43 protein-coding genes and 1 tRNA gene are annotated in these 52,504 nt (G+C 44.5%); 32 read left to right on the top strand and 12 right to left on the bottom strand.

Annotation, left to right across the window (positions count from 1 at the left end):
- Window positions 1-92 precede the first annotated feature (92 nt).
- From AB4329_RS12700 to nspC, 4 genes are all read left to right on the top strand, one after another.
- A tRNA-Gly gene (locus AB4329_RS12700) sits at window positions 93-168 on the top strand.
- A gap of 859 nt (window positions 169-1,027) precedes the next feature.
- A complete protein-coding gene (locus tag AB4329_RS12695; RefSeq protein ID WP_372138474.1) occupies window positions 1,028-3,979 on the top strand; it encodes a pyridoxal phosphate-dependent class III aminotransferase in 2,952 nt (983 codons plus the stop codon).
- An 8-nt stretch (window positions 3,980-3,987) separates the two neighbouring features.
- On the top strand, window positions 3,988-5,241 hold the full coding sequence (locus AB4329_RS12690; RefSeq protein ID WP_372138472.1) for a carboxynorspermidine synthase: 1,254 nt from the start codon (window positions 3,988-3,990) through the stop codon (window positions 5,239-5,241).
- A gap of 199 nt (window positions 5,242-5,440) precedes the next feature.
- Window positions 5,441-6,580 carry a carboxynorspermidine decarboxylase gene (nspC, locus tag AB4329_RS12685; RefSeq protein ID WP_102333645.1) on the top strand — a complete coding sequence of 380 codons (1,140 nt, stop codon included), beginning with the start codon at window positions 5,441-5,443 and terminating at the stop codon, window positions 6,578-6,580.
- A 73-nt stretch (window positions 6,581-6,653) separates the two neighbouring features.
- Here nspC and AB4329_RS12680 read toward each other — a convergent pair whose 3' ends face one another.
- Together AB4329_RS12680 and AB4329_RS12675 are read right to left on the bottom strand one after the other, a co-directional pair.
- Complete coding sequence (locus AB4329_RS12680) at window positions 6,654-7,166, bottom strand: glycine cleavage system protein R (RefSeq protein WP_017061000.1); 513 nt, start codon at window positions 7,164-7,166, stop codon at window positions 6,654-6,656.
- 267 nt (window positions 7,167-7,433) lie between these two features.
- On the bottom strand, window positions 7,434-8,342 hold the full coding sequence (locus AB4329_RS12675; RefSeq protein ID WP_017069173.1) for a DUF3943 domain-containing protein: 909 nt from the start codon (window positions 8,340-8,342) through the stop codon (window positions 7,434-7,436).
- A gap of 212 nt (window positions 8,343-8,554) precedes the next feature.
- On the opposite strand from AB4329_RS12675, the gene AB4329_RS12670 reads away from it, so the two are divergent.
- Window positions 8,555-9,793 carry a CinA family nicotinamide mononucleotide deamidase-related protein gene (locus tag AB4329_RS12670; RefSeq protein WP_017069172.1) on the top strand — a complete coding sequence of 413 codons (1,239 nt, stop codon included), beginning with the start codon at window positions 8,555-8,557 and terminating at the stop codon, window positions 9,791-9,793.
- 174 nt (window positions 9,794-9,967) lie between these two features.
- Here AB4329_RS12670 and AB4329_RS12665 read toward each other — a convergent pair whose 3' ends face one another.
- The 3 genes from AB4329_RS12665 to AB4329_RS12655 are packed head-to-tail and all read right to left on the bottom strand — an operon-like array spanning window position 9,968 to window position 13,885.
- Window positions 9,968-10,813 (bottom strand): dimethyl sulfoxide reductase anchor subunit family protein, encoded by an 846-nt coding sequence (locus AB4329_RS12665; RefSeq protein WP_372138470.1) that lies wholly within the window; start codon window positions 10,811-10,813, stop codon window positions 9,968-9,970.
- A gap of 1 nt (window position 10,814) precedes the next feature.
- Window positions 10,815-11,435 (bottom strand): DMSO/selenate family reductase complex B subunit, encoded by a 621-nt coding sequence (locus AB4329_RS12660; protein WP_004733360.1) that lies wholly within the window; start codon window positions 11,433-11,435, stop codon window positions 10,815-10,817.
- Window positions 11,436-11,446: 11 nt separating this feature from the next.
- A complete protein-coding gene (locus AB4329_RS12655; RefSeq protein WP_017060996.1) occupies window positions 11,447-13,885 on the bottom strand; it encodes a DmsA/YnfE/YnfF family dimethyl sulfoxide reductase in 2,439 nt (812 codons plus the stop codon).
- A 198-nt stretch (window positions 13,886-14,083) separates the two neighbouring features.
- Here AB4329_RS12655 and AB4329_RS12650 point away from each other — a divergent pair, with 198 nt between their 5' ends.
- Entirely contained in the window at window positions 14,084-14,650 is a 567-nt protein-coding gene (locus AB4329_RS12650; RefSeq protein WP_017060995.1) for a molecular chaperone, read from the top strand.
- Window positions 14,650-15,165 (top strand): ferredoxin-type protein NapF, encoded by a 516-nt coding sequence (napF, locus tag AB4329_RS12645; RefSeq protein ID WP_137001113.1) that lies wholly within the window; start codon window positions 14,650-14,652, stop codon window positions 15,163-15,165. The genes AB4329_RS12650 and napF overlap by 1 nt, the downstream gene beginning before the upstream one ends.
- Before the next feature lie 172 nt (window positions 15,166-15,337).
- Here napF and yfaE read toward each other — a convergent pair whose 3' ends face one another.
- From yfaE to ubiG, 4 genes are all read right to left on the bottom strand, one after another.
- Complete coding sequence (gene yfaE, locus AB4329_RS12640) at window positions 15,338-15,616, bottom strand: class I ribonucleotide reductase maintenance protein YfaE (RefSeq protein WP_137001112.1); 279 nt, start codon at window positions 15,614-15,616, stop codon at window positions 15,338-15,340.
- The gene (gene nrdB / locus AB4329_RS12635) at window positions 15,616-16,749 is read right to left on the bottom strand and encodes a class Ia ribonucleoside-diphosphate reductase subunit beta (protein WP_017063554.1); all 1,134 of its coding nucleotides are present in this window, start codon (window positions 16,747-16,749) and stop codon (window positions 15,616-15,618) included. The genes yfaE and nrdB overlap by 1 nt, the downstream gene beginning before the upstream one ends.
- A 103-nt stretch (window positions 16,750-16,852) precedes the next feature.
- Window positions 16,853-19,135, bottom strand: coding sequence for a class 1a ribonucleoside-diphosphate reductase subunit alpha (gene nrdA, locus AB4329_RS12630; RefSeq protein WP_017060992.1), 2,283 nt, complete (start codon window positions 19,133-19,135; stop codon window positions 16,853-16,855).
- A 508-nt stretch (window positions 19,136-19,643) separates the two neighbouring features.
- Window positions 19,644-20,387, bottom strand: coding sequence for a bifunctional 2-polyprenyl-6-hydroxyphenol methylase/3-demethylubiquinol 3-O-methyltransferase UbiG (ubiG, locus tag AB4329_RS12625; protein ID WP_017063556.1), 744 nt, complete (start codon window positions 20,385-20,387; stop codon window positions 19,644-19,646).
- Window positions 20,388-20,645: 258 nt separating this feature from the next.
- On the opposite strand from ubiG, the gene gyrA reads away from it, so the two are divergent.
- On the top strand, window positions 20,646-23,306 hold the full coding sequence (gene gyrA / locus AB4329_RS12620) for a DNA topoisomerase (ATP-hydrolyzing) subunit A (RefSeq protein ID WP_102398204.1): 2,661 nt from the start codon (window positions 20,646-20,648) through the stop codon (window positions 23,304-23,306).
- Window positions 23,307-23,480: 174 nt separating this feature from the next.
- Entirely contained in the window at window positions 23,481-24,110 is a 630-nt protein-coding gene (locus AB4329_RS12615; protein ID WP_372138468.1) for a tetratricopeptide repeat protein, read from the top strand.
- A gap of 39 nt (window positions 24,111-24,149) precedes the next feature.
- Here AB4329_RS12615 and AB4329_RS12610 read toward each other — a convergent pair whose 3' ends face one another.
- Both AB4329_RS12610 and nrfA read right to left on the bottom strand, forming a co-directional pair.
- Window positions 24,150-24,494: a rhodanese-like domain-containing protein gene (locus tag AB4329_RS12610; RefSeq protein ID WP_372138466.1), complete on the bottom strand. Its 345-nt coding sequence runs from the start codon at window positions 24,492-24,494 to the stop codon at window positions 24,150-24,152.
- Window positions 24,495-24,619: 125 nt separating this feature from the next.
- Entirely contained in the window at window positions 24,620-26,050 is a 1,431-nt protein-coding gene (gene nrfA, locus AB4329_RS12605; protein ID WP_372138464.1) for an ammonia-forming nitrite reductase cytochrome c552 subunit, read from the bottom strand.
- A 482-nt stretch (window positions 26,051-26,532) separates the two neighbouring features.
- On the opposite strand from nrfA, the gene nrfB reads away from it, so the two are divergent.
- From nrfB to AB4329_RS12530, 15 genes are all read left to right on the top strand, one after another.
- On the top strand, window positions 26,533-27,117 hold the full coding sequence (gene nrfB / locus AB4329_RS12600; protein ID WP_008222036.1) for a cytochrome c nitrite reductase pentaheme subunit: 585 nt from the start codon (window positions 26,533-26,535) through the stop codon (window positions 27,115-27,117).
- Between the two features lie 3 nt (window positions 27,118-27,120).
- Window positions 27,121-27,807, top strand: a complete 687-nt coding sequence (nrfC, locus tag AB4329_RS12595) for a cytochrome c nitrite reductase Fe-S protein (RefSeq protein ID WP_017060985.1) — start codon at window positions 27,121-27,123, stop codon at window positions 27,805-27,807.
- A gap of 2 nt (window positions 27,808-27,809) precedes the next feature.
- On the top strand, window positions 27,810-28,784 hold the full coding sequence (gene nrfD, locus AB4329_RS12590) for a cytochrome c nitrite reductase subunit NrfD (RefSeq protein ID WP_017063561.1): 975 nt from the start codon (window positions 27,810-27,812) through the stop codon (window positions 28,782-28,784).
- Window positions 28,785-28,969: 185 nt separating this feature from the next.
- Complete coding sequence (locus AB4329_RS12585; protein WP_372138463.1) at window positions 28,970-30,886, top strand: heme lyase CcmF/NrfE family subunit; 1,917 nt, start codon at window positions 28,970-28,972, stop codon at window positions 30,884-30,886.
- Complete coding sequence (locus AB4329_RS12580; protein ID WP_372138461.1) at window positions 30,867-31,421, top strand: DsbE family thiol:disulfide interchange protein; 555 nt, start codon at window positions 30,867-30,869, stop codon at window positions 31,419-31,421. Before AB4329_RS12585 ends, AB4329_RS12580 begins: the two co-directional genes overlap by 20 nt.
- A complete protein-coding gene (nrfF, locus tag AB4329_RS12575; RefSeq protein ID WP_372138460.1) occupies window positions 31,418-31,858 on the top strand; it encodes a heme lyase NrfEFG subunit NrfF in 441 nt (146 codons plus the stop codon). Before AB4329_RS12580 ends, nrfF begins: the two co-directional genes overlap by 4 nt.
- A gap of 89 nt (window positions 31,859-31,947) precedes the next feature.
- Window positions 31,948-32,124, top strand: a complete 177-nt coding sequence (locus AB4329_RS12570; RefSeq protein ID WP_017060980.1) for a hypothetical protein — start codon at window positions 31,948-31,950, stop codon at window positions 32,122-32,124.
- A 249-nt stretch (window positions 32,125-32,373) separates the two neighbouring features.
- Complete coding sequence (ribA, locus tag AB4329_RS12565; protein ID WP_009848836.1) at window positions 32,374-32,970, top strand: GTP cyclohydrolase II; 597 nt, start codon at window positions 32,374-32,376, stop codon at window positions 32,968-32,970.
- Between the two features lie 176 nt (window positions 32,971-33,146).
- Window positions 33,147-34,406 carry an imelysin family protein gene (locus tag AB4329_RS12560; RefSeq protein WP_017063566.1) on the top strand — a complete coding sequence of 420 codons (1,260 nt, stop codon included), beginning with the start codon at window positions 33,147-33,149 and terminating at the stop codon, window positions 34,404-34,406.
- A 111-nt stretch (window positions 34,407-34,517) separates the two neighbouring features.
- On the top strand, window positions 34,518-35,906 hold the full coding sequence (locus AB4329_RS12555) for a di-heme oxidoredictase family protein (protein WP_137001105.1): 1,389 nt from the start codon (window positions 34,518-34,520) through the stop codon (window positions 35,904-35,906).
- Between the two features lie 159 nt (window positions 35,907-36,065).
- Window positions 36,066-37,127: an imelysin family protein gene (locus tag AB4329_RS12550; protein ID WP_372138459.1), complete on the top strand. Its 1,062-nt coding sequence runs from the start codon at window positions 36,066-36,068 to the stop codon at window positions 37,125-37,127.
- Entirely contained in the window at window positions 37,117-38,205 is a 1,089-nt protein-coding gene (locus AB4329_RS12545; RefSeq protein WP_372138458.1) for a DUF1513 domain-containing protein, read from the top strand. Before AB4329_RS12550 ends, AB4329_RS12545 begins: the two co-directional genes overlap by 11 nt.
- 80 nt (window positions 38,206-38,285) lie before the next feature.
- Window positions 38,286-39,824 carry a murein L,D-transpeptidase gene (locus AB4329_RS12540; RefSeq protein ID WP_137001103.1) on the top strand — a complete coding sequence of 513 codons (1,539 nt, stop codon included), beginning with the start codon at window positions 38,286-38,288 and terminating at the stop codon, window positions 39,822-39,824.
- A gap of 198 nt (window positions 39,825-40,022) precedes the next feature.
- Window positions 40,023-40,571, top strand: a complete 549-nt coding sequence (locus AB4329_RS12535) for a YcbK family protein (protein ID WP_017060953.1) — start codon at window positions 40,023-40,025, stop codon at window positions 40,569-40,571.
- Window positions 40,572-40,776: 205 nt separating this feature from the next.
- Window positions 40,777-41,430: an MBL fold metallo-hydrolase gene (locus AB4329_RS12530; RefSeq protein WP_017060954.1), complete on the top strand. Its 654-nt coding sequence runs from the start codon at window positions 40,777-40,779 to the stop codon at window positions 41,428-41,430.
- 111 nt (window positions 41,431-41,541) lie between these two features.
- Here the strand turns inward: AB4329_RS12530 and AB4329_RS12525 are convergent, their stop codons facing one another.
- Window positions 41,542-42,342 (bottom strand): DUF2982 domain-containing protein, encoded by an 801-nt coding sequence (locus AB4329_RS12525; protein ID WP_102332084.1) that lies wholly within the window; start codon window positions 42,340-42,342, stop codon window positions 41,542-41,544.
- Window positions 42,343-42,562: 220 nt separating this feature from the next.
- On the opposite strand from AB4329_RS12525, the gene AB4329_RS12520 reads away from it, so the two are divergent.
- The 8 genes from AB4329_RS12520 (at window position 42,563) to AB4329_RS12485 (ending at window position 52,341) form a co-directional block, all read left to right on the top strand.
- Window positions 42,563-42,955, top strand: coding sequence for a hypothetical protein (locus AB4329_RS12520; RefSeq protein WP_017060956.1), 393 nt, complete (start codon window positions 42,563-42,565; stop codon window positions 42,953-42,955).
- Between the two features lie 553 nt (window positions 42,956-43,508).
- On the top strand, window positions 43,509-44,603 hold the full coding sequence (locus tag AB4329_RS12515) for a TRAP transporter substrate-binding protein (RefSeq protein WP_017060957.1): 1,095 nt from the start codon (window positions 43,509-43,511) through the stop codon (window positions 44,601-44,603).
- A gap of 197 nt (window positions 44,604-44,800) precedes the next feature.
- Window positions 44,801-45,346, top strand: a complete 546-nt coding sequence (locus tag AB4329_RS12510; RefSeq protein WP_017060958.1) for a TRAP transporter small permease subunit — start codon at window positions 44,801-44,803, stop codon at window positions 45,344-45,346.
- A 9-nt stretch (window positions 45,347-45,355) separates the two neighbouring features.
- Complete coding sequence (locus tag AB4329_RS12505; RefSeq protein WP_029235146.1) at window positions 45,356-46,639, top strand: TRAP transporter large permease subunit; 1,284 nt, start codon at window positions 45,356-45,358, stop codon at window positions 46,637-46,639.
- Between the two features lie 104 nt (window positions 46,640-46,743).
- Window positions 46,744-48,099 carry a cache domain-containing protein gene (locus AB4329_RS12500; RefSeq protein ID WP_372055522.1) on the top strand — a complete coding sequence of 452 codons (1,356 nt, stop codon included), beginning with the start codon at window positions 46,744-46,746 and terminating at the stop codon, window positions 48,097-48,099.
- Window positions 48,092-48,730, top strand: a complete 639-nt coding sequence (locus tag AB4329_RS12495) for a response regulator transcription factor (protein WP_017060961.1) — start codon at window positions 48,092-48,094, stop codon at window positions 48,728-48,730. Before AB4329_RS12500 ends, AB4329_RS12495 begins: the two co-directional genes overlap by 8 nt.
- 169 nt (window positions 48,731-48,899) lie before the next feature.
- Entirely contained in the window at window positions 48,900-50,498 is a 1,599-nt protein-coding gene (locus tag AB4329_RS12490) for a BCCT family transporter (RefSeq protein WP_017060962.1), read from the top strand.
- Between the two features lie 271 nt (window positions 50,499-50,769).
- A complete protein-coding gene (locus AB4329_RS12485; protein WP_017060963.1) occupies window positions 50,770-52,341 on the top strand; it encodes a BCCT family transporter in 1,572 nt (523 codons plus the stop codon).
- The last annotated feature ends 163 nt before the right edge of the window (window positions 52,342-52,504 follow it).

Below are 52,504 nucleotides of genomic sequence, written 5' to 3'. Positions count from 1 at the left end.
AGGGATTTAAAATCCCTCGGCGTTCGCGCTGTGCCGGTTCAAGTCCGGCCCGGGGCACCATCTATTAAAGTCTTTATCTCGATAAAGCAAATGCGATACTAGCTCAGTTGGTAGAGCGCAACCTTGCCAAGGTTGAGGTCATCGGTTCGAACCCGATGTATCGCTCCAAATTAAGAAGCCCGAACAGAAATGTTCGGGCTTTTTGGTTTCTGACGTTTAGCTTTTACGTTTAAGAACTCTTCTTGTTCGAATCCGCACTCAACATTCATTTCTATCTCTGTTTCAAATTTTGCAATCAAGTTAGTTTTTAAAAGCGAGATTCCCTATGAACTCGTTCCTCGTGCTAGGGAATGACGGAAAGACGCCATGACCTAAAAGCTTCTCTAGCAACGTTTATAACCCCACGTCGTCATCCTCGGGTATGAGGAACGAATGAACCGGGGATCTCTTTCCCAAACGATAGTGTGACGATATTTACAGCAATTGCTTAGCCACCGCTGCTATTTATCAAGCTATTACTAAAAACTATTGATCGTTCATTTCACTTTATGTTACTTTCCCGCGCAATCTCGGAATGAAAATGTTCAAGAAGAGCAACGATTGCTTCTGGGGGATACGCGTAGTGACCATTCTTGCTGATTGGGACATTACGTAGGGTAGGTATTGGCTAGTCCTTTAGCTGATAGACGGGATACTTATGGCGCAGTTCGTCATGTTAATGGGAAACCCAACATTGAACACACTAATTACAACATTGCTAATCAGCTCTGCATTTCCAAAGGGACCAGCTCCTCATAGCTGCCCGATCCTGCAAAAATGTCCAATTCTTCAAAACAGTAGCATTACTGAACCTTGAGCTCACGCTAACAATTTATCGCTGTCTTAAGACGGCTTAATTTCGTATTCGTCATTTGACTTATGCGAGCGTACAGCTATATCTCATTTCTAGACAATACGTGTACTTCACTATGAACTCTTTCCAAATTTAACGAGAGTTGGTGGGTAATTGCGTCTGATGGAGGTGAGTATGAACACATTCAAGGGGACTTTTATGACTACCGCCTTTGAAGTCGATATCAATACTATCGCAAATTCATTTTCAACTATGGTTCCTATCTTAGAGGGAACGTACGACCTAACACCTGACGCTATTTTGCTAGAGCAAGAACAGCATGAGTCGGATGTTCGCTCTTACCCAAGACGCCTGCCTATTGCTATTAAACGAGCATGTGGCGCTTTAGTTGAAGATACTCGTGGCCAACTCTTTCTCGATTGCTTAGCCGGTGCAGGTACACTTTCTCTGGGTTACAACCACCCTGAGATTAACCAAGCACTTAAAGACCAACTCGATTCTGGTTTGCCATACCAAACACTTGATATCACGACTCAAGCAAAAGAGACGTTTATCAAGCGAGTTAAAGCTTTTCTTCCTCAAGACTTTTCAAATAACTCGGTTCTTCAATTCTGTGGCCCATCTGGCGCTGACGCTGTGGAAGCGGCGATCAAGCTCGCCAAGCAAACCACAGGTCGCAACACCATGTTTGCTTTCCGTGGTGCTTACCATGGTATGACGAACGGCACCATGGGTATGATGGGTAACCTCGGCACTAAAGAGCGTCGTAGCGGCTTGATGTCTGATGTGCACTTCATGCCTTTCCCATACAACCTACGCTGCCCGTTTGGTATTGGTGGTGAAGCGGGTGCTAACGCGAGCATTCGTTACATCGAACGTATGTTGAATGATGACGAGTCTGGCATCATGAAACCGGCGGCGATGATCGTTGAGCCTGTGCAAGGTGAGGGCGGTGTGATTCCTGCTCCAGCATCTTGGTTACAAGGCCTACGTCGCATCTGTGATGAGCACGGCATCCTACTGATTTTTGATGAGATTCAGTGTGGTGTGGGCAAAACTGGCCATCGATTTGCGTTTGAAGAGTCTGGTGTTAATCCAGATATCTTATGTTTATCTAAAGCGATTGGTGGCGGACTGCCTATGTCGCTGCTTGTGTTCGATAAGAGCATTGATACATGGAAAGCGGGTGAGCACACCGGTACATTCCGTGGTAACCAATTAGCAATGGTCTCTGGCGCTAAGGCGTTGGAGATCATCGAACGAGATGGCTTAGTTGAGCACGCGAACATCGCAGGCCAATATTTACGTCACGGGCTTGAGAAGATTCAATCACGCGTTAGCTGTATTGCTGAAGTTCGTGGTAAAGGCCTGATGCTCGGTGCTGAGATCAAACAACCAAATGGTGAGCTTAACAAGTTTGGCGAACCACAATCAGACGGCGAACTAACCCTAGCGATTCAACGAGCAGCGTTAGAGCGTGGCTTGATGGTTGAAAAGGGTGGTCGTGATGGCTCGGTAATTCGTTTCCTTCCGCCAATGATTATCTCTTTTGAGCAGATTGACTTTGCACTCCGCGTAATGGAAGAAGCGATCATCGCAGCTGGTGGTGGCTTACAACAAGACCCAACTTCAAGCGAACAAGCAAACCAAGAATGGAACAAGCATTTCATCCATACAGGTTTAGGCGGTAGCGACGAATTTGCTAACGTGATGAACCAAACCACTCAAGCGATGAAAGCGGTTTTTGAACAGGTTGAAACCCCTTATTCGGGTTTAGATCCAAAAGTGCTAGAAGCAGCTATCAATGCTGTCGACCTTGATAACAATCAACACGCTTTGGTTGATGTTGTAGATAGTACTGCAGACCTTGTCGCTGCAAACTCCATCTTCGTGCAACACCCAGATTGCATTGCACACCTTCACACTCCTCCTCTTATGGCTTCGGTAGCAGCGGAATCGATTATCGCGGCGTTGAATCAATCAATGGATTCATGGGACCAAGCATCGGCTGCGACTTATGTTGAGCAGCGCGTTGTGGATTGGATGTGTGACAAATACCAACTTGGCGCACAAGCTGACGGTGTTTTCACTAGCGGAGGCACGCAAAGTAACCTAATGGGTTTATTGCTTGCGAGAGACTGGGTCGCGGATAAGCACAATGGTCATTCTATCCAAAAGCTAGGCTTACCAGAATACGCGAGCAAGCTGCGTATCTTATGTTCAAAGAAATCTCACTTCACGGTTCAGAAGTCAGCCTCTCTACTAGGGCTAGGCGAAGCGGCAGTGTGCTGTGTTGACACCAATGCAAACGGCACTATCAAACCTGACTTGCTAGACGCAGAAGTGAAAGCGCTTAAAGCACAAGGATTGATTCCTTTTGCTGTTGTCGGTACTGCGGGTACGACCGATCACGGTGCTATTGATAACCTTGAAGCGATTGCTGACATCGCCAACCAACAAGATCTTTGGTTCCATGTCGACAGTGCTTACGGTGGCGCGCTTATCTTAAGTAGCCATAAAGCTCGCCTGAAAGGCATCGAGAAAGCGGATTCAGTTAGCGTTGATTTCCACAAGTTGTTCTTCCAAACAATCAGCTGTGGTGCTGTGTTGCTGAAAGACAAAGCGAACTTTAAGTTCCTACTGCATCACGCAGACTACTTGAATCGCGAGCACGATGAGCTGCCAAATCTTGTCGATAAGTCTATTGCGACCACCAAGCGTTTTGATGCATTGAAAGTCTTCATGACGATGCAAAGCGTTGGGCCAAAGCAGTTGGGTGATATGTACGATCATCTCCTAGAGCAGACGCTTCAAGTTGCAGACCTGATTCAGAAGCATGACGATTTTGAACTGCTTGCTGAGCCGTCACTGTCTACTGTGCTGTTCCGATCGGTGCCTCGCAATGGGCAATCAGCAAACGGTGAGCTAGATTTAGACAAACTGAATCAAACGTTAAGACTGGAAGCTTTGACTCGTGGTGTTGCCGTGCTTGGCGAAACGGTCGTGGATGGTAAGAGTGCGCTTAAATTCACTATCTTGAATCCGTGCCTAAAGACATCAGATTTCAAATCTCTAATTAACAAAATTCAAACTCTAGCCACTGAGCTAGCAGAACAACAAGGGTAATTAATACTATGGCTATTCTACAAATTGGTGCAGGCGGCGTTGGTTGGGTTGTTGCACACAAAGCAGCACAAAATAACGAAGTACTGGGTGATATCACAATCGCTTCTCGCACAATCGCGAAGTGTGAAAAAATCATCGAATCTATCAAGGGCAAAAACAACCTTAAAGATTCAACTAAGAAACTAGAAGCACGTTCAGTAGACGCTGATGATGTTGATGCGCTTGTTGCTTTGATTAAAGAAGTTCAGCCGGATCTAGTGATCAACGCTGGTCCTCCTTGGGTAAACATGGCAATCATGGAAGCATGTTACCAATCTAAAGTTTCTTATTTAGATACATCGGTAGCGGTTGACCTATGCTCTGAAGGCCAACAAGTACCACAAGCTTACGATTGGCAGTGGGGCTACCGTGAGAAGTTCGCTGAAGCAGGCATCACAGGTATTCTTGGTGCTGGTTTCGATCCAGGTGTGGTATCAATCTTTGCTTCATACGCGGTTAAGCACTTGTTCGATGAGATTGACTCAATTGATGTAATGGATGTGAATGCTGGTGACCACGGCAAGAAGTTTGCGACAAACTTTGACCCAGAAACCAACATGCTTGAGATCCAAGGCGATTCTTTCTACTGGGAAAATGAAGAGTGGAAACAAGTACCTTGTCACTCTCGTATGCTTGAGTTTGAATTCCCGAACTGTGGTTCTCACAAAGTTTACTCAATGGCGCACGATGAAGTTCGTTCAATGAAAGAGTTCATCCCAGCTAAGCGTATCGAATTTTGGATGGGCTTTGGTGATGCATACTTGAACTACTTCAACTGCATGCGTGATATCGGTCTTCTTAGTCCAGATCCGCTAACACTGCACGATGGTACTGTGGTTCAGCCTCTGCATGTTCTTAAAGCACTACTACCGGATCCAACATCTCTAGCTCCGGGTTACACTGGTTTAACGTGTATCGGTACTTGGGTTCAAGGTAAGAAAGATGGTAAAGAGCGTAGCGTATTCATCTACAATAACGCAGACCACGAAGTGGCTTACGAAGACGTAGAGCACCAAGCGATCTCTTACACAACTGGTGTTCCAGCGATTACCGCTGCACTTCAGTTCTTCCGTGGCGAATGGGCTGATAAAGGCGTGTTCAACATGGAACAGTTAAATCCAGATCCGTTCCTAGCAACTATGCCGGAAATTGGTCTAGATTGGCATGTTCAAGAGCTTGAAGCAGGCCAAGGTCTTCCAGTGATTCATGAGCTGAAAAAATAAGAACTGATTTCTTGTTTTGATTGCTAATTAAAGGGGACATGGATTGTTCCCTTTTCGATGATGATAGCCTTGAAGCTTTGGTATCATTTATTTTGATTTTGTAACTCACTGCGCTCGGACAGGACAAAATCAAAATAAATCACACCAAAATTGTTAATTTACCTTTCCATCTATAGATGCTGCTTGAGTGTTTACAAAAATGACGTTTAAGAAAGAAGAACTAAAAACCCCATATTTCATGATCAACGAAGACAAGTTGATTGCGAACTTAGAAAAAGCCAAGCAACTGAAAGAGATTTCAGGTGTGAAATTGGTACTTGCGCTTAAGTGCTTCTCGACTTGGGGCGTGTTTGACATCATCAAACCGTACCTAGACGGTACTACTAGTTCTGGCCCTTATGAAGTGAAATTAGGTCACGAAACTTTTGGCGGTGAAACTCATGCTTACAGTGTGGGCTACAGTGAAGATGACGTGAGAGAGGTTGCTGACATCTGCGACAAGATGATCTTCAACTCTCAAAGCCAACTTGCTGCTTACCGTCATATTGTTGAAGGTAAAGCTTCACTGGGTTTACGTTTAAATCCGGGCGTGAGCTACGCAGGGCAAGACTTGGCGAATCCAGCACGTCAATTCTCGCGTTTGGGCGTGCAAGCTGACCACATCAAACCAGAAATTTTCGATGAGATTAATGGTGTGATGTTCCACATGAACTGTGAGAACAAAGACGTCGATGCGTTTATCGGCCTGCTTGATTCAATCTCAGAACAGTTTGGTGAGCACTTAGATAAGTTGGACTGGGTGAGCATGGGCGGAGGTGTGTTCTTCACATGGCCTGGCTATGACATCGAAAAACTCGGTCTTGCGCTGAAAGCCTTCTCTGAAAAGCACGGTGTGCAGATGTATCTTGAGCCGGGTGAAGCGATCATCACTAAAACAACCGACCTAGTTGTGACAGTGGTCGATATTGTTGAGAACGTGAAGAAAACAGCGATTGTGGATTCAGCGACTGAGGCGCACCGCCTTGACACGCTTATCTACAATGAGCCCGCATCAGTATTGGAAGCATCAGAAACAGGCAGCCATGACTACGTGATTGGTTCGTGTTCATGTCTTGCGGGCGATCAGTTCTGCGAAGCGAGCTTTGATGAGCCACTTAAGATTGGTCAAAAGCTGCATCTGTTAGACAGCGCGGGTTACACAATGGTGAAATTGAACTGGTTCAATGGCCTTAAAATGCCTTCAATCTACTGTGAACGTAGCAGTGGTGATGTTCAGAAGCTAAATGAATTCGGCTATGAAGACTTCAAACGCTCATTATCACAATGGTCAGTTAAGTAACTGAATCACAAGTTCAGAGCAATACAAAGAGCAGCTAATGAGCTGCTCTTTTTTGTTCTTTAATTTTGTTTATTTAGCTTTCAATCATCACACGAGTATCTTCACTGAGCGTTTCGAGTTCATTAACTACGTCGTCGATCTGTACTTCGATTGGCAGCTTAACGGCGATTTTTGATGTGAATAGACTTGAGCTAACACCGCCGCCACCAGCGATAAAGACGCGGTGACAATCCATATCGAGAATACTGATTCCTTGTCTATCCAATACATGAGTCACTTCGTTGACGATACCTGCTCGGTCGTTAGAGTCGAGTCTCAAGTGATGGACCGTGTCTTGAACATTGTGTGTATGATCGGAATCGACAAACTGCACGATGAGATCTGGATTGGCGCTGAACGCTTCTTTTACAATCGATTCGTTGATGGCTGGAAGTTGAACCTTTAGTACGCCTGCGACTTGGTCTTCAATAAAGTTCACTTTACTGATGAGCCATTTGCCGTCGTTTTCGTGAGTAACCGCAGCAAGCTGTTTGATTGTTGCTGGTGATGCTTTTCCGATAAAGTTTACGATAAATGTACTGTTCATATCAGCCCCCAAGGTTTCAATTATTCTTTGCTAATTAAATGTTTGATATCACGCGATAAAGTTCTTTAATTTCAGTGTAGAAGGTTACATCGAACAATGTTTGACCTAGGTCAATTTTTGAAACTAAGCTTCGATGCAAAAAAAGAGAATGAAGAGTAGGGCACAAAAAAAGCGGCTAGAGAGCCGCTTTTTAGAAGAGTTGTCACTGTGATTGATGATTCAGCAACTTATACTCAATAACTTATATTGAGTAGTACTAGAGACGAATTAGAACGTTACTTTGAAGTTCATACCAACAAACTGAGAGTCGTATGGTGCGCCAGCATCGTAAGCAAAACGTGCAGCGTCTTGGTTATCCCACCAAGGGTTAGTATTCAGGTTAACTTCTGCATCACCGCCCCATGCGTCACTTACCCAGTAGTGAATGTGTCCAACAGGGTTAAGGAAGAATAGCGACACATCACCCATGGTTTGAGAGCCCATCACTTCGCCACCTGAAGCAATGATATCCTGCTCTGCTTCTAGCATCATTTCACCGACAACCGCACCGAAGAAAGGTGTGATGAAGAGATCTTGCCATGAAGGTACTTCTGCAAACGCTTCTACGCCGTATTCCCAGAAGAACGTCGACATAGTCCAAGAGTATAAGAATGACTCAAACTCGTCGTAACCTGCGTGTCGAGCTGCGGTGTAGTAAACACCACCGAAATATGGGTGCATTACGTAGTTTAGGAAGTGTTCGTCACGGTCCCATGTTGGACCAGCAGAAACGTTATCTTTCCACTTTTTACCTAATGAGCTGATATCACGTTGGTCATCATCCCACTTAGTAATACTTTCAGGGAGCAGAGTCATTAGACCCACTGTCGCGACACTCAAGCCAAGAATGGTGTAGGTTTGACCCATTAGGTAATCCCAATCTTTCTCCTGACTCACCAACATGTGTTTTGGTTGTTGGATTGAGAAGTCGTACTCATCACTCGATTCGCTCAGTGCGTAATTGGTACTAGGCTTGTAGGTGTACAAGTTGTCATTAAAACAGTAATCTTGAGCACATTCATCCGAGTAAGAAAGGTTGATTGGCTGGTCGAAGTCGTATTGGCTTGCAACCGAGTTAACTGACATTAGCATTGAAAATGCGGCAGTAACCTTTGCTAGTAACGGTGATTTGGCCACAAGGGTCTCCATGAGAAAGTTTGGAATTGATCAGGGTCACAATTATCTATTAAATGCCTGATTTAGGGAACTAATAATTTTTATAGCTTTTCCTAAGAAAACCTTAGGTTTAACATTATTAATATTAGTGAAAAGGCGAATTGCTCCAAATTCAACCATAGACCAGTTTGTAAATAATGCAGTGTCTTTTTATGACAACAAGGGATAGAAATATGACGAAAATCGCAATGTTAAGCACAGGTGAAGAAGTTCTTCATGGAGACATTGTAGATACAAACGCAGCTTGGATGTCTGCTGAGTTTTATCAGCATGGTTTTGCGCTTGCTAAGCGCTCAACTGTGGGTGATCAAATGAATGCTCTTGTTGAAGAACTGCTGATGCTGAGCTTTAACTATGATGTGGTTATCGTTAATGGTGGTTTAGGCCCGACAACCGATGATATGAGTGCTGCCGCCGCTGCAGCTGCTTCCGAGCAGAAACTCGTCATGTTCCCTGAATGGCTTGCTCGTATGGAAGAGATGTTCTCTGGACGTGGCATGCCAATGCCAGACAGCAACCTTAAACAAGCTTTGTTACCTGCGAGTTCAGAGATTGTCGATAACCCTGTGGGGACGGCTTGTGGCTTCAAACTGAAAATTAACGATGCGACTTTCTATTTCACGCCGGGTGTACCAAGTGAATTCAAGCGCATGGTGACGTTTGAGATTCTTCCTGACTTGTCGTGTACCTACCCTCAAGTGGTTGCCTCTGAATGCAGTCGACTGTTTACGTTTGGTTTGTCTGAGTCCGGTATCTCTGATGTTTTGGATCAACTAAAGCTGCCAGAAGGTTATGAACTTGGTTATCGCTCTTATCTGCCGTTCATTGAGGTCAAACTGTTTGGTCCTAAGGCAGACTTAGAAACTCGCGTTAAGCTTCTGCAGATGGTTTACAAGCTGCTAGAGAGTAATGTCGTTAGTGTTGATGAGCCGATGATTGACCATATTGGACACATCATGGCGGAAAAAAAGAAGACGTTATCTGTGTCTGAAGTGTCGACCAAAGGTTCACTGTCAGCGTGGCTGCAATTGAATGAGCAGATAGAAGATTGCTTCGGACACTCATGGGTGATGGCTGAGCCAAAAGAGAGCGAACTTGAAAAGAGCGATCCATTAGCCGCGACCTTTGCGCTGGCTGGAGCAACAAGAGATAAGTGCGGAACTGAATTGGCTTTGGTGACTGGTAAGCTGGAAGGCAACACATTCAGCGTTGCATTGTCGACTGAAGCAGGCGAGTGGGGGCAGGTACTTGAGTTTTATCGTCAGTACTCGCGTGAAGACCAACGCAACGTGATTAAGACCGTTGCCGCCGATATGCTGAGAAGGCATTTAGATAACAAACCGATGTTTGGTACTTATTCTTCGGTTAAGCGATTAAAAGACATGTTTATTCCAGCGGCTATCATTAAGTAGCTATGTAAGCTAACGATGTAAGCGAACTCGCTAAGTCTGTATTAAAAACGCTAGAAAAAACGAAATAAAAAGGCCCAACATCTAAATAGGTGTTGGGCCTTTTGTTTATCTAGCCTTCTAGATAACCAAACAAGCAGCGATGTTTACACGCAACTCATGTCTGTAAGAACTCGATTACAAACCGCTTGTCATATGTAGGCTGTAGAACAAACCACGGCCGATTAACTCTGAAGCCAAGAACAATACTAGTGCTAAGCCAAGGTTAACTGGGTTCACTTTTGCTTTGTTCAGCATCGGTAGAATCCAAACTAGCAAGCTTGCCATCAGCAGTGCCACTTGAAGAATCACATAGCTGCCTAAACCGTCAACCAACTCAGACGCTTTAGCTACTGAAGTTTGGATGTCACCGATTAGGTTCAGTTTTCCTACTGTCACAATCAAGCTAATAGCAACAGCGATAACAGCCAACATGGTGATGTTACGGTCAACCGTAAAGCGGCTGTCGTTTGCGAATACAATCACGAACTGAGATAACAGCAAGCCACCCACAACCATCGTCATGATGAAGCTCAGTGGTGTGTAGATGTTGTCCCACGTCGGTACTGTGTTGATCATGTATACGTTGATCATCGCGTACATGAAGATAACACCCAGTACCATCGCGCCAACCATCAGTGCTTTCTGGATAGCAACGCCACCTTTCTTGACTACCGACAGTAACCATTGCAGGCCACCGACAGCGAAGAATGCCGCACCGAAGAACACTTCGTTAGACAACCAAGCCGAACCTAGCTGATTAAAAGCGTTAAACGCGCGCAGTGGAGAGCCAAGGTGCGTTGTCGAGAACATGAAGCCAAGACCCATCAGTACCCATAGGATAAACATTGGAACCTTGTAGCTGTTCAGCTTCTCTTCGTCATGACCAAGTACCAGTGCACGTGCGCCAATCAGTAAGTAACCACCAACCGCAGTTTGCGCCAGCACCGTAAAGAAGATTAAAGACCACTCATGAAAAATCATCTTACACCTCCTTCGGGTTTGCTAGGTGACCGCTGGTATCGCCAGTCGGCTTCGCGTTTTTGTTCAGCTTAATCACGATGTTTGGTAGCGTTTCTGTTGAAGATGGCAGTGGAGCCACATCCGCACCAGAGCCGTACTTCTCGCGAAGTGTATTGATTTCACCAAACTCCAATGCACGAAGTGGGCAAGACTCAACACAGATAGGCTGTTTGCCTTCAGAAACACGTTGGTAACAACCATCGCATTTCGTCATATGACCTTTCTTAGCATTGTATTGTGGTGCGCCGTAAGGACACGCATTGCTACAGTGCTGACAACCAATACATACGCTCTCATCAACCACAACCAAACCGTCTTCATCACGTTTGTGCATTGCGCCCGAAGGACACACTTTCACACACGCTGGGTTAGTACAGTGGTTACAAGCGATAGATAGGTAGTAAGAAAAGACATCTTTCTGAACCCAGGTATCACCATCTTGAGTGAAGCCACCACCGGCATATTCGTATACGCGACGGTAGTTCGTTTTGATGTCTAGATCGTTATAATCTTTACAAGCAAGCTGACAGGTTTTACAACCCGTGCATTTACTTGAATCAATGTAAAAGCCGTATTGTTTCATTCCAACCTACCTTATGCTTTCTTTAGCGCTTTGATTTGAACTAGGTTTGTATGCTGAGGGTTACCCTTAGCAAGTGGGCTCGGGCGCTGAGTCGTCAGCACGTTGATAGAGCCTGCATGGTCGATCTTCTGACCATCTGGTGCGTACCATGCACCTTCGCCTAGTGCGACAACTCGAGGAAGAATCCTAGGTGTCACTTTCGCTGGAATATGTACTTCGCCACGGTCGTTGAAAATACTCACCATGTCGCCGCTTTCAATACCACGTTCTTTTGCATCGATTGGGTTGATCCACAACTCTTGCGGTGCTGCTGCTTTGATTTCTGCAACGTTGCCGTAAGTCGAGTGAGTACGAGCCTTGTAGTGGAAACCGGTTAGCTGAAGTGGGTACTTCTCTGCTAGTGGGTCGTTATGACCTTCGAAAGAGTCCGCGTAAATCGGAAGTGGGTGAATCACTTCGTCTTCTTTCAGCTTCCAAGTCTTCGCGATATCAGCCAGTTGCTCTGAGTAGATCTCGATCTTGCCACTTGGTGTGGTCAGTGGGTTCGCTTCAGGATCTTTACGGAAATCTTCATAAGCGATGTAGTGGTGGTCGTAGCTACGTTTGTAGATACCCAGCTCTTTCATCTCTTCGAAGGTTGGCAGTGTTGGATCGTTCTTACGAGTTTCTGCGTAAAGGTGCTCAATCCATTGCTCTTGAGTACGGCCTTCGGTGAACTCTTTTTCTACGCCCATTCGTTTCGCAAGCTGAGTACACATCTCGTAGATAGATTTCGCTTCAAACTGAGGCTCAATCGCTTTCTGCGCGTAGATGAAGTAAGGCATGTTCGCCGCTTTACCGTCCATACACCAGTCGTCTTGCTCAGACGTTGTTAAGTCTGGCAGGATGATATCGGCGTACTTCGCTGAAGACGTCATATGGTTATCAACCACGACAATCATTTCACACGCACTTTCATCTTGAAGAATCGCGTGAGTCTTGTTGATGTCTGAGTGTTGGTTAATGATGCAGTTACCTGCGTAGTTCCAGATCATCTTGATTGGGTTCTTAAGGCGCTCTGCACCGCGAACACCATCAGTGATGTCGGTCATTTCATGGTGACGGTAAATCGCGTCTGTCCACATGAACATTGAAATAGACGTTTCAACTGGGTTTGGCACAGTAGGGAAGCGGACAAATGGAATGTTGATGTCGCTTTCACGAGCGCCTGTTGAACCGCCTGATACGCCCACAGAGCCAGTGAGCAGTGACAGCATCGCGATTGCACGACACGCTAGTTCACCGTTCGCAGTGCGTTGTAAGCCCCAACCTTGGTGAATCGCACATGGTTTCGCTGTGCCCATTTCACGGCCAAGCTTAACGATGGTGTCAACTGGAATACCCGTGATCTTAGAAGCCCATTCTGGTGTCTTCTCTACGCCATCTTCACCTAAACCTAGGATGTAAGATTTGTAGTCGCTGTTTTTAGGCGCTGATGCAGGAAGGGTCTTCTCATCGTAACCGACACAGTATTTGTCTAGGAACGGTTGGTCGACAAGGTCTTCAGTGATCATCACGTGTGCAAGACCCGCTACCAATGCCGCATCTGTAGAAGGACGAATTGGGATCCATTGATCTTCACGGCCACCGGCAGTATCGGTGTAGCGAGGGTCGATGATGATCGTTCTTGCGTTTGATTTGTTTTTGCTTTCAACGTAGTGGTGGATCTGGCCGCCACCAGACATACGTGTCTCAGCAGGGTTGTTACCAAACTGAATGTTAAGTTTAGTGTTCTCTAAATCAGAGAAAGAGTTGTTGTTTGCCCAACCGCCGTAGGTGTAGCTCAAGCCTTTCGTGATTTGCGCTGTTGAGTAGTCACCGTAATGGTTTAAGTAACCACCACTTAGGTTCATTAGACGAGCAATCAGCGTTTGAGCTGGTGGCCAAGATTTAGTAACCGTGCCGCCCAGCGTACCTGTACCGTAGTTTAGGTAGATAGTGTCGTTACCGTAGTCTTTGATAAGGCGTTGCATGGTGCCAGCGACTTCATCATAAGCCTCTTCCCAGCTAATACGCTTAAACTTACCTTCACCACGTTTACCCACACGTTTCATTGGGTACTTTAGGCGATCTGGGTTATAAACACGGCGGCGCATCGAGCGACCACGTAGACACGCACGAACTTGGTGATGACCGTATTCGTCAGTGCCTGTGTTGTCTGTTTCTACGTATTTGATTTCACCGTTTTGTACATGCATACGCAGTGGGCAGCGAGAGCCACAGTTTACTGTACATGCACTCCATACGATTTTCTCATCCACATTTTCAGCAACTGCAGCCGCTACTGGTTTGGATTTGAAAGGTAATGCAATACCGCCCGCAAGTGCAGCTGCACTACCTACTGCAGAGGAAGCTTTCATGAAGCCTCTTCGAGTAAGATTCATTACCCCAGATTCTTTCTTATTCGTCATTCTAAGATGCCTTTTGCTATTGATAGCGAGCACTTTATAGGTAGTTTGTTCTTTATGTATTTATTTCGAATTATTGATTGATTGGCATCAAATAAGTGTGGAATTTAAAGTTTATGAATTGAATGTATAAAATAGATCAAAGAATGAAATGAGTTAATTAATATAATTATCTTTAAACCTATAACGGTATAAATAATAATGATTATCGATACGCATAAATTGTTGGGTTCGCTATTTTATCAAGCGACAAGTAAAGAACAGTTAATCACCATTGTCGAAGCTTTGGTTGAGAGCGAAGTACTCTCTGAAGAATGCTTGCAGGCATTAAGAAGCGAAGACGAAGATGCGCTCGCAGCAGAGTTCAGCCGCCTGTTTGAAGGCGTTGGAGACATGCCAGCTCCGCCTTGGGGTTCTGTGTACCTAGATAAAGACCGCGTTGTGTTTGGTGCTTCTACGGTTGAGTATCGCCAGTTTTTAGAATTGAATCAGATTGAATTAGACACTGGGTTAAGAGAGCCGGAAGATCAATTTGGTTTAATGTTATTCGCTCATGCGTATTTGTTAGAAAATAATAATATTAATTCAGCCGGTGAATTGCTTGAGGGTCACTTATTAACTTGGTCTTCTGTTTATTTAGAAAAACTAAATAAAGCATCAGAGTTATCTTTTTATAAAAAGCTATCGGTTGATGTAATAGATTGGTTTAAGTACTTAATATCTGAATATAATTTAAACGTTGCTACTAAAAAGTTATATATCGACTAATGTCTGAACAAATAAATTCAAATAGACGCGGTTTCTTAACTCGACTTTCTAAACCGGTTAAAGCAGCCGCGAATTATGAAGAGATATCACAGCGCTTGCATGCAAGACCGCCAAGAGCGGTCGATGAGGTGCTGTTTGAGCGTCTTTGCGACGGTTGTGGATTGTGTGAACAATCGTGTCCAAATAGCGTTATTGAGATGCTAGAGGGCAGTGCGCTGCTGAATTTGGATTACAACAGTTGTTCTATGTGTAACAAATGCACTGAAGTGTGTCCGACCGACGCACTTCATCCAACGGTCACGCCTTATATCGACCTCAAGCCGAGCTTTGCGGATAGCTGCAATAATTACATGCAAATGGACTGTTCAGCATGCCAAACGGCGTGTTCAGCTGGTGCAATACACATCGAAGTAGGAGAGTTGCCTACAGTGGACAAAGATAAGTGTAACGGCTGTGGAGAGTGCCGAAGCGCTTGTTATATTGGCTCTGTGACTCTTAACCTGACTCAGCAATAAACGTTTGGCTTTGTATGACACAAGCCAACAGGAAGATTTGGTTAAGTGATAGACGAGTCGCTTTAGATACCTAAAGACATAAATAGAAAAGGGTCCGCATTCCTAAAGGAAGCGGACCCTTTTTTGATTCTTATTGACGATATTCGAACAAAGTGACCTAAAGCCAGCTGGCTTATGCGCGTTTTTGCTTGTTTCTATGAATAACGTTACTCAGCGATAGCTCAGTCTTTGCTTTACAGATACAAGGCAATATCTCATTACTTTGCGTGTAAGCCATAGCAAAACCAACGTACTCGACCTCACCAGAATCCAACGTGCAGCGGCAAGCGCCACAGTGACCATCTCGGCAGTTGTATTCTGGCTCTAACCCAGCTTGTTCCATTGTTTCCAACAGAGTGTTTGAAGGGTTAGATTCAATTGAAGTCAGTTTGTTGATTTTGATTGTTGGCATTACAGCTCAAATCCTTCAAAGTCGTCAGCTTTTACTTCGTTGTCGATTTGGCCAACTAGGTAAGAACTGATTTCTGCTTCTTGTGGAGCAACTTGAACGTTATCTGAAGACAACCAAGCGTTGATCCATGGAATTGGGTTCGACGTTGCTGCTGGGTAAGCCGTACCTAGGCCAACAGCCTGCATACGGATGTTGGTAATGTACTCAACGTATTGGCAAAGAATGTCTTTGTTCAGACCAATCATAGAGCCATCTTTGAATAGGTATTCTGCCCACTCTTTCTCTTGCTCAGCCGCTTCTTTGAATAGGTCGAAACACTCTTGCTTACACTCTTCAGCGATCTGCATGAATTCAAAATCATCTTGACCATTGCGTAGCAAGTTGATCATGTGCTGTGTACCAGTAAGGTGAAGGGCTTCATCACGAGCGATTAGCTTGATGATCTTCGCGTTACCTTCCATTAGCTCACGCTCAGCGAATGCAAATGAACATGCGAAACTTACGTAGAAACGAATCGCTTCTAGTGCGTTTACAGACATTAGACATAGGTAAAGTTTCTTCTTCAGGTCGTGAAGTGAAATCTTAACGTCTTCGCCGTTGATGCTGTGGTTGCCTTCACCGTAGCGGTGGTAGTCAGCCGTTAGCTTGATTAGGTCGTCGTAGTAGAAAGCGATGTCTTTAGCACGCTTCAGAATCTCTTCATTTTCAACGATGTCGTCGAATACTACGCCTGGATCATTCACGATGTTACGGATGATGTGCGTGTAAGAACGAGAGTGAATCGTTTCAGAGAAAGACCAAGTTTCAATCCAAGTTTCAACTTCTGGTAGAGATACCAATGGAAGTAGGGCAACGTTAGGGCTGCGGCCTTGGATTGAATCTAGAAGCGTTTGGTACTTCAAGTTAGAGATGAAGATGTGCTTTTCATGCTCAGGAAGCTTGTTGTAGTCGATACGGTCGCTAGACACGTCTACTTCTTCTGGACGCCAGAAGAAAGAAAGCTGCTTCTCGATAAGCTTTTCGAAGATTTCGAATTTCTGTTGGTCGTAACGTGCAACGTTTACCGACTGACCCAAGAACATTGGTTCTTTTAGTTGGTCATTTTTTTGCTGAGAAAAAGTACTGTAAGCCATAAATGCCTCAAATCCTTTAAAGACCCGTAATAAAACGGACCCTGTTAATGCTTTAAACCCAGAGAAGATAACTCTTCTCTGGGGTCTTAATGTTTATTGCGGTTTAGATCTTACAACCGCCGCCTTCACAATCTTCTTCCGGCACTTGAACTGCATCGCCTTGGTCGTCTTTAGCACCATCACGAGTGTTATGGTAGTAAAGCGTCTTAACACCGTACTTGTACGCTGTTAGTAGGTCTTGAAGCAGCTTCTTCATTGGTACTTTACCGCTGTCGTAAACACTTGGGTCATAGTTAGTGTTTGCAGAGATAGCTTGGTCAACGAATTTTTGCATGATACCCACTAGGTGTAGGTAACCGTCGTTAGAACCAATGTTCCAAAGTAGCTCGTAGTTCTCTTTAAGATTTAGGAAATCTGGAACCACTTGCTTAAGGATGCCGTCTTTCGATGCTTTCACTGATACGTAACCACGTGGTGGCTCGATACCGTTAGTCGCGTTCGAGATTTGAGACGATGTCTCAGAAGGCATAAGCGCTGTTAGCGTAGAGTTACGCAGACCGTGCTCCATGATCTCTTCACGTAGAGAATCCCAATCGTAGTGCAGTGGCTCTTCACAGACTAAGTCGATATCTTTTTTGTAAGTATCGATTGGCAGTAGGCCTTTCGCGTAGTTGGTCTCGTGGAAAGATGGGCAACGGCCTTGCTCTTTCGCTAGTTCAACAGATGCTTTTAGCAAGTGGTATTGAATTGCTTCAAAAGTACGGTGAGTCAGGCCATTCGCGCTGCCATCAGAGTACTTAACACCATTCTTCGCTAGGTAGTATGCGTAGTTGATTACACCTACACCTAAAGTACGACGGTTCATTGTCGACTTGTATGCAGCTGGAAGCGGGTAGTCTTGGTAATCAAGCAGTGCATCTAGAGCACGAACAACCAGCTCAGAAAGCTCTGCTAGGTCGTCCAGTTCATTGATTGCGCCAAGGTTGAATGCTGAAAGCGTACATAGTGCAATTTCGCCTTCGTCATCTTCTACGTTAGAAAGTGGCTTAGTAGGAAGCGCGATTTCTAGACATAGGTTCGATTGACGAACAGGCGCTACTTCAGAATCAAACGGGCTGTGTGTATTACAGTGGTCAACGTTCTGAATGTAGATACGACCAGTAGAAGCACGCTCTTGCATTAGCAGAGAGAAAAGCTCAACGGCTTTAACCGTTTCACGCTTCACTGAAGGATCGTTTTCGTACTTAACGTATAGCTCTTCAAAACGGTCTTGGTTTTCGAAGAACGCATCGTAAAGGCCAGGTACGTCTGAAGGTGAGAACAGGCTGATGTTGCCACCCTGAACTAGGCGAGAATACATAAGCTTGTTCAGCTGTACGCCGTAATCCATGTGACGAACTCGGTTCTCTTCAACGCCGCGGTTGTTTTTCAGTACTAATAGAGACTGAACTTCACCGTGCCATAGTGGGTAGAATACCGTTGCTGCACCGCCACGAACACCACCTTGAGAACAACATTTTACTGCTGTTTGGAAGTATTTGTAGAAAGGGATACAGCCTGTGTGGAACGCTTCACCATTACGGATTTCAGAACCAAGTGCACGGATACGACCTGCGTTGATACCAATACCAGCACGTTGAGATACGTAACGAACAATTGAGCTTGCTGTCGCGTTGATTGAATCAAGGCTGTCACCACACTCGATCAGTACACAAGAACTGAATTGACGAGTAGGCGTACGTACACCAGACATGATCGGTGTAGGTAGAGAAATCTTAAACGTAGACGATGCGTCGTAAAAACGTTTGATGTAGTCAAGACGAGTCGATTTCGGGTATTTAGCGAATAGACACGCAGCAACTAAAATGTAAAGGAACTGAGCACTCTCGTAGATTTCTTTCGTTACACGGTTTTGCACGAAGTATTTACCTTCGAGCTGCTTAACCGCTGCGTAAGAGAAGTCTAAGTCACGTTTGTGGTCGATGTACTCGTCAAGCTCTTCGAATTCAGCTTTCGTGTAATCTTCCATAAGGTGGCTATCGTATTTACCCATATCAACCAGTTTTGCAACGTGGTCATACAGTGCAGGCGGCTCGTATTCGCCGTACGCTTTTTTACGTAGGTGGAATACAGACAGACGTGCTGCTAGATATTGGTAATCAGGAGTCTCTTCAGAGATTAAATCCGCTGCTGACTTGATGATAGTTTCATGAATGTCAGTAGTGGTGATGCCATCGTAAAACTGAATGTGAGCTTTCAATTCTACTTGTGATACAGAAACATTGTGCAAGCCTTCAGCTGCCCATGTAATCACGCGATGGATCTTCTCTAGATCGATCGTTTCTTTGCGCCCGTTACGCTTGGTAACAGTAAGTTGTTGGTTCATTCTGCTTAATTTCCCTAACAAAACTGAACAAGGCCGTGTTTTTGTGTATTTCTGTGTAATTTTTGTAAATTACGTTTCGGCTTTGTGATCTTGGTCTACCCATACATTGTAGTTCAAACACAACATATAGGGGTCATTTGTTTGTTGGGTTACAAGATAGTGCTACAACTGATATTTTTCAAGGTAAAGAAATGGGGTTGCTTGTGGATAAGTGGTGGATTGAAAAAAAACTGTAAGTGACCACTAACTGATGAGGTTATATGTGACTTGATTGTATAAAAGTCGGCTTTTAATGATGCTTTATTTTTGCACGCCCATAAAAAAAAATTCCTTGATCTTTGGCCAAAATGGGCGATTGATTTTAGGCGATTAAATTTAAATCGAGGTGGTCAAAATGGAAGCTAGCGCACGAAATTTAGACTGAAAAAAGTCGCAAAGTTATGGTAATTGCAACTCTTTTCATTCGTCTTTTTTACAAAAGGTTTTACGGTAGGGCTACCGATATTTTTTAGCCAAAGTTTTGCGTGTGGACGATGTAGTTTACGTCTACATTTGTGCCTAAACGATAAGTGTCCGTAAGAGGATTGTAGTGCAGCCCTGTAATCCCTAGTTCTTGCAGCGGAGTGTTATCGACCATCTTGATAAGTTCTGCAGGGCGAATGAACTTCTCGTGCTCATGAGTGCCCTCAGGAACAATCTTAAGTAGCTTTTCTGCACCAACAATAGCGAACAGGTAAGATTTGAAGTTACGGTTCAAGGTAGAGAAGAACACGTGACCACCCGGTTTCACTAATTTTGAACATGCACTAATCACAGATTGTGGATCAGGAACGTGCTCTAGCATTTCCATACATGTCACCACATCGTAAGTTTGTGGATTCTGTTCTGCATGGTCTTCGATGGTGCTCTGGATGTAATCGAGCTTGGTGCCAGTTTCCAATGCGTGAAGACGTGCCACTTCTAGCGGTTCTTTACCCATATCTAGGCCAGTGACTACTGCGCCCTCAACAGCCATGCTTTCAGCCAAAATGCCGCCACCGCAGCCAACATCGAGGACTTTCTTACCAAATAAACCTTCGGTCTTTTCTAGCACGTAATTTAGGCGCAGTGGGTTGATTTGATGTAGAGGCTTAAACTCGCCTTCCAGATCCCACCAGCGCGACGCCATATCTTCGAATTTTTTGATTTCTGCTGGGTCTACGTTCTGTGATTTAGTCATAATCGGCATTTCCAAGTTAAATAATGCATCCATGAAATTGCAGGCATTATAACTTGCCTTTTCGCTCTGACCAGAAGATCTACAATTTTGCTAGTTTATTGGATGTAAAGTGACCATGTTTCAGCAAGATATGATGCGGAGGTGCAATTTCTCATCAATTGATTGGCTACAAGGGTCACAAGATGGTAAAAGGAGAGGGAAAGTGATGCCTCCGTAGGTAAATTTGTGTTATATTTTTCGGTCTTATACGTATTCAAAAATACGATCTGACTATAGAGGGAAAATGGCTCTATGAGCGATCTAGCGAAAGAGATCACGCCCGTAAATATTGAAGATGAGCTTAGAGGTTCATACCTAGACTACGCGATGTCCGTCATCGTTGGTCGTGCCCTTCCAGATGTGCGTGATGGCCTAAAACCTGTACACCGCCGCGTTTTGTTCGCGATGAATGTACTAGGTAATGATTGGAACAAACCATATAAAAAGTCTGCTCGTGTAGTAGGTGATGTAATCGGTAAATACCACCCACATGGTGATAGTGCTGTATACGATACTATTGTTCGTATGGCGCAACCGTTCTCACTGCGTTACATGCTAGTTGATGGCCAAGGTAACTTTGGTTCTATCGATGGCGACTCCGCGGCTGCAATGCGTTATACCGAAGTTCGTATGGCGAAAATTGCTCACGAGCTCCTGGCTGACCTTGATAAGGAAACTGTGGATTACGTACCGAACTACGATGGTACAGAACAAATTCCAGCAGTACTTCCTACAAAAATTCCTAACCTATTGGTAAACGGTGCTTCTGGTATCGCAGTAGGTATGGCTACCAACATCCCACCACATAACCTTGGTGAAGTTGTTGATGGCTGTTTAGCATTTATCAATAATGAAGATATCACTATTGATGAGCTAATGGACTATATCCCTGGTCCTGACTTCCCAACAGCAGCACTTATCAGTGGTCGTAAAGGCATCGTAGATGCTTACAAGACTGGCCGCGGTAAGGTTTACATGCGTTCAAAAGCGGATATCGAAGTAGAGAAGAATGGTAAAGAAACCATTATCGTTACTGAGATCCCTTACCAAGTAAACAAAGCTCGTTTGATCGAGAAGATTGCTGAACTGGTTAAAGATAAGAAAGTAGAAGGCATCAGTGCACTGCGTGACGAGTCTGATAAAGACGGTATGCGTATTGTTATTGAATGTAAGCGTGATGCAGTAGGCGAAGTGGTTCTTAACAACCTATACGCTCAAACTCAACTGCAAACGACTTTCGGTATCAACATGGTTGCGTTGAATAACGGTCAACCACAGTTGTTCAACATCAAAGACATGCTTAAGTGCTTCGTAGACCACCGTCGCGAAGTTGTGACTCGTCGTACTATCTTCGAATTGAAGAAAGCACGCGACCGTGCACACATCCTTGAAGCATTGTCTCTAGCACTTGCTAACATTGATGAAATCATTGAACTGATCAAGAGCGCGCCAACACCAGCAGAAGCTAAAGTTGGTTTAGTGTCTCGTGGTTGGGATCTTGGTAACGTTGCTTCAATGCTTGAGCGTGCAGGTACTGATGCGGCTCGTCCTGATTGGTTGGAAGACCAATACGGCATCCGCGATGGTCAATACTTCCTAACGGAAACACAAGCACAAGCTATTCTAGAACTTCGTCTTCACCGCCTAACAGGCCTTGAGCACGAGAAGATTCTAGACGAGTACAAAGCCCTTCTAGAAGAAATCGCTGAGCTAATGCACATTCTTGCAAGCACTGAGCGTTTGATGGAAGTTATCCGTGAAGAACTTGAAGCAGTACGTGAAATCTATGGCGACGAGCGTCGTACAGAAATCACAGCGGCAGTTCATGACATCGACATGGAAGAGCTGATTGCTCAAGAAGACGTTGTAGTAACGCTTTCTAACGCAGGTTACGTTAAGTACCAAATCCTAAGCGACTACGAAGCTCAGCGTCGTGGTGGTAAAGGTAAGAGTGCAACTAAGATGAAAGATGAGGATTACATTGAGCGTCTGCTTGTAGCTAATACTCACGATAACATCCTATGTTTCTCTACTCGTGGTAAGACATACCGTCTGAAAGTTTACCAACTGCCATTAGCAAGTCGTACTGCTCGTGGTAAGCCTATCGTTAACATTCTTCCTCTAGAAGAAGGTGAGCGTATCACGGCTATCCTGCCTGTTTCTGAGTTCTCTAACGAGAAATTCATCTTCATGGCAACCGGCGACGGTACTGTTAAGAAGACATCACTGGATCAGTTCGCAAACGTACGTGCTAACGGCCTAATTGCCGTTAACCTACGTGACGATGATTCACTGATTGGCGTTGACATCACTAACGGTGATAGCGACATCATGCTGTTCTCTAAATCGGGCAAAGTTGTTCGCTTTAACGAGGACAAAGTACGTGCAATGGGCCGTACTGCCTCTGGTGTTCGTGGTATGAAGCTTCCAGAAGACGATCAAGTAGTATCGTTGATTGTTCCTTCTAACGAAGGCGATATCCTAACTGTGACTCAAAACGGTTACGGTAAGCGTACTGAACTAGCTGAATACCCAACGAAAGGCCGTGCAACGCAAGGTGTGGTTTCTATCAAAGTCTCTGAACGTAATGGCCCAGTTGTTGGCGCTGTTCAAGTTGAAGAAGGCGACGAAATGATGATGATCACCGACGCAGGTACACTAGTACGTACTCGCGTAGCGGAAGTAAGCCAAGTTGGTCGTAACACTCAAGGTGTAACACTGATTCGTACTGCTGAAGACGAGAACGTTGTAGGTCTACAACGTATCGACGAAGTAGAAGAAGCTGAGATTGTAGAAGGCGAAGCTGAAGAGGCTGGTGCTGAAACTATTAACGCTGACGTTGCTGAATCAAGCGAAGAGCAAGCATCAGATGCTTCTGACTCTGAAAGTGATAGCGAGCAAGACACTGAGTAATCTCGATTACGCTAAGTAATTAAGCTTATCATTGAAAAAACCGAGCCTAAGTGCTCGGTTTTTTATTGCCTGTGGTTTGTGGAAAATCGTTAAATGCCAATAGCTATAACTTGATCAAGTTTGCTTTGTGGTGAAAGAGGTAGAGTGAATGGGCGGATAAAAAGGGAGAGTAAAATGGATATCTGGTTACTGGTTGCTTTGTTATTGATGAGCCTATTTTTGGTGGTGATTGTCGTTGCATCAAACAAAAACAGTCGTAGCCTTAAGGGGAACCTTCTTATATCACTCACCGCAGTGCTACTCAGTGGTATTATCTGGTTTCAAATGAAGCAAGAGCTGCCTCAGCCTCCTTCCAATGACAACGAAAATTACACCACAACAGATTTCGAAGATGAGCTGCAGCAAAGACTCAAGCAAGATCCGAATCAATCCGACTTGTGGTTTAAGCTTGGTGGTGTGTATATGCAGAAAGGGGAGTTTGATGCAGCGTTCACCTGCTATGACTACGCGATTCGATTAGATCCTCAAGCACCTTCCGGGCTTTATGCTGCCAAAGCAACTGCACTTTACTATCTTAGCTCTCAAGCTATGAGCGATGACGTGAATGCGTTATTGGATCACTCAATGCAGCTTGATCACAATGATCGTACGGCATTGATGCTGATTGCGACCGATCACTTCATCAGCATGCGCTATCAACAAGCGATTGATGCATGGACTCAAATCCTCGATTCCAATCAAAAGGGGATTGATCGTGTTTCGATTATTCATTCGATCAACCAAGCCAAACAGATGATCCGTTAGGCTTGGCATAATCGCTAGTTGTTAATCGTTTGTTTTTAGTTATTTACTTTCCTGCATTTCAATCAGGCCACCTGCGTTATGGATTTGGGTAAACCCTTGAGCTTGCAAGAATTGATAAGCTTGTCCTGAGCGATTACCACTGCGGCAATACAAAACGATAGGTTGAGCTTTGTCTATGCTGGCAAAGTGCGTAGCGACTTCAGAAAGAGGGTAGTTAATCGTATTGTCCAGATGACCTTGCTTGAACTCTCCTGGTGTCCTGACATCAACGACCAGCGCACCTTCCTCAATCATTTCCCACCCTGTTTCTGCTCGTTCTGAGGCGTGAAGTCCTGAACTTGTTAATGCGATGCATAATGCCGAAAGCGAAAGTAAGTGCTTCATTCTTTGTTCCTTGAATTAGCTAAAAGGTAATGTGAAATTGGGACGGTTGAGTGCGCCCAAATCTAAAAAACCAGCCACACCTTTACAGTGTGACTGGTTTTATCTTATTGGTCTATTTGAAGGAACTAGTATTCGTAGTTAGCTTCACGCTTTTCAGCTTGCTCTTCCCACTTAGGAACCACGGTGTCTAAGAAGTGTTGCTTCTCAGCATTCATCTTATCCATGTCCATTCCTAGCGCTTTCTGAGCGGCTTCCTTGGTTGAGATATCTGGAATCTCGATTGGATCGGTAATGCCTTTCTTCGCAAGTAGACGAACAATCTTAGTTCGCGCGTCTGCTGCGCGGTCAACCGCCGTTCCAAGAACCTCTAGGGCTACTTCAGGCGCGTGCATGTGAACACCATGAGATGCGATAGCGTAGTCCCAACGCCATTGCGCATGACGAATATCTTGTAAGATAGGTGCCATCTCTTGTTCTGTTGCGCCTGCTTCCCATGCTGCGCCTGCTTCAAAGTGAGCGGCTACGATTTGTTTCTCAGCGGTCAGCTTCATGTTTAGTACTTGAGCTTTGCGGCTTGAAACGATGTTACGCATGGTCTCTTTAGATTGAGTATGGCAGTTAGCACAAGTGTCTTCGAAGCGGTCAAACGGGTTACCTACTTTATGGTCGGTGTAAACGGTACCGTCTTCTTTCGTCACTTTAGGCATGTGGCAGTCAACACAAGCGACGTTGTTCTTACCGTGAATACCTTCACGCCAAGTTTCGTAACCTGGGTGCTGAGCCTTTAGCATTGGTGCTTTAGAGACTTTATGTGTCCAATCTTTAAAACCAATCTGATCGTAGTACTCTTCCATCTGTTCAACACGCGTCCCTTTATCCCAAGGGAATTTCACACCTTTGGTTGGACCCGTGAAGTAGTATTCCACGTGACACTGAGCACACACAGAGGCTTGCTGATCAAAGCGACCTTGCTCTTCGAAGTTCTTCCCAATCGCATCGAACGCACGTTCAACATAAGGACGAGTGATCTTTAGTGCAGGTTCGCCAATTTTAAAGCCTTCACTTTGAGTATCGTGACAGTCGGCACAACCAATTGGATTGACTATCTCGCTGCCAAGACGAGCCCATTTACCTTCAAAGTAGCCGTCTTCACTACGCTCTTCAATAACGCGTGCTACGTCTGGGCTTTTACAGCTCCAGCACGCCATTGGCATTGGGCCTGAATTTTCGTCGGTTGGTCCGCCAGTACGCAGGGTTTGTCTTACATCATCAACCGCATAAAAGTGGCCGCGCGCTTTGTTGTAGTCTTTTGCGAACCCGTAGCCAGCCCACATGATAACCATGTTGGGATCTTCTTTTAGTGCGTCTTCAATGGCTTCGCTCTCTGACGTTTGTCTCCATGAATGGTATTGATCTGGGTGGTTTTGCTCGAACTGGTCGTTACGAGGATCACCAATTTCTTTTTGTTCAGACGCAGCAAAACTGGTCGCGCTTGCTAGTGATGCGCTAACCATTAATAGTGCTGTGACGAAATTACGTATCCAGTGCTTTTTCACAGTGATATCTCCAATATACTGATTTTTATACCAAGCGTTGTGAGTTTGCTATTCAAATTAAGAACTGGAGAATTGCTGTTTATATTAATTCATAAATAAACACATTTTGTTACGTGTCGGAAGTTTGCTTGTTTTAGATCAATTAATGGCAGTGACTTTAATCACGTTGATGTTTATATAACCCTAAAGGGGTATATGTTAGCTTGTGGGGAAGAATCTAAGTGATAATTATTATCAAATATAACAAGCAATTACCTAAATTGACCATGATATAAATAGGGTGATTGCGTTCGCAGATTAACCTATCGAAATTTCGTTTTACCTAATTAGAGGTATATTCTAACTATAGAAAGCGTTGTGGCTTATCCAAAATAAGAATTGATATCATTTAAGCGGTAATAATATCGTTTAAGGGTACTTTTGTTTAACCGGAATATTATTTAGTTGAGAGTTAAATAATGCCGGTATAAGGAAAGGATAAAATGGGCAATATTAAATTGGCCATAGTCATAATGCTTAAATCCCTTCTAGCATTCTGCCTCTATGGTTATTCCATTCATGCTGTTGCAGAGCCTGCTGTTACGCCAGTAGGAGAGTCAACAAGACATGAAGTCGAATTAATACGTGACAAAGATTACAAGTGTGTCCAATGCCATAAAGATTCTAAAGAAACGGTATTTGGTTCACATGGTGAGAGTGCGCACGCTTTGCTTGGCCGTGAAGTGAATTGCACAGATTGTCATAGTTCTATTGGCCCCGATCACCGTGATGGTGCACCTGAGGTGGTGAAGTATCGCGCGGCTCAATCACAACCCGGAACCGAAAAGGTTTTCCTCGATCCTAGCTTAATCCTAGATGCCAACAGCCAATGTATAGATTGTCATAAGCCTGATGATCTGCGCGAAGCGAGTTGGACTCATGACGTACACGCACAAAACTTAACGTGTTCAAACTGTCACGATGTGCATGCGAGTGAAGCGAAGGTGCTTGGCTTAGATAAAAAGCAAACCATCAAGCTGTGTGTGGATTGCCATTCAGACTTCAACCAGAAGAAAGAAGGGGAGTAATCTATGAGCTGCTCAAGAAGAAACTTTTTAGCTGGCGCGGGTGCCGTTATTTTCACAACTGGTGTTGCAGGTACTGCAGCGGTTACAAGCCGCAAAACGCTGGCTAATGTTCAGGAAGATGGCACCAAGCGTTACGGAATGGTTCATGACGAAACCGCTTGTATTGGCTGTACTGCTTGTACTGAGGCGTGTCGTGAAGTAAACAAAGTGCCTGAAGGCGTATCGCGCTTAGAAATCATAAAGAGCGAACCTCAAGGTGAATATCCAAATGTTGATTACCGTTTCACTCGTAACTCTTGTCAACATTGTGATAATGCACCTTGTGTGATGGTTTGCCCAACAGGCGCCGCCTATAAAGATGAGAAGACAGGAATTGTTGATGTACATAAAGAGAAGTGTGTCGGCTGTGGTTATTGCCTGCTAGCTTGTCCATATCAAGTGCGCTTCTTCCATCCTAAGAATAAGTCGGCCGACAAATGTAACTTCTGCCGCGATACCAATCTTGCGCAAGGTAAATTACCTGCTTGTGTTGAATCTTGCCCTACCAATGCGCTGATATTTGGCGACTTAAATGACCCTAAGAGCGAGATAAACCAGGTACTTAAATCTGAAGTGGTTTACAGAGATAAGGCTTATCTAGGTACTCAGCCAAAACTCTATAAAGTGCCACACCAAAAAGGGGAGATTTGATTATGAGTGCATGGGATACAGCGTTTCAATCAGGTACCGTGGTTTGGGACTGGATCATTGCTATCTATCTGTTTTTGGCGGGTATGTCAGCGGGTGCAGTGATGATCTCGATTTACCTTAAGAGAAAGGTGATTGAGGACGATCCAGCGAATAATGGTGTATTAAAGGCAACGGCTTTTCTAGCACCATTCGGGATCATCTCAGGTTTATTGATCTTGGTTTTCCACCTGACGAAACCACTATCATTTTGGAAGATCATGATCTTTTATAATCCGACGTCAGTGATGTCGATGGGTGTGATCTTATTCCAAGTGTATATGGTGATCCTATTTGTTTGGATCGGCATTATATTCCGAAATCAGATTGCCGTATTCTTGAGTGATCAAGCATGGTTAAAAGGGCGACTCGATTTTGTCAGTAACTGGATTGGCAAATTAGAATCTTTTGAGAATGTTTTTGAAATATTCTTAGCTGTGCTTGCGCTATTACTTGCGGCTTACACTGGCTTCTTACTCTCTGCGCTAAATACCTTCCCAATGCTGAATAACCCAGTGTTGCCGATATTGTTCTTATTCTCGAGTTTATCCTCGGGAGCGGCGGCATGTATTTTATTTGGTGTGTTGGTCTTTAAGGAGTCTCCGCATAGTGCGAGTATTTCTTGGATCCACGGCTTCGAACGTCCTGTTGTTATGTTTGAACTGTTTGTCCTTGTTACTTTCTTCACTGGGTTGATATTTGCTGGTGGTCAAAGTGAGCAGGCAGTATGGAACGCGATTGGCGGTGGTTTCTGGGCAAGTTGGTTCTGGTATGGCGTAATTGGTGTGGGTATGGTTTTACCCTTGTTGCTTAACGCCGTGACACCAGCATCGGTTCGCCATAGTACTGTGTATATTTTCTCTGTTACTTCATTGAGTCTGATGGGCGTATTAATGCTAAGAACGTTTGTCCTTTATGCAGGACAATTAACGTTAGCTTAATTTCGCTCAAGGTTATAAGTGAGTGGATGTTGGATACTAAACATCTGCTCACTAAATTTCTTTTCGCTGAGTAGCAGTAGCTAGTTGAGTAATAATAGCTAGTTGAGTTACATCAGCTAGTTGAGCAATCAATGCCAATAATGGTTTAACTTGGTTCTGCTTAGGTAGAGCCTGATTGAGGTGATATGGTCGGTTCTTTGGGGCTGTTTAGTTTAATTTTGGTCGCTGTTCTCAGCAGCATTATCGCTGTGTATTCGATGTATCAAATGCTAACTAAACAAGCACAAAATGTGGCTTTAATTCGCAGTTTCTCCCTCTCTAGCGCTTTGTTTTCCATTGGCGCTATCGTTTTACTTGGCTATGCCTTTGTAGGTGACGACTTTTCCATCCTCTATGTTGCAGAACACTCCAATACTCAATTACCCACCTTCTTCAAAATGGCCGCTGTGTGGGCTGGACATGAAGGCTCATTGCTATTTTGGGTCTTAACCATTAGCTGTTGGTCGGGTGTGATTGCCCTACAAAAGCAATATTCTTCTGAGTATCAGAGCCGCGTATTGTGGGTGATGAATGTGTTACTCGCGATATTTGCATGGTTTACCTTATTTGCTTCGAACCCATTTGAACTGAATTCGACCTTGCCACTTGAAGGGCGTGACCTTAACCCAATGCTGCAAGACGTTGGTTTGATATTCCATCCGCCTCTGTTGTATTTGGGTTATGTTGGTTTCTCTGTGGTCTTGGCATTTGCTGTGGCCGCTTTGCTGGTTGATCCTATTGAGTTTGATTGGGTTGCCCATTGTCGCAGTTGGTGTCTAGTCGCTTGGATCTTTTTAACCGCAGGGATCATTCTTGGCTCTTGGTGGGCGTATTACGAATTAGGCTGGGGCGGCTGGTGGTTCTGGGATCCTGTTGAAAATGCCAGCCTATTACCTTGGCTAACATCAACCGCTCTATTGCACAGTTTGGGTGTTGCTAAAGGCAAGCAACAGTTGCTGAAGTGGTCACTTAGCCTTGCTTTCATTACGTTTTGTTTAAGTATCCTCGGTACTTTTATTGTTCGATCTGGCGTCCTCACTTCCGTTCATGCTTTTGCTGTTGACCCAACCAAAGGTATCGCGCTGTTGCTGATACTGGTTTTGGTGTTAGTGAGTTCGTTTTCTCTTCTTATTGTTCGTGGTGAATCTTTCGAGTCGAATCCAATCACTAGCTTTGCGAGTAAAAGTTTTTTGAGTTTAGTGGCGGTACTTATATTTGTACTGGGTACGGCGGTGGTGGTGTTTGGTACCTTCTACCCAATGGTTTTTGAATTACTTGGCCTTGGAAATATCTCTGTGGGCGCACCTTACTTTAATCTTCTTATTGCGCCATTGGCTCTGCTTGCGATGGGAGTGATAGGGTTAGCGCCATTGCTCAGTATCAAACCTCAAGCGTCGAAAGGTGTGATTGGAATTATTGCCTTATTGTCTCTCTGTCTTGGCTTTGTAACTTATGTTTTGCAAGTTGAAGCGATCCAAGTGATGGTGCTAATGACATGGTCACTTGCGTTTTGGGTAGCCCTGACTCATGTTTACGGCTTAGCGGTAACGCGCAACTCTAAGTTTCAACGCAAAGTATGGGTGATGACGTTGGCGCATGTGGGTGTCGCAGTATTAGCGATAGGTGCCGCGATGAACAGTTACCATTCATTTGAGCGAAGTTACAAATTGAGCCCAGGTGAAGAGGTTGAGTTTATGGGCTGGACGCTCTCTCATCGTGATACCGAGCTCTATGTCGCCTCCAACTTTACTGCAGAAAAAGCGATACTCGAATTAGATGCTAGCGAGCAAAGCTTTTCCATCGCGCCAGAAAGAAGACACTACCAAGTTCGTGTTATGAACATGAGTGAGCCTGCAATGAAGTGGTTCTGGCATGGCGATGTTTATATCACCATGGGCGAGAAAGTCGATTCCACCGCTTACGCATTTCGTGTTCAGTATAAGGCGTATGCGCGCTGGATCTGGTTTGGTGGGCTGTTCTCCATTATCGGCGCTTTGCTCTCATTGACTCATCGTAAAAAGAAAACCGTTAAGGCGTCACAGTATGCATACCAGCGTTCGTAACAAGCTAATTACTCTAATTGCCTTAGCATTGATTGTGGTGCTGGGATTTGTCTTTGCGCTTGATAATAAGCAGCAGTCGACCATTGTGTCTGAACAACAAAGGGCATTTCCAGAATTTACATCGAGTGCGTTAGTGAATAGTGAAGGCGTCAGTGGTCAGCAGGACATTACGCTCACTGATGTCACGCAGCACCCTTATCAACTGGTTAATGTATGGGCATCTTGGTGCGGGATATGTAAAACCGAACATTCATTTTTGCTTCAACTTCACGATAAAGGCATTCCCATCGTTGCGCTCAATTATCGAGATAACTCTGGGGCTGCGATTAACGTGTTATCGAACGATGGCAACCCGTACTTAACCGTGATCAGTGACCCTCAAGGCAAGTTAGCGTTAGAGTTGGGCGTAATCGGCACACCTGAAACGTATTTGGTTGATGCCAATGGCCAGATCATTAAAAAGCTATTGGGCGTGATTAATGAAATGGTATGGAAAGATGAGCTTGCGATGTATTTTGATGGTGTGAATGGATGATGAAGTCTCTAATACAAACCTTGTTTATGCTGTCAGCGCTTTTAGTGATTAGCCTTTCAACCATGGCTGAAGATCTGTTTACTGCCAGTAATACAGAGACGAGTATTCAAGTTGAACTGTTTGAGTTTGATAATCCAGAACAACAGCAACGTGCTATCAGCTTGGCGAAAACGTTACGCTGCCCACAATGTCAAAACCAAAATCTGATTGAATCCAACTCACCAATAGCAAAAGACTTACGTCTTGTTGTGTTCAATATGGTGAAAGCAGGGAAGAGTAATAGTGAAATTACTCAATATATGACGGAAAGATTTGGTGAGTTTGTACTTTATAAACCGGCAATGACGGCTTCAAATCTATTACTTTGGTTGCTACCGAGCCTATTACTTCTATTATTTATATATTTATCAGTAAAAAGTGTTAGGAAGAGCTCATAAAAATTGTGTATTACTGTTTACCAACTGACCTGTATTTTGTAACATTAACCGATTATAAAGGCTAAGCACTGCTATATAAGGATGTATCTGTGGATAACGTAATCTCAAATTTAAAGAAAGAGTTCCATACTCATGTCCAGTCAGATAAATGGGCAGAGAGATACAGTGCTAAGTCGAGCATTTCTACGCTTACGCAAGAAGAGCTAACCGAATTAGAGAATGCTTGGGTGCAACTTGTCATCTGGAAGCAAACTCAAGTAAGTTGAGCGTTCTGTAAAAAAGTGTAGTTTTAGCCGCAACTGTTTAATTTATAACCCCATGTTGGTCATCCCAATGTGGGGTTTTTTCTTACTTGAAAAATAATTGTTATATTATAACAATTTGTACAAGGTCGACCTTGAAAAAAATTGTTAACAGCCTCATAGTGTCTATCATTAGATAGTTAGCTACAAAATATTGCCTAGACATATAATGTAGCGTCGTTAAATACATCGAATTTTCAAGTGAGTATAGCTATGGCGGAAGTGCGTGCCAGAATAGATTTCAAAGTAGGGGTAACAAGCAGTATAGATGCTGAACTTCTGTCTTTTCATGGATTGAAAACAGATAAAGAGCATGTTGCTGTGATATTTAAATCAGCAGACAAGACACAAGACATACCTCTTGTTCGTATGCACTCTGAGTGCCTGACTGGTGATGTTTTCCATTCTTCTCGCTGTGACTGTGGCGAGCAGTTAGACGAAACCATTAGAATTATGGGTGAGACGGGTGGGGTGATCCTTTATCTTCGCCAAGAAGGTCGTGGTATTGGCTTGTACAACAAAATCGATGCGTACCGTCTGCAAAGCGAAGGCATGAACACCTATGAAGCCAACAACCACCTAGGTTTTGGCGATGACCTACGCGATTTTACTGAAGCTGCTGAAATGCTACGCGCCTTAGGTACTACAAAAATCCGCTTAGTCACCAACAACCCTAAGAAGATCAATGAGCTAAAATCTTTTGGTATTGAGATTGAAGAAGTGGTGAATACCTCTGCTCATATCAAATCGGGTAATGAAAGCTACCTGAAGGCAAAAGTCTCACACGGTAAGCATAATCTGGATATCTGATTAGCCTCTTTGTTACGCTTAACATAAAAATGTTTAAAGACCTCACATATGTGAGGTTTTTTTGTATTTATCTTGCAATAAAATTGTAAGTTTGTATTATTTCAATCCGTAGTGCAAATGATAATGGTTTGCACTATTACTACGAATAATAATTTAAAGCTCAACAAGGATGCTTCATGACCATTAAATCTTTAGTGACAAAAGCCGTAACTTCGTCACTCATTTTTGCCTCTGCTTCTTCTTTCGCAGCAGTAACTCAAGATCAAGTTGTAGAACATTACGCAGATATTGCGCATGCAGTGTTTGCAGATTCAGTAATTACAGCAAAAGCGTTGAACTCTTCTATTGATACCTTCTTAGCTTCTCCTTCTGCTGGCAACTTCGAACAAGTAAAACAAGCTTGGCTTGAGTCTCGCGTACCATACCAACAGTCAGAAGTTTTCCGCTTCGGCAACGCTGTTGTTGATGATTGGGAAGGCCAACTGAACGCATGGCCACTTGATGAAGGCCTGATTGATTATGTTTCGACTGATTACCAATATGAACTTGGTAACGAAGGCGCTAGCGCAAACATCGTGGCTAACAAGACTTTCCAAATTGGTCAGACTACCGTTGATGCAACCAACATCACCCCTGAGCTAATCGCAGACTTGAACGAGATCGGTGGTTCTGAAGCGAACGTAGCGTCTGGCTACCACGCAATTGAATTCCTACTTTGGGGCCAAGATTTAAACGGTACAAACAGCGGTGCAGGTGAGCGTGCTTACACTGATTTCGTTGTTGGCGCTGAGTGTACTAACGGCAACTGTGACCGTCGTGGCGCATACCTAAAAGCATCTGCTGAGCTACTTATCCAAGACCTAGAATGGATGGAAAAGCAGTGGGCTGAAGGCGAGAAAGGCAACTACCGTCAAGAACTGCTTTCTGAATCTAGCGAAAACGGCCTACGTAAAATGTTATTCGGCATGGGTTCACTGTCTCTTGGTGAGCTTGCTGGTGAGCGTATGAAGGTGGCTTTAGAAGCTAACTCTACTGAAGATGAGCACGACTGCTTCTCTGATAACACGCACAACTCTCACTACTACAACGAGCAAGGCATCTACAACGTTTACACGGGTCTATACAAGCGTGAAGACGGTACTCTGCTTTCCGGCCCAAGCCTGTTCGACCTAGTAGAGCAAAAAGATGAGCAAGCTGCGAAAGAGATTCAAAAGCAGTTTGACCTAGCACGTGCACAAGTAGGCGAATTAGTAACGTCTGCAGAGAAAAACAACCAGCACTTCGATCAGCTAATCGCTGCTGACAACGCTGCGGGTAATGCACTAGTAAACAAAACAATTGTTGCGCTAGTGTCTCAAACAGCGGCTATTGAGCGTGCTGCGGGTGTGATTGGCATTGATAGCCTAAACCCAGACACAGCGGATCACGAGTTCTAAGAACCCGAGCCGACACAAATGTAAGGGCTCTGATTGAGCCCTTAATTGTTTGATCCTCAAGAAAGCCACACCCACATAAAAACTAAAATCAAAAACACAGCAAGGCAATGTATGAAGTCGTATCTCTCAGCCTCACTATTAACCGCACTGTTTTTCGTATCTCCATTACACGCTCATGAAACCTACTCTGGCGGCAAAACGACCGTGAAGAAAGAAGGAGCGAACGCTTTTTCCCTTCCCGCAGCCAATCTACCAATGAGTAAGCGCTTGGATTTCAGCGTAGGTAATAGCTTCTTTAGAAACCCTTGGGTTCCTGCACCGTCATCAACCGATGCTCGTGATGGGTTAGGACCACTATTTAATACTAACGGCTGTCAAAACTGCCACATCAAAGATGGTCGTGGTCACGCGCCAGAAGAAGGAGATGAGAACGCAGTATCCATGTTGGTTCGTTTAAGCATTCCGGCTGAAACGCCTGAGCAGCGACAAGCCTTCATTCGAGATGGTGGAATTCCAGAGCCGACGTACGGCGGTCAGCTACAAGATTTTGCGCTTCAAGGTGTAAAACCAGAGGGCAAAGTGAACATTAGCTACACGGATGTTCCTGTTGAATTCAAAGACGGCACCGTCGTTACTCTGCGTAAACCCACTTTAAATATTACTGAACTTGCTTTCGGCGAGATGCATCCTAAGACCGAGTTTTCAGCTCGAGTGGCGCCGCCAATGATTGGTCTTGGTCTGCTTGAAAGTATCCCACAAGAAACGATTCTAGGATTTGCAGAGCAGCAATTTGCTGACAAGCAAGGTGTGTCGGGTAAAGCTAACTATGTTCTTGATGTTCAAACCAATGAAATGGCGCTAGGTCGTTTTGGTTGGAAAGCCGGGCAGCCAAACTTAATGCAGCAAAACGCGGCGGCATTTAACGGTGACTTAGGCCTGACAAGCCGCTTATTTCCGAATGAAAACTGCACATCAGCGCAATCAACCTGTGATGATTTTCCAAATGGTGGCGAGCCAGAAGTCAGTGACAATATCTTAGATTTTGTTGAGTTCTATTCGCAGCATCTCGCAGTACCTATTCGTCGTAATGTCGATAGCCCAGCTGTCGTACAAGGTAAAAAGCTATTTAAAGACGCTGGTTGTCAAAGTTGTCACCAAGCTGAATTCCGCACGGCTGAGCGTGAAGGCTTGCCTGCATTGTCTAATCAGTTAATTAGTCCATATACCGACATGTTGCTACACGACATGGGTGAAGGTTTAGCAGATCACCGTCCTGAGTATCTTGCGAATGGCCAAGAATGGCGTACAACACCTTTATGGGGATTAGGCTATACCAAAGAAGTGAATGGTCACACCTTCTTACTTCATGACGGTCGCGCAAGAAACGTTATGGAAGCGGTACTTTGGCATGGTGGTGAAGCAGAAATGGCAAAACAAAAAGTATTAGCTTTGAGTAGCAGTGAACGCGAAGCACTACTAGCGTTTTTGGACTCATTATAGGCTGTCTTGAATTCAGTTAAGCCAACGGCTTAGTTACTTAAGAAAACCGCTAACAAAAGACTGACTACCGCTGAACTTGTAGGGATACGAGGCCAGCGGTCGTTTCATATTTATTGAACTCATATAATTAAAAGAAAAACTAGGAAGTAAGGTAACAGCATGGCACATAAATTTTTGTTAATGCCCTTGTCGGTATTAATCATGGCAGGCTGCCAGTCATCGGGTGAGCAAACGGCTTCATCTGAGGTTAACGGTGTCTCTTATCAAGCAGACACGACTGCTCATATCAGCCGTAGCGTGTATCAACAAGAGTTTGATTCAGCCGTGCTATTCGCTAAGCAAGCCGGTGAGCTGGAAGTCTTGATGCAGGGTTACTGTGAAACCAACAATATTGAGCTGGATGCGTTGGAAAATCAGTGGCAGCTCACCATGAACAGCTGGATGGCACTACAAGGCCAAGAAAGAGGCCCAACAGCAGCGCTTGAAGAGAGCTGGAATGTTCAATTCTGGCCAGACAAAAAGAACACGACGGGTCTTAAGATGCGTCAGCTAACTCAGCAGAACAAAGCTTGGACTCAAGACGAAATCGCGCAGCAGAGTGTGACCGTTCAAGGGCTAGGTGCGTTGGAATGGTCGCTTTATGACGAGCAATCGCCACTGCTTCAAGATAAAGCGCTAGGTTGCCAATCATCACAAGCGATTACTGAAAACTTAGCGATTAAGTCATCTTCGATTGCACAGGCATGGCAGGTTAACCCTTGGCTAGCGCTGGACGAGATGCGTTGGGAATCGGAGTACATCGCTTTGTTGACGAATCAACTTGATTACAGCATGAAAAAACTGAGTCGTCCGATGGCTAAAATTGGTCATCCACGCCCTTACTTCTCGGAATCATGGCGCGCTCAAACCTCAATGACTCAGCTGAAATCGAACGTAGCGGCGCTAGAGAAATTGTACTTAGCAGATGGTAATGGTCTTGATGGTTTATTGAGAGAAAAGGGCTTAAATGACCTTGCCGATCGTGTAGCTGCCCAGTTCACGCTAACCTTAGATACTTGGCCTACAGACTCTAGCTTGTTTACTCTATTACAGAGCAAAGAGGGCTACCGAGAGGTGCTGACTCAATACAACAAACTAGAACGTTTGAAGTACCTGATTCATGAAGAAGTAGCGATAGAGCTTGGCGTGGTAATAGGATTTAATGCTACCGATGGTGACTGATAATACGCGAAGATCGTTACTCAAGGCTGCACTGGGTTGTGCAGCTGTTCCATTGCTTCCGTTTGGGTGTGCGACTCGAAAGGATGGGGTGAGTGCGTCGAACGATCCCCAACTGATTGGCTGTGCGCTTAATGGTCGTGGTCAATATTCTGCAGTTGTGGCTGACGAATTTGGCATGCCACTGAGCCAACTTCCCATCCCCAATCGTGGCCATGGCGTCGCGATTTGCCCAACCTCATCGCATGCGGTGGTTTTTGCTCGTCGTCCTGGTGACTATTTTATGGTGTTTGACTATAAAAACGGTCAGCAGATCAAAATGGTCGTCAAAGGTAACAACCGCCACTTCTATGGTCATGGGGTTTACTCATTAGATGGCAAGTTACTGTATGCCACCGAAGGGAAAACGGACACCAGCCAAGGCGTGATTGGCGTTTACGATGTCGCGCAAGGCTATCGTAAGGTCGAAGAGTTCACTGGTTTCGGTATCGGCCCACATGAAGTGATCATCATGCCGGATGGTAATCTCGCGATCGGCGTTGGTGGCGTTCATACTGATGGTAGAACACCGAAAAACCTCGATTCGATGCTGCCGAGCTTGAGTTATGTTTCTCTTGAAGGTGTGTTACTTGATCAGGTTGAATTGTTGGATAAGAAGCTGAGCATTCGACATTTAGCCCATGATGGTGCTGAAACGGTACTTTGTGGCCAGCAATATCGTGGTGAACCAGATGAGTATCCTTCGCTATTGGCGATGCATACTAAAGGCGGCCAGTTTGAATCACTGAACGCAGAGCCTGAGCAATGGGCAAGGTTCAATCACTATATCGCCAGTATTGCGGCGTCAGACGATTGGATTATTGCGACTTCGCCAAGAGGCAATTGCTACGGTATTTGGTCGAAAGAGACCAAAGAATTAGTAGAACTGTCTGCATTATCTGACGCTTCTGGTGCTGTGCTGTTTGATGGTGAGTTTCGATTAAGCTCTGGGGCGGGCAGTGTGGTTAGCCAGCGCAAGCCTTATGAGAAATCAACTCAGCAATCATCGGTCCAGTGGGATAATCACTGGAGTGCAATTTGATTCATAAATCCCTTAAAAAATAACATGCTTACTCCCGTTTCTTTGCCATACTTATGGAATTGTTGGTGACGGAGTTAAGCATGTTAGCAAAATACTTCTGTGGATTATTGGTGTTAGTTTCCGTGCATGCATGGAGCTATGCGAGTTCTGACGAGAGCCGTTTCATTCCGGCGGAATCAGAACTCTCTTTCATGCTTATATATCCAGAGCTCACACAGAGTATCTATCAAGACACTTCTCTGCCTATCCTTTGGGATTCTCCTGAGCTGGTTAAAGCGTTTGAGTTCCAATTGTCGCTTCTTGAACAAGCGCAAATGGCACCACTCTTCGAGCGACAACTCAAGCAAATCCGTCACTATCAATCCCATGCTCAATGGCAAGAGTTGGACATATTACTTACCGATACTTTTATCTACTACCTGAGCTACGTTGAAAATGCGCCGCTTGCCGGTAAAGATTGGTACTTCTCGGGCAAGTTGCATTCCAAATTACCTGCGCCTTCTCCGCATATTCTGATGAGCTTAAAAAGCAGCGTTGCCAATGATTACTTATTGGAGATGGTGTTGTCTTACGCGCCGCCTGTTGGGGATTTTGACCAATTCAAAGCAACCTATTCGGTGTTAGAAACCGCCTCTGAACTCAATGTTGAACGATATAGACAGAAAGGTTTGAAGCGCTTGGGTGACGAGCTTTCAGACAAGACGGTTCTTGTTGAGCGCATTGCTTTGGTTGGTGTTGATACCTCGATGATCGCGGTCGATTTTCCCAAGTTCGATCGAGATCTGCAAAAGGCGATTAAATCTTTCCAACGCATGCACGGTCTTACGGATGATGGGATCATCGGGCCAGACACGATCAAATGGATCAATATGGGCTTTGATGATCGACTTACTTCCCTAGCATTGAACGCCGAGCGTGCCCGCTTATGGCCAAGAAATAGAGACTCACTGATTGTGGTGAATGTACCTAGTTTTGATATGAAGTATTGGGAAGATGGGGAAGAGGTTTTTGAATCTAAAGTTGTGGTTGGGAGAAAATCGAGAAAAACACCACTCTTAGAGATAAAGCTTGATTCGGTTATCTTAAATCCGACTTGGAACGTGCCATGGAAAATCATGGTTAAAGATATCTTGCCTAAAGTAAAAGCCGACGAGAGTTATCTTGAAACACACAATTTTCAAGTGATCGATGGTTGGCGTTCGATGGAAACTGTCGATACTACCGAGATAGATTGGCAAACGATTAACTTTAGCTCTTTTCCTTATCGAATGCGCCAGCAAGCAGGCTCTAGTAACGCATTGGGTTTGTATAAGTTCAATACGCCCAACAAGCGAGCCATCTATCTCCATGACACCCCAAGTAAAAGCTTGTTTAACGATGACTTCCGCGCCTATAGCTCTGGTTGTATTCGTGTTGAGCATGCCGAGGAACTCGCGGAGTTGTTATTTGCGACTAAGGTAAAGAAAGTGCCGAATCAGGATGATGAACTTGCGCCCAATACTAAGGTTCGTCTCAAGAAGCGAATTCCAGTGCATATCATTTATCAAACCGTGTTGTTTGAAGAAGGAGGCATACAATACCGCGGTGATATCTACCAATATGATAAAGAGGGCGGTTGATTGAAATATGGTCAAGAAAGGTGATCTTGACTGAAAAATGACAACCAAGCTTCTATTGATAAAATTATAATGAGTATCAATAACTAACCGTGCAAAGGTTACAAATACTAACGTTTTGCACGGTTTTTGTACGTTGACGCAGCAAATTCCATTATGTATCGTGCGTTTTTCGTTCGATCTAATTGGTTTTTTTGCTGTATGTCTCAAAGTTTATTTTCACGCCGTCAGTTTCTGACTTACGCTGGTGGTACTGCTGTAGTCGCCTCTCTTACTCCTTCTATCGCTTTCGCTTCATACCCGGATCAACCAAGAACGATTAGCATGAACAATCTTCACACTGGTGAACGATTAGAGACTTGTTATTTCGATGGCACTAACTATGTTGGTGACGAGATGGCACGCCTTAGCAAACTGTGCCGTGACTTCCGCCGCAATGAGATTCATCCAATGGATAAGAACCTGTTTGATCAGATCACTCAGATTCAAAATGTACTGGGTATTCAAAAAGAAGTTCAAATCATCTCTGGCTACCGCTCTCCAGCAACCAACGAAGCGTTGCGCTCTAAGTCGAGTGGTGTCGCTAAAAAGAGCTATCACATGCTTGGTAAAGCGATCGATTTTCGTATCGATGGTGTTGATTTAAAGGAACTGAGAGACGTAGCTAAAAGTCTGCAAGCAGGTGGTGTTGGTTATTACGCTCGTAGTAACTTCATCCACATTGATACTGGTCCAGTTCGCAGCTGGTAGAGCTAAGCTGAGTTATTGAGTGATACGGTAGGCACTTGTCAAAGTAGACATCCAATGTCATAGTTTGCCCAAATTTCAGTTTGTTCTAATAATTCGGTTTATTGCTGCTCAGTTTGTTGCTGTTTAGTTTGTTATTGTTGGGTTTGTTGCCAATAACATAGCGATATTCGAGTTGTTCACCAGATTCGCTCTTTAAGGTTTGTATATGTCTCTTAAGTATCAAGTTGTACCTGTTACCTCTTTTTCTCAGAACTGCTCGATTGTGTGGTGTGATGAAACCATGGAAGGCATCGTTGTCGATCCGGGCGGTGATGTTCAACAACTCGCGGCTATCATTGAAGAACTCGGTGTTAAGGTTGTGAACTTGGTACTGACGCACGGTCACTTAGATCATGTTGGCGGTACGGTACCACTTGCTGAGATCTTGAAGGTTGAAATTGTGGGCCCGCATAAGGCAGACAACTTCTGGCTACAAGGTCTAGAGAATCAAAGTCAGATGTTTGGTTTCCCACTGTGTAAAGCTTTTGAACCAAACACTTGGTTAGAAGAGGGCGACAAAGTCACTTTTGGTAATCAAGTGATTGATGTGATTCACACGCCGGGCCACACGCCAGGTCACGTTGTACTGTTCAGTGAGCAAGCTCGTTTAGCGTTTGTGGGTGATGTGTTGTTTAACGGCGCAATTGGCCGTACTGACTTCCCACAAGGTGACTTCAATACGCTTATCGCTTCAATCAAGACTAAGCTTTGGCCACTAGGCAGTGACGTAACATTCGTTCCGGGCCATGGTCCTGAATCGACATTCGGTCGCGAGCGTGCATCAAACCCGTTCGTCGCAGATGAAATGCCTCTGTACTAATTAAATCTTTGATTTTCCAACCGATTATTTGTGTCGATTGATTGAAAATGAAGCTTAGCTTTTGTCCTGAAAGCTAAGCTTTTTTATTGTGTGTGGACTTACTGGTAAACCTTAATCAGAAAGACGTTCAGCGGCAGCCAAGTAGCGTCGAGCCAGCCCCACAAACTCTTCTCCACTCATATTCAAATCATGGGTTGATATGAAAATGTCATAACCGTGGAAGCCCCTTTGATATTTCATTCTGTTGGCAAGCATCGCCTGCAATCCAGAATAGTTTTTAATCACCGCGTTTGGACTGTTTGTCTCATTCGGTGAATCAAGGTTGTCCTGTGATTGGTTATCGTTGAAATTTACGTTGTCGGTATTCTGCGACTCTTTGTATTGGCTTAGTTCGACACAGCCACTTTCAGTACAACGCGCATGGTAATGCGATGAGTCGAGAACCATATCCTCAAAGTTGGACTCTTTGCCTGCTTGTTTGGCTCCTAAGTACAAAAGTGCTCGTTGGCTGAGCAATAATTCACAAGTTATTTTAGGGCAAATCGAATCGAGGTAGGGCGAGTAATCTTTTACTTTAATTCCGACCCAGGGCAGAGGTTGATGCCAACCATCTTGTTCATAAGTGCAAAGACCAATTTTTTGGATGTTACTCCATTTTAAAACCCAACCCCCTTTGTAAAAGTGCTGCTGAAAATGAGTCGGGGTAAGTGTGAACATCACTCGGCTGCGCAGCATCAAATAGTAGCCAGTTCCCAGAAGCGTAATACTGCAAAAAGCACCCACGATCAGTAACTTTGGATTGTCACTGTAGAGCGAAACGATCAAGCAAATGAAGCCTAAAATAATGGCGAGGATACGGTACGAGCGAGTGAATGAAGGCAAAGAGAAATTACTAAGGTGACGAGTGTCCATAGGTAACACCAAGTTTTCATATTTTTGTCTGGATGGATAACCAGTGTATATGACCCTGAATTGATAAGTCGATGTTTAAATAATAGACGCTAGTAGACAATATCGGTATTTTTCGTCGACTTTCGACGCTTCACTCTACAATTAGCTCCTGTTTTTTGGTATAAATCGCGCTTCAAATTTTCACCACTGCGAAAAGAGCAGTGAACTGGAGAAATATTCAATGAGACTTGCTCATAAGCGTAAGGTGCAGGCTAAACTGCAGAAACGCACTAAAGCGGCTGTAGTTAAAGCAGTGGCAACGCCGAAAAAAGCGAAGCCTGTCGCAGAGAAAGTTGTAGCAGAAAAAACTGTAGCAGCAAAACCAGCGGTAGAGAAAGCAGTAGCAGCAACTAAAGAAGTTGCAGTAGCACTGACTCCTAAGCAACAACAAGTTCTAGACATCGTTGTTAGCAATGCTGAAGGCATTAACCCTAAAGGTATCGGCCTAGAAGCTGGTCAAGAAGACGCGAAAGCAGCTTCATGGGCAACAGGCGCATTGAAAAAACTTCTTGAAGAAAACCTAGTAGCGAAAGAGCAGCTAGCAGGTAACAAGGTTATCTACAAAGCTATCTAATCCTGTGGGATTACATTCGCTTCGTTAAGTTTTTAAGCCTCGATTTTCGAGGCTTTTTTGTATCTGGCACATTATGCCAAGTCCGAGCCCAAATCCAAGCCTAAACCTAGGCTCTATAATCTCAATTCCAATTCGATATACGGCTTAACTGATTAGTGTTGTCTCGTGTCAGAGCTTCGAATCAGCAAGCACTAAATTAGGGCGTTAGCTAGGTAGATCAAGAGAGCAAAGCCTTGATTTTTTTCCCTAAAATACAGCAATGAATAGAGCTTCATCACGAAATGGCAATCAATTGTTAAGAGTATTTAATTATTAATACTTAGGTATTTATCAATACGCATTGTCTTGGTGAATATCCAAACTCCTTTGAAATCGACACTATTCAATCATCTCCTACGTAGTTCTACTTAATCCTTTGGTCTAATACGTAACTTTGTTAACGCCATGCGTGCGTGCTCTCCCTGATATCTTGTTGCCTCATCACGGTGCACTCTTATGTTGAATCATAAAAAATGCTCATAGAAAGAGTGTTAACCCAACAAAGGACGTGAACATGAGTCTCATTTCTAACTCCCTCACACGAGTTTTTAAAAACGTTGCAGTAACTGCTGCGGCTTGTTTAGCTTTGGTCGCTACTGGTGCTACAGCCGCTGATAAGGTTTACCGTTTAAAACTTGCGGAAACTTGGGGACCAAACTTCCCAGTTTTCGGTGATGCAACCAAAAACATGGCGGCGATGGCTGAGAAGATGTCGAATGGTCGACTGCAAATCAGAATCGATTCAGCAAACAAACACAAAGCACCTCTTGGCGTTTTTGACATGGTTAAGTCTGGTCAATACGACATGGGTCACTCAGGCTCTTACTACTGGAAAGGTAAAGTTCCAAACACTCTTTACTTCACTTCTATGCCTTTCGGTATGACGCCAGCAGAACAATACGCGTGGTTCTATCACGGTGGTGGTATGGAGTTAATGGAGCAGGTTTACTCTCCACATAACTTGATGTCTTTCCCTGGTGGTAACACGGATATCCAGATGGGGGGTTGGTTTCAAAAAGAGATCAACAGCGTTGAAGATCTACAAGGTCTGAAAATGCGAATCCCGGGCTTTGCAGGCGAGATTCTTGCTGAGCTAGGTGCTAAACCGACGAACATTGCCCCAGGTGAACTTTACACGTCTCTAGAGCGTCGCACGATTGATGCACTAGAGTGGGTAGGTCCATCGCTGGATTTACGAATGGGCTTCCACAAAATCGCGCCTTACTACTACACAGGTTGGCACGAGCCGGGTTCAGAGCTTCAATTCCTAGTGAACAAGCGTACATGGAACAAGCTGCCTGAAGACCTACAAGAAATCTTACGTGTTGCAATGCGTACTGCGGCTTACGACATGTACACACAAGCAACGCACGAAAGTGGTAAGAACTGGGTTTCAATGAAGACAGAATACCCTGATGTACAAGTGAAAGATTTCCCACCAGAGGTTATGTCTGCTCTGAAAGAAGCGAACGATCGCCTACTGGCTGCACATGCTGAGAAAGATGAGCTAGCAAAAGAGATTCAAGCTTCACAAGCAAGCTACCTAGAGCAAGTACGTTCATGGACGGATATTTCCCACAGAGCTTACCTAAATAGCCAAGCGAAATAATCGACAGTTGTTGAACTGAATCTAAATGAACCCGAAGCTTTTCTTATTGAGTATTTAAGAGTGAATAAGCCGAGGGTTCATTTAAAACATAATAACTAAGCAGGATAAATCCTGTATTACGCTCAAGAACCTTTTCTACGTCCTACAGCTCGTTACCTCAGCTGCGCGATGTCTTTTCAAATTCCATGGAGTCGGGAATGCGAAGTCTAATTTATATTGAACGCCTGTTTAATCGTATCGGTGACGCACTGGGATGGCTTTCCAGTATGTTGTTTATTTTACTTATCGCCAACGTCGTGTATGACGTTGTCATGAGATATGCCTTCAACGATGTCTCTATCGCCTTCCAAGAGATGGAATGGCACCTTTTCTCCGCCGTTTTCCTACTCGGTGTTCCTTATGCCATCAAGGCTGGTGGCCATGTTCGAGTTGACGTGTTCTATGAGCAACTGAGCTTTAAAGCACAAGCGATTATTGACCTGCTTGGCACGCTTATCTTTCTACTTCCGTTTTGCCTGCTGGTGGCTTGGTTTGGTATCGATGTTGCCAAAGAGAGTTATGAACTGGGTGAAACCTCAGGCGATCCCGGTGGCCTGCCGTATCGCTGGATCATCAAAGCTATGATCCCGCTGTCATTCTTTTTGATGGCACTCAGTGGCGTAGGTTTGATCCTGCATTCACTGAATAAGATTTTTAATCCGCATCTTATCCATGCAAACAATATTCATACAAAAAACAAGTAGAGGCTGAACATGATTGGAATAGTAATGTTTTTTGTCGCCTTGTTTGCGCTTTTACTTGGCTTCCCAGTGGCGTTTACCTTTGGTGGTATCGCGTTAATCTTTGGTGTTTGGGCTGAGGGCATTGAAATGTTTGCCTTCATGCCATATCGAATTCAATCCATTATGGAAAACACGGTTCTGATGGCCGTTCCATTGTTTGTTTTTATGGGGCTCGTTCTACAAAAGACCAAGCTTGCTGAGCAGTTGCTTGAGTCTATGGGGCGACTGTTTGGCGGCGTTCGTGGTGGTATCGCGATTTCAACCGTATTAGTAGGTTCACTACTTGCGGCTTCTACTGGCGTGGTTGGTGCTTCTGTTGTTGCTATGGGACTTATCTCCCTACCTGTAATGCTCAAGTACAATTACGACAAAGGCTTAGCCTGCGGCACTATTTGTGCGTCTGGTACGCTAGGGCAGATCATTCCACCCTCCATCGTATTGATTCTATTGGGTGATGTTCTAGGTGTTCCTGTAGGCGACTTGTTCCAAGCGGCGATTTGGCCGGGCGTGATGCTGGTCGGCGCGTACATCGTTTATATCTTGATATACGCAAAGCTACACCCTGAAGCGGCTCAACCTATTGAACGTGATGACTCCATCAGCCGTAAGCAGGAAGTGTTTAATGCACTGAAAGCGATTCTTCCGCCTCTAGCGTTAATCATTGTTGTACTGGGCTCTATCTTCGCAGGTGTTGCTACGCCAACAGAGTCAGCCGCATTAGGTGGCGCGGGTGCGATGATACTTGCACTGCTTTACGGTCAATTTAGTTGGTCGATGGTGTACGAGGCGTCGAAAGAGACGGTGAAAGTAACGGCGATGGTATTTGCTATCTTGTTGGGTGCAACGGCATTCTCAATGGCGTTTACCTACACTGGTGGCGACTATCTGGTTGAAGAGTGGATGCTACAACTGCCAGGTGAAAAATGGGGCTTCCTGATCATTACCATGCTGGTGATTCTGATTCTGGGTTTCTTCATCGACTTCGTAGAGATCTGTTTCATCATCGTGCCGATCATTGCGCCAGTTGCTGAACTGATGGGCATCAACATGACATGGTTCGCTATCCTTATTGCGATGAACCTACAAACTTCCTTCTTAACGCCGCCATTTGGTTTTAGTTTGTTCTATTTAAAAGGCGTAGCACCGAAAGGCGTGACGACTAAGGACATCTACCGAGGTGTGATGCCGTTCATTCTGATTCAAATCCTCGTACTTGGATCACTTCTCGCTTTCCCATCTTTCTATGGAATGTGAGTGAAGCCAAGAATGTGAATGATATGTTTCGACGGCTATCTATAAATTGCTAAAGTAAAACGGCTTATTGATGTTCAGTAAGCCGTTTTTTGTGAGGGAAAGGAATGCCTCTAAAAGCCAAGCTGATTTTGCTGACGTTGCTCCCGTTGCTGCTGGTAACGGCGAGTATTAGTTGGATCTCGCTGCACCAGACTAAGACGTTAGGCGCTAAAGAAGTCGAGATCTTTAGAGACAGCCTAATCAAGTCGCGTGAAAACGCCCTCAAAGACACGGTTGATCTCGCGTTCGACGCCATAGAACACGTCTATAACGATCCAAATATCCAAGAAGCCCAAGCCAAAAAAAAAGTTCGAACCATATTGTCTAAACTTAGATATGGCTCTGATGGGTACTTCTTCGCATACGATCGCCACGGGACCAACTTGGTTCATCCAATTCAGCCAGAATTGATAGGCCAAAACCTACTCCAACTGCAAGATGAAGATGGCGATTTTCTGATAGAGGCTCTGTTAAGAGAAGCGCAAACCGGAGGCGGGTTTCACCAGTATTTGTGGCAAAAGCCTTCGACGGGTGAGGTGGTGTCTAAGCTGAGCTACGCCGCTTGGTTAGAGCGTTGGGACTGGATGATTGGCACCGGCTTGTATATTGAAGACGTACACCAAGAAGTGGCTTCGATGCAGGCTGCGATAAATAAGAATATTGAAACCACGTTCTTTTCGATTGTGGTGATTTTGAGCGTAACGGTCGCGGTCATCATCGTGCTGACCTTGGCTATTAACATGCATGAACATCGGATTGCTGATAACAACTTAAAGGAGCTGGCGCATAAGACGGTGATGTTCCAAGAAGACGAGAAGAAGCATCTAGCGCGTGAGTTGCATGATGGTATTAACCAATTATTAGTGTCGAGTCGTTGCCATTTGGAACTGCTCGGTAATAAGCTACAAAATGAAGACCTTAAAGCACATTTGAATAAGTCGCAGCATTCACTGATGCGAGCGATCGAAGAAGTGAGGCACATCTCGCATCAACTTCGTCCAAGTTCATTGGATGACATAGGCTTAGAAGCGGCATTGTCTTCATTACTGTTAGATTTTCAGGCGCACTCGGGCATAGAAGTCGAGACCATGTTTGCTACTCAACCTGGTAAGTTAAAATCAGAGGCGGCGACGACCCTATATCGAGTCGTGCAAGAGTCGCTGAATAATATAGAAAAACATGCACAAGCGACCAAAGTAACGGTTATCGCTCAGCAAATTGGTAATGTGTTGCAACTACTGATTCAAGATAACGGTGTCGGTTTCAACACCTATAAAGCGATGGAAAAACGAGGGATCGGGCTGCGTAACATGAGAGAGCGAGTGGAGTTCATCGGTGGTGACTTTGAATTGATGAGTGAGATTGGCCTCGGAACGGAAATTACAGTGTTACTGACACTAGAGGGATTAATGAATGAGTGAAGTTATTCGAGTTGTGATTGCTGATGATCACCAAGTGGTACTGGATGGCTTTATGGCGAGATTGGAACTCGAGCCAGATATTAGCGTGATAGGTACGGCCAGCAATGGACTAGAAGCGGTAGAGGTCGTTAAGTCTCTGCGCCCTGATGTGGTGTTGATGGATATCAGCATGCCTATCATGAATGGCATTGATGCCACCCATCTGATTAAAGAAGAAGACCCAGAAGCCAAGGTCCTGATGCTGACCATGCATAACAACCGTGAATACATCATGAAGGTGATGCAGTCGGGTGCTGTCGGTTACATGTTGAAAGAGATTTCGGCTGAAAAAATGGTACAGGCAATCAAAACGGTCAATCAAGGATCGACCTATTTCTGTGAAAAAGTCACGCAGAATTTGTTTACTCAGCCGATTACTCCCACGCCATCTGTCAAGAATCCATTGAGCAGACGTGAAGAGGCTGTGCTGAAATTAGTCGCAAAAGGGGAGAGCAGTAAAGAGGTCGCAAAGGCGCTGAATATCAGCTATCGAACGGTAGAAACCCATAGGCAAAATATTAAGCATAAGCTCGATATTCACTCTACGGCAGAGCTTGCTAAATATGCGGTCAGCTCCGGGCTTGTGGACTGATCTTACGCTAAATAACGTTAAATGTGTAATTTAATTACTAAATGTGTAATTTACGCCTCCTTTATGGAGGTTTTTTTAGTATTTTTGCGACAGGTTGATATTCTTCTTTTCGAAATTTAAGCGCCGAATGCAATGTTGCAAACTGTGCGCTGCAAATTAGAGAGGAAGCATGGAGCCTGTAAAAGATAGGTATAGTATTGAAAATACCGATTATACAGTAGGACAAGATAACGTTCAGAAATGGGGTTTTGATGTTCATAACCCAGTATTTGGAATCAGTGCAGGGGCGATCATTATCTTCCTGTTGGCACTTCTAGTCGCAGACCCTGAAACCGCAAAAGTGGCGCTTGATGGAATCAAATGGAAAGTCATTGGTAACTTCGATGGTTTCTTCATGTGGGCAGCAAACATCTTCGTAATTTTCTGTTTTGCCCTCATTGTCTCCCCGTATGGCAAGATACGTATTGGTGGCAATGATGCCAAAGCAGAGCACTCAAACCTATCTTGGATGTCGATGTTATTCGCCGCAGGAATGGGTATTGGCTTAATGTTCTGGGGTGTTGCTGAGCCAGTAGCTTATTTCACTGGCTGGTATGAAACACCACTAGGTGTTGAAGCTTACTCTCCTGAAGCGGCGAAGTTGGCTCTTGGTGCAACCATCTACAACTGGGGTCTGCACGGTTGGGCGATTTACGCGGTTGTTGCTCTAGCGCTTGCCTTCTTCACCTTCAATAAAGGTTTACCTCTATCAATCCGCTCTATTTTCTACCCTATCTTGGGTGATAGAACTTGGGGTTGGTTTGGTCATATTGTTGATATCGTCGCTGTGCTTGCAACGCTATTTGGCCTTGCAACTTCATTGGGCTTAGGTGCTCAACAAGCAACAAGTGGTATTAACCATGTATTTGGTACCGATGGCGGTATTGGCATGCAGCTGATTGTTATCGCTGTGGTTACTTTCTTAGCGACAATGTCCGTGGTTCGTGGCATCAACGGTGGTGTAAAGCTTCTGAGTAATGTGAACATGCTGGTTGCTTTGGGCTTACTTATCTTCGTTACCATCGCTGGTGGCATGGCGGGTATTAAAGCAATCCCAACCGCGCTAATGGGCTACATTGAAAACTTCATTCCCTTAAGCAATCCTCACGGTCGTGATGACGAAACGTGGATGCAAGGTTGGACGGTATTCTACTGGGCATGGTGGATGTCTTGGTCACCATTCGTAGGCATGTTCATCGCTCGTATCTCTAAAGGTCGAACGATTCGTGAATTCATCGTTGCTGTATTGTTCATCCCAACGACAGTAATCATCATCTGGATGGCTATTTTCGGTGGCATCGCGATTGATCAAGTGGCGAACAAGGTGGGCGAGATTGGTGTGAATGGTCTGCAAGATATTACACTTTCTCTTTTCCATACTTACGATGCTCTGCCAATGAGCTCTGTGCTTTCAGTGGTATCGATTGGTTTGATTATGGTGTTCTTTATCACCTCTTCTGATTCAGGCTCATTGGTTATCGATAGCATTACCTCTGGCGGTAAAGTGGATGCACCGGTTCCACAACGTGTATTTTGGGCGTTGATGGGCGGCGCGATTGCAGCGGTTCTACTATGGGTTGGTGGTACGGAATCTATTCAAGCACTGCAAGCTGGAACGGTATCGATGGCGCTACCATTTGCCTTCATATTATTGCTTATGTGCCTAAGCTTATTGCTAGGTTTACGAACTGAAAATCAATTGGTTAAGCACCAAAATGCTTTGAGTTAAAAGTATTTTTGAAAAAAAGGTCGACAGGGTCGACCTTTTTTTCGTCATAAACTTGAGTAATTACGTGAATATTGTTTGAAATTCCATCGAGCCGATTCTAGTTTACTGAAAACAACAAGTTAACCTGCTAAACTTCAGACATCCAAGTATTTGAATTATTGTGACAACAGCTTGTACTACTTGGATCGTAGGTTCGAGTTTGTAATTAAGTCGCAGGTAAGTAAGGAATACGAGGTCAATAGACCCTAATAGAATTCCGTAGAGAGGGATAATGACTAAAGGTATAGATAAATACAGTATCGACAGTACGGATTACACTGTCGGTCAAGATAACGTCCAAAAATGGGGTTTTGATGTTCATAACCCAGTATTTGGTATTAGTGCGGGACTTATCGCTTTGTTCCTGATCGGTGTTCTTATTACAGATACCGCTTCAGCAAAGGCTGCGCTAGATGGCGTTAAAGGCCAGATTATCAATTCGTTTGATTGGCTTTTCATCTGGTCGGGTAATATTTTCGTAATTTTCTGCTTAGGTTTGATTGTTTCTCCGTACGGCAAAATCCGCCTTGGTGGTGTTGATGCGACGGCAGATTACTCATTCTTCTCTTGGCTATCGATGCTGTTTGCCGCAGGTATGGGTATCGGCTTGATGTTCTGGAGTGTGGCAGAGCCAGCGGCTTACTTCACGGGTTGGTTTGAAACTCCGTTAGGTGTTGAACCAAACACACCAGAAGCTGCAAAACTGGCATTGGGCGCAACCATGTATCACTGGGGTCTACACCCTTGGGCGATTTATGGCGTAGTAGCACTGTCACTTGCGTTTTTCTCTTACAACAAGGGATTGCCTCTTTCTATCCGTTCTATCTTTTACCCAATTTTAGGTGATAGAGCTTGGGGCTGGGCAGGTCACATTGTTGATATTCTTGCTGTACTTGCAACGCTATTTGGTCTGGCGACATCGTTAGGTCTTGGTGCACAACAAGCGGCAAGTGGTATTCAGCATGTATTCGGCATTGAAGCGGGCCTAGGTCTGCAAGTTATTGTGATTACAGCGGTGACTTTATTGGCGGTAGTATCAGTACTTCGTGGTATTGATGGTGGCGTTAAAGTTATCAGTAACATCAACATGTTGGTGGCTTTCCTACTGCTTATCTTAGTGGCTCTAATCGGCTACGCGGTGACTTTAGGTTCTATCCCAACGACATTGATGGCATACATTGAAAACATCATTCCGTTGAGTAACCCTCACGGTCGTGAAGATGAAACGTGGATGCACGGTTGGACTGTATTCTACTGGGCTTGGTGGATCTCATGGTCTCCATTCGTAGGTATGTTTATCGCACGTGTTTCTAAAGGTCGTACGGTTCGTGAGTTCATCACAGCAGTACTGATTGTACCGACTACAGTGACTATCATTTGGATGTCAGTATTCGGTGGCATGGCGATTGACCAAATCGTGAATAACGTTGGTATTCTTGGTCAAGACGGCCTAACAGATGTATCACTAGCAATGTTCCAAATGTTTGATGCACTGCCGTTCGGGACTCTGCTTTCAATCATTGCGGTTGTATTGGTTCTAGTATTCTTCATTACATCGTCTGACTCAGGCTCTCTAGTAATCGACAGCATCACCGCGGGTGGTAAAGTTGATACGCCTGTGCCTCAACGTGTGTTCTGGGCGTTCCTAGAAGGTGCGATTGCTGTGGCTCTATTGTGGGTTGGTGGTACTGAAGCAGTACAAGCTCTACAAGCGGGTGCAATCTCTACAGCATTGCCATTCACCATCATTCTATTACTGATGTGTGTGAGCTTGCTAATGGGTATGCGTACAGAAAAACGCTAGGCTTTGTAAGCTGAAATCTACTGCAATTTATACGCAGTAGAGTGGTAAATAATATGAAGGCAGAAGAGGAAACTCTTCTGCCTTTTTTGTTTCTTCTTTACCGTGTTTTCTTGTCTCTTTTTAACATGTGAAGTGCGATAAAAATACTAGGGCGTGTTGATCT

Source organism: Vibrio sp. 10N.261.54.A5 (assembly GCF_041471145.1).
Taxonomy (GTDB): Bacteria; Pseudomonadota; Gammaproteobacteria; order Enterobacterales; family Vibrionaceae; genus Vibrio; species Vibrio crassostreae_C.
Note: the sequence above shows the minus strand (reverse complement) of the source record. Positions and strands in the feature narration are given on the sequence as shown.

What these genes read in the sequence shown, in the direction of transcription:
- AB4329_RS12695 (WP_372138474.1), top strand. Translation starts at nt 1,028, where the DNA reads ATGAACACATTCAAGGGGACTTTTATGACTACCGCCTTTGAAGTCGAT.
- AB4329_RS12690 (WP_372138472.1), top strand. Translation starts at nt 3,988, where the DNA reads ATGGCTATTCTACAAATTGGTGCAGGCGGCGTTGGTTGGGTTGTTGCA.
- nspC (WP_102333645.1), top strand. Translation starts at nt 5,441, where the DNA reads ATGACGTTTAAGAAAGAAGAACTAAAAACCCCATATTTCATGATCAAC.
- AB4329_RS12680 (WP_017061000.1), bottom strand. Translation starts at nt 7,166, where the DNA reads ATGAACAGTACATTTATCGTAAACTTTATCGGAAAAGCATCACCAGCA.
- AB4329_RS12670 (WP_017069172.1), top strand. Translation starts at nt 8,555, where the DNA reads ATGACGAAAATCGCAATGTTAAGCACAGGTGAAGAAGTTCTTCATGGA.
- AB4329_RS12665 (WP_372138470.1), bottom strand. Translation starts at nt 10,813, where the DNA reads ATGATTTTTCATGAGTGGTCTTTAATCTTCTTTACGGTGCTGGCGCAA.
- AB4329_RS12660 (WP_004733360.1), bottom strand. Translation starts at nt 11,435, where the DNA reads ATGAAACAATACGGCTTTTACATTGATTCAAGTAAATGCACGGGTTGT.
- AB4329_RS12655 (WP_017060996.1), bottom strand. Translation starts at nt 13,885, where the DNA reads ATGACGAATAAGAAAGAATCTGGGGTAATGAATCTTACTCGAAGAGGC.
- AB4329_RS12650 (WP_017060995.1), top strand. Translation starts at nt 14,084, where the DNA reads ATGATTATCGATACGCATAAATTGTTGGGTTCGCTATTTTATCAAGCG.
- napF (WP_137001113.1), top strand. Translation starts at nt 14,650, where the DNA reads ATGTCTGAACAAATAAATTCAAATAGACGCGGTTTCTTAACTCGACTT.
- yfaE (WP_137001112.1), bottom strand. Translation starts at nt 15,616, where the DNA reads ATGCCAACAATCAAAATCAACAAACTGACTTCAATTGAATCTAACCCT.
- nrdB (WP_017063554.1), bottom strand. Translation starts at nt 16,749, where the DNA reads ATGGCTTACAGTACTTTTTCTCAGCAAAAAAATGACCAACTAAAAGAA.
- nrdA (WP_017060992.1), bottom strand. Translation starts at nt 19,135, where the DNA reads ATGAACCAACAACTTACTGTTACCAAGCGTAACGGGCGCAAAGAAACG.
- ubiG (WP_017063556.1), bottom strand. Translation starts at nt 20,387, where the DNA reads ATGGATGCATTATTTAACTTGGAAATGCCGATTATGACTAAATCACAG.
- gyrA (WP_102398204.1), top strand. Translation starts at nt 20,646, where the DNA reads ATGAGCGATCTAGCGAAAGAGATCACGCCCGTAAATATTGAAGATGAG.
- AB4329_RS12615 (WP_372138468.1), top strand. Translation starts at nt 23,481, where the DNA reads ATGGATATCTGGTTACTGGTTGCTTTGTTATTGATGAGCCTATTTTTG.
- AB4329_RS12610 (WP_372138466.1), bottom strand. Translation starts at nt 24,494, where the DNA reads ATGAAGCACTTACTTTCGCTTTCGGCATTATGCATCGCATTAACAAGT.
- nrfB (WP_008222036.1), top strand. Translation starts at nt 26,533, where the DNA reads ATGGGCAATATTAAATTGGCCATAGTCATAATGCTTAAATCCCTTCTA.
- nrfC (WP_017060985.1), top strand. Translation starts at nt 27,121, where the DNA reads ATGAGCTGCTCAAGAAGAAACTTTTTAGCTGGCGCGGGTGCCGTTATT.
- nrfD (WP_017063561.1), top strand. Translation starts at nt 27,810, where the DNA reads ATGAGTGCATGGGATACAGCGTTTCAATCAGGTACCGTGGTTTGGGAC.
- AB4329_RS12585 (WP_372138463.1), top strand. Translation starts at nt 28,970, where the DNA reads ATGGTCGGTTCTTTGGGGCTGTTTAGTTTAATTTTGGTCGCTGTTCTC.
- AB4329_RS12580 (WP_372138461.1), top strand. Translation starts at nt 30,867, where the DNA reads ATGCATACCAGCGTTCGTAACAAGCTAATTACTCTAATTGCCTTAGCA.
- nrfF (WP_372138460.1), top strand. Translation starts at nt 31,418, where the DNA reads ATGATGAAGTCTCTAATACAAACCTTGTTTATGCTGTCAGCGCTTTTA.
- ribA (WP_009848836.1), top strand. Translation starts at nt 32,374, where the DNA reads ATGGCGGAAGTGCGTGCCAGAATAGATTTCAAAGTAGGGGTAACAAGC.
- AB4329_RS12560 (WP_017063566.1), top strand. Translation starts at nt 33,147, where the DNA reads ATGACCATTAAATCTTTAGTGACAAAAGCCGTAACTTCGTCACTCATT.
- AB4329_RS12555 (WP_137001105.1), top strand. Translation starts at nt 34,518, where the DNA reads ATGAAGTCGTATCTCTCAGCCTCACTATTAACCGCACTGTTTTTCGTA.
- AB4329_RS12550 (WP_372138459.1), top strand. Translation starts at nt 36,066, where the DNA reads ATGGCACATAAATTTTTGTTAATGCCCTTGTCGGTATTAATCATGGCA.
- AB4329_RS12545 (WP_372138458.1), top strand. Translation starts at nt 37,117, where the DNA reads ATGGTGACTGATAATACGCGAAGATCGTTACTCAAGGCTGCACTGGGT.
- AB4329_RS12540 (WP_137001103.1), top strand. Translation starts at nt 38,286, where the DNA reads ATGTTAGCAAAATACTTCTGTGGATTATTGGTGTTAGTTTCCGTGCAT.
- AB4329_RS12535 (WP_017060953.1), top strand. Translation starts at nt 40,023, where the DNA reads ATGTCTCAAAGTTTATTTTCACGCCGTCAGTTTCTGACTTACGCTGGT.
- AB4329_RS12530 (WP_017060954.1), top strand. Translation starts at nt 40,777, where the DNA reads ATGTCTCTTAAGTATCAAGTTGTACCTGTTACCTCTTTTTCTCAGAAC.
- AB4329_RS12525 (WP_102332084.1), bottom strand. Translation starts at nt 42,342, where the DNA reads ATGGACACTCGTCACCTTAGTAATTTCTCTTTGCCTTCATTCACTCGC.
- AB4329_RS12520 (WP_017060956.1), top strand. Translation starts at nt 42,563, where the DNA reads ATGAGACTTGCTCATAAGCGTAAGGTGCAGGCTAAACTGCAGAAACGC.
- AB4329_RS12515 (WP_017060957.1), top strand. Translation starts at nt 43,509, where the DNA reads ATGAGTCTCATTTCTAACTCCCTCACACGAGTTTTTAAAAACGTTGCA.
- AB4329_RS12510 (WP_017060958.1), top strand. Translation starts at nt 44,801, where the DNA reads ATGCGAAGTCTAATTTATATTGAACGCCTGTTTAATCGTATCGGTGAC.
- AB4329_RS12505 (WP_029235146.1), top strand. Translation starts at nt 45,356, where the DNA reads ATGATTGGAATAGTAATGTTTTTTGTCGCCTTGTTTGCGCTTTTACTT.
- AB4329_RS12500 (WP_372055522.1), top strand. Translation starts at nt 46,744, where the DNA reads ATGCCTCTAAAAGCCAAGCTGATTTTGCTGACGTTGCTCCCGTTGCTG.
- AB4329_RS12495 (WP_017060961.1), top strand. Translation starts at nt 48,092, where the DNA reads ATGAGTGAAGTTATTCGAGTTGTGATTGCTGATGATCACCAAGTGGTA.
- AB4329_RS12490 (WP_017060962.1), top strand. Translation starts at nt 48,900, where the DNA reads ATGGAGCCTGTAAAAGATAGGTATAGTATTGAAAATACCGATTATACA.
- AB4329_RS12485 (WP_017060963.1), top strand. Translation starts at nt 50,770, where the DNA reads ATGACTAAAGGTATAGATAAATACAGTATCGACAGTACGGATTACACT.